The sequence below is a fragment of the Erwinia sp. genome (genome assembly GCF_049696395.1).
Taxonomy (GTDB): Bacteria; Pseudomonadota; Gammaproteobacteria; order Enterobacterales; family Enterobacteriaceae; genus Erwinia.
Window position 1 is genome coordinate 1 of sequence record NZ_JBAVTT010000042.1, and the last position, 45,296, is coordinate 45,296.

Annotated in this window: 37 protein-coding genes and 1 pseudogene; 28 read left to right on the forward strand and 10 right to left on the reverse strand. The window is 53.6% G+C overall.

Annotated features, from left to right (window positions below; translation table 11 throughout):
* Positions 1 to 354 precede the first annotated feature (354 nt).
* Positions 355 to 1,758: a multidrug transporter subunit MdtD gene (mdtD, locus tag WCC56_RS05820; protein ID WP_424691467.1), complete on the forward strand. Its 1,404-nt coding sequence runs from the start codon at positions 355 to 357 to the stop codon at positions 1,756 to 1,758.
* Here the strand turns inward: mdtD and rbsR are convergent.
* The 7 genes and pseudogenes from rbsR to WCC56_RS05855 all read right to left on the reverse strand — a co-directional run.
* Positions 1,755 to 2,756, reverse strand: coding sequence for a ribose operon transcriptional repressor RbsR (gene rbsR, locus WCC56_RS05825; RefSeq protein WP_424691468.1), 1,002 nt, complete (start codon positions 2,754 to 2,756; stop codon positions 1,755 to 1,757). The two genes, mdtD and rbsR, sit on opposite strands and share 4 nt — an antisense overlap.
* 3 nt (positions 2,757 to 2,759) lie before the next feature.
* A complete protein-coding gene (rbsK, locus tag WCC56_RS05830; RefSeq protein WP_424691469.1) occupies positions 2,760 to 3,689 on the reverse strand; it encodes a ribokinase in 930 nt (309 codons plus the stop codon).
* A gap of 57 nt (positions 3,690 to 3,746) precedes the next feature.
* Positions 3,747 to 4,625, reverse strand: a complete 879-nt coding sequence (gene rbsB / locus WCC56_RS05835) for a ribose ABC transporter substrate-binding protein RbsB (RefSeq protein WP_424691470.1) — start codon at positions 4,623 to 4,625, stop codon at positions 3,747 to 3,749.
* 22 nt (positions 4,626 to 4,647) lie between these two features.
* The gene (gene rbsC / locus WCC56_RS05840) at positions 4,648 to 5,616 is read right to left on the reverse strand and encodes a ribose ABC transporter permease (RefSeq protein WP_013200057.1); all 969 of its coding nucleotides are present in this window, start codon (positions 5,614 to 5,616) and stop codon (positions 4,648 to 4,650) included.
* Positions 5,613 to 7,124, reverse strand: a complete 1,512-nt coding sequence (gene rbsA, locus WCC56_RS05845; RefSeq protein WP_424691497.1) for a ribose ABC transporter ATP-binding protein RbsA — start codon at positions 7,122 to 7,124, stop codon at positions 5,613 to 5,615. Before rbsA ends, rbsC begins: the two co-directional genes overlap by 4 nt.
* Before the next feature lie 7 nt (positions 7,125 to 7,131).
* Positions 7,132 to 7,551 carry a D-ribose pyranase gene (gene rbsD, locus WCC56_RS05850; protein ID WP_424691471.1) on the reverse strand — a complete coding sequence of 140 codons (420 nt, stop codon included), beginning with the start codon at positions 7,549 to 7,551 and terminating at the stop codon, positions 7,132 to 7,134.
* Positions 7,552 to 7,696: 145 nt separating this feature from the next.
* A pseudogene (locus tag WCC56_RS05855) lies at positions 7,697 to 7,867 on the reverse strand (thiamine pyrophosphate-dependent enzyme); the annotation flags it as partial.
* 260 nt (positions 7,868 to 8,127) lie between these two features.
* On the opposite strand from WCC56_RS05855, the gene WCC56_RS05860 reads away from it, so the two are divergent.
* Together WCC56_RS05860 and WCC56_RS05865 are read left to right on the forward strand one after the other, a co-directional pair.
* The gene (locus WCC56_RS05860) at positions 8,128 to 9,501 is read left to right on the forward strand and encodes a nucleobase:cation symporter-2 family protein (protein WP_424691472.1); all 1,374 of its coding nucleotides are present in this window, start codon (positions 8,128 to 8,130) and stop codon (positions 9,499 to 9,501) included.
* Positions 9,502 to 9,588: 87 nt separating this feature from the next.
* Positions 9,589 to 10,941: an 8-oxoguanine deaminase gene (locus tag WCC56_RS05865; RefSeq protein ID WP_424691473.1), complete on the forward strand. Its 1,353-nt coding sequence runs from the start codon at positions 9,589 to 9,591 to the stop codon at positions 10,939 to 10,941.
* Between the two features lie 40 nt (positions 10,942 to 10,981).
* Here the strand turns inward: WCC56_RS05865 and WCC56_RS05870 are convergent, their stop codons facing one another.
* Positions 10,982 to 11,377: a YgiW/YdeI family stress tolerance OB fold protein gene (locus tag WCC56_RS05870; RefSeq protein ID WP_424691498.1), complete on the reverse strand. Its 396-nt coding sequence runs from the start codon at positions 11,375 to 11,377 to the stop codon at positions 10,982 to 10,984.
* 220 nt (positions 11,378 to 11,597) lie between these two features.
* On the opposite strand from WCC56_RS05870, the gene qseB reads away from it, so the two are divergent.
* Complete coding sequence (gene qseB, locus WCC56_RS05875; protein ID WP_424691474.1) at positions 11,598 to 12,260, forward strand: quorum sensing response regulator transcription factor QseB; 663 nt, start codon at positions 11,598 to 11,600, stop codon at positions 12,258 to 12,260.
* Positions 12,257 to 13,603 carry a quorum sensing histidine kinase QseC gene (gene qseC / locus WCC56_RS05880; RefSeq protein ID WP_424691475.1) on the forward strand — a complete coding sequence of 449 codons (1,347 nt, stop codon included), beginning with the start codon at positions 12,257 to 12,259 and terminating at the stop codon, positions 13,601 to 13,603. The genes qseB and qseC overlap by 4 nt, the downstream gene beginning before the upstream one ends.
* A 62-nt stretch (positions 13,604 to 13,665) precedes the next feature.
* Here the strand turns inward: qseC and kup are convergent, their stop codons facing one another.
* Positions 13,666 to 15,534 (reverse strand): low affinity potassium transporter Kup, encoded by a 1,869-nt coding sequence (gene kup / locus WCC56_RS05885; RefSeq protein ID WP_424691476.1) that lies wholly within the window; start codon positions 15,532 to 15,534, stop codon positions 13,666 to 13,668.
* Positions 15,535 to 15,791: 257 nt separating this feature from the next.
* On the opposite strand from kup, the gene ravA reads away from it, so the two are divergent.
* The 18 genes from ravA (at position 15,792) to glmS (ending at position 36,676) form a co-directional block, all read left to right on the forward strand.
* Positions 15,792 to 17,288, forward strand: a complete 1,497-nt coding sequence (gene ravA, locus WCC56_RS05890) for an ATPase RavA (protein WP_424691499.1) — start codon at positions 15,792 to 15,794, stop codon at positions 17,286 to 17,288.
* Positions 17,285 to 18,745 (forward strand): ATPase RavA stimulator ViaA, encoded by a 1,461-nt coding sequence (gene viaA / locus WCC56_RS05895; RefSeq protein ID WP_424691477.1) that lies wholly within the window; start codon positions 17,285 to 17,287, stop codon positions 18,743 to 18,745. The genes ravA and viaA overlap by 4 nt, the downstream gene beginning before the upstream one ends.
* An 83-nt stretch (positions 18,746 to 18,828) precedes the next feature.
* The gene (ovoA, locus tag WCC56_RS05900) at positions 18,829 to 20,973 is read left to right on the forward strand and encodes a 5-histidylcysteine sulfoxide synthase (RefSeq protein WP_424691478.1); all 2,145 of its coding nucleotides are present in this window, start codon (positions 18,829 to 18,831) and stop codon (positions 20,971 to 20,973) included.
* A gap of 119 nt (positions 20,974 to 21,092) precedes the next feature.
* Positions 21,093 to 21,554, forward strand: a complete 462-nt coding sequence (asnC, locus tag WCC56_RS05905; RefSeq protein ID WP_424691479.1) for a transcriptional regulator AsnC — start codon at positions 21,093 to 21,095, stop codon at positions 21,552 to 21,554.
* A gap of 261 nt (positions 21,555 to 21,815) precedes the next feature.
* A complete protein-coding gene (mioC, locus tag WCC56_RS05910) occupies positions 21,816 to 22,259 on the forward strand; it encodes an FMN-binding protein MioC (RefSeq protein WP_424691480.1) in 444 nt (147 codons plus the stop codon).
* Positions 22,260 to 22,719: 460 nt separating this feature from the next.
* Complete coding sequence (gene mnmG / locus WCC56_RS05915; protein ID WP_424691481.1) at positions 22,720 to 24,609, forward strand: tRNA uridine-5-carboxymethylaminomethyl(34) synthesis enzyme MnmG; 1,890 nt, start codon at positions 22,720 to 22,722, stop codon at positions 24,607 to 24,609.
* 108 nt (positions 24,610 to 24,717) lie between these two features.
* A complete protein-coding gene (gene rsmG, locus WCC56_RS05920) occupies positions 24,718 to 25,338 on the forward strand; it encodes a 16S rRNA (guanine(527)-N(7))-methyltransferase RsmG (RefSeq protein ID WP_424691482.1) in 621 nt (206 codons plus the stop codon).
* Positions 25,339 to 26,179: 841 nt separating this feature from the next.
* Positions 26,180 to 26,560 carry a F0F1 ATP synthase subunit I gene (gene atpI, locus WCC56_RS05925; protein ID WP_424691483.1) on the forward strand — a complete coding sequence of 127 codons (381 nt, stop codon included), beginning with the start codon at positions 26,180 to 26,182 and terminating at the stop codon, positions 26,558 to 26,560.
* Between the two features lie 8 nt (positions 26,561 to 26,568).
* Positions 26,569 to 27,384, forward strand: coding sequence for a F0F1 ATP synthase subunit A (gene atpB / locus WCC56_RS05930; protein ID WP_424691484.1), 816 nt, complete (start codon positions 26,569 to 26,571; stop codon positions 27,382 to 27,384).
* 49 nt (positions 27,385 to 27,433) lie between these two features.
* The gene (gene atpE, locus WCC56_RS05935; RefSeq protein WP_003849523.1) at positions 27,434 to 27,673 is read left to right on the forward strand and encodes a F0F1 ATP synthase subunit C; all 240 of its coding nucleotides are present in this window, start codon (positions 27,434 to 27,436) and stop codon (positions 27,671 to 27,673) included.
* A 103-nt stretch (positions 27,674 to 27,776) separates the two neighbouring features.
* Positions 27,777 to 28,247: a F0F1 ATP synthase subunit B gene (gene atpF, locus WCC56_RS05940; RefSeq protein ID WP_013204591.1), complete on the forward strand. Its 471-nt coding sequence runs from the start codon at positions 27,777 to 27,779 to the stop codon at positions 28,245 to 28,247.
* 14 nt (positions 28,248 to 28,261) lie between these two features.
* Entirely contained in the window at positions 28,262 to 28,795 is a 534-nt protein-coding gene (gene atpH, locus WCC56_RS05945) for a F0F1 ATP synthase subunit delta (RefSeq protein ID WP_424691485.1), read from the forward strand.
* Positions 28,796 to 28,809: 14 nt separating this feature from the next.
* Positions 28,810 to 30,351, forward strand: a complete 1,542-nt coding sequence (atpA, locus tag WCC56_RS05950) for a F0F1 ATP synthase subunit alpha (RefSeq protein ID WP_424691486.1) — start codon at positions 28,810 to 28,812, stop codon at positions 30,349 to 30,351.
* Between the two features lie 54 nt (positions 30,352 to 30,405).
* On the forward strand, positions 30,406 to 31,275 hold the full coding sequence (gene atpG / locus WCC56_RS05955; RefSeq protein ID WP_424691487.1) for a F0F1 ATP synthase subunit gamma: 870 nt from the start codon (positions 30,406 to 30,408) through the stop codon (positions 31,273 to 31,275).
* A gap of 61 nt (positions 31,276 to 31,336) precedes the next feature.
* Positions 31,337 to 32,719, forward strand: coding sequence for a F0F1 ATP synthase subunit beta (atpD, locus tag WCC56_RS05960; protein WP_424691488.1), 1,383 nt, complete (start codon positions 31,337 to 31,339; stop codon positions 32,717 to 32,719).
* Positions 32,720 to 32,743: 24 nt separating this feature from the next.
* Positions 32,744 to 33,163, forward strand: a complete 420-nt coding sequence (locus tag WCC56_RS05965) for a F0F1 ATP synthase subunit epsilon (RefSeq protein ID WP_424691489.1) — start codon at positions 32,744 to 32,746, stop codon at positions 33,161 to 33,163.
* A gap of 125 nt (positions 33,164 to 33,288) precedes the next feature.
* Entirely contained in the window at positions 33,289 to 34,659 is a 1,371-nt protein-coding gene (glmU, locus tag WCC56_RS05970; RefSeq protein ID WP_424691490.1) for a bifunctional UDP-N-acetylglucosamine diphosphorylase/glucosamine-1-phosphate N-acetyltransferase GlmU, read from the forward strand.
* Positions 34,660 to 34,843: 184 nt separating this feature from the next.
* A complete protein-coding gene (gene glmS / locus WCC56_RS05975; RefSeq protein WP_424691491.1) occupies positions 34,844 to 36,676 on the forward strand; it encodes a glutamine--fructose-6-phosphate transaminase (isomerizing) in 1,833 nt (610 codons plus the stop codon).
* A gap of 102 nt (positions 36,677 to 36,778) precedes the next feature.
* Here glmS and uxaC read toward each other — a convergent pair whose 3' ends face one another.
* Positions 36,779 to 38,188, reverse strand: a complete 1,410-nt coding sequence (gene uxaC, locus WCC56_RS05980) for a glucuronate isomerase (protein WP_424691492.1) — start codon at positions 38,186 to 38,188, stop codon at positions 36,779 to 36,781.
* Between the two features lie 315 nt (positions 38,189 to 38,503).
* Here uxaC and WCC56_RS05985 point away from each other — a divergent pair, with 315 nt between their 5' ends.
* The 5 genes from WCC56_RS05985 to pstC all read left to right on the forward strand — a co-directional run bounded on the left by WCC56_RS05985 (position 38,504) and on the right by pstC (position 45,277).
* Positions 38,504 to 39,811: an MFS transporter gene (locus WCC56_RS05985; protein ID WP_424691493.1), complete on the forward strand. Its 1,308-nt coding sequence runs from the start codon at positions 38,504 to 38,506 to the stop codon at positions 39,809 to 39,811.
* 30 nt (positions 39,812 to 39,841) lie between these two features.
* On the forward strand, positions 39,842 to 42,208 hold the full coding sequence (locus tag WCC56_RS05990; protein WP_424691500.1) for a TIM-barrel domain-containing protein: 2,367 nt from the start codon (positions 39,842 to 39,844) through the stop codon (positions 42,206 to 42,208).
* A 96-nt stretch (positions 42,209 to 42,304) separates the two neighbouring features.
* Positions 42,305 to 43,048, forward strand: coding sequence for an FCD domain-containing protein (locus WCC56_RS05995; protein WP_424691494.1), 744 nt, complete (start codon positions 42,305 to 42,307; stop codon positions 43,046 to 43,048).
* 140 nt (positions 43,049 to 43,188) lie between these two features.
* Positions 43,189 to 44,229, forward strand: coding sequence for a phosphate ABC transporter substrate-binding protein PstS (pstS, locus tag WCC56_RS06000; protein ID WP_424691495.1), 1,041 nt, complete (start codon positions 43,189 to 43,191; stop codon positions 44,227 to 44,229).
* 85 nt (positions 44,230 to 44,314) lie between these two features.
* Positions 44,315 to 45,277 carry a phosphate ABC transporter permease PstC gene (pstC, locus tag WCC56_RS06005; RefSeq protein WP_424691496.1) on the forward strand — a complete coding sequence of 321 codons (963 nt, stop codon included), beginning with the start codon at positions 44,315 to 44,317 and terminating at the stop codon, positions 45,275 to 45,277.
* The last annotated feature ends 19 nt before the right edge of the window (positions 45,278 to 45,296 follow it).

Here is a 45,296-nt window from a genome sequence, read left to right on the forward strand (position 1 = left end):
GCGAGGTGGCGTATATTACGCTTTCCTCCTTCAGAGTCAACATCTTTTTGGGAAGTTTTTCTCTGGCGATTCAGCTTCCTGAACCTCTGACCCGGTGACTCGTAAGCCGTTGTTCCGTGTCAGTGGAGGCGCAGTATAGGGAATTTCTGGAAGGCCGCAAGTGTTTCTCAACAAAAAAGATCTGACCGCCTCTTTTTTCGCCAAAAGGCGAAAAAACACCCTTTTAACGCTGTTTTTTGCAGCAAGCCCCCGTTTAAAAGCCCTTTTGCTCTTCATATAACTCTGTCAGCTGATGCTATTCTTTAGGCATTGCAGGTTTCCCCTGCCAGCATTGAACACAAAAAAGGATGCTAAATGATAAAATCCGCGCGCAGTATGGCCGGACTTCCGTGGATCGCTGCCATGGCCTTCTTTATGCAGGCGCTGGATGCCACGATACTGAACACCGCCCTCCCCGCTATAGCCCAAAGTCTTAACCGCTCTCCGCTGGCGATGCAATCCGCCGTAATCAGCTACACCTTAACTGTTGCCCTGCTCATTCCTGTCAGTGGCTGGCTTGCCGATCGCTACGGCACCCGTAAAGTGTTTATCGTCGCTGTCTCACTCTTTACCCTGGGTTCTCTCGCCTGCGCACTCTCAGGTTCATTAACCTCGCTGGTTGCTTTCAGGGTTGTGCAAGGTGTGGGGGGCGCAATGATGATGCCCGTTGCACGTCTTGCCCTGTTAAGGGCTTATCCAAGGAGCGAGCTGCTACCGGTGTTGAATTTTGTCACCATGCCGGGACTGATTGGACCGGTTTTGGGGCCGATGCTGGGCGGCGTGCTGGTTACCTATGCAACCTGGCACTGGATCTTCCTGATTAACATCCCGATGGGGATTGCCGGAATTATCTATGCGCGCAAATACATGCCGGATTTCACCACGCCACGCCGTCGTTTCGATTTCCTGGGCTTTCTGCTCTTCGGGGTTGGGTTGGTGCTGCTTTCAAGCGGCATTGAGCTGTTTGGCGAGAAGATAGTGGCAACCAGCATCGCGCTGGCGGTCACGTTGGGGGGTGTTCTTTTACTCCTTCTTTATATAGTGCACGCAAGACGCTACCCAACTCCGCTGATCCCTTTGCCTATGTTTAAAACCCGAACCTTCTCGGTTGGCATACTGGGCAACATCGCTTCACGCCTCGGAACTGGCTGTATTCCTTTCCTGATGCCACTGATGCTGCAAGTTGGGTTTGGCTACTCTGCAATTCTGGCGGGCTGCATGATGGCACCGACTGCGCTGGGTTCCATTATGGCGAAGTCGATGGTGACTCAGGTACTGCGCTGGTTTGGCTACCGCAAAACCTTGGTATGGATTAGCGTGATAATCGGCGTGCTGATTGCCAGCTTCTCATTACAGACGCCGGAGATGGGCCTGATTGTCCTGCTGCTGCCCCTGTTTGTTCTGGGGATGGGAATGTCGACACAGTTCACGGCGATGAACACCATCACCCTGGCGGACCTGACTGATGCGAATGCCAGCAGCGGCAACAGTATGCTGGCAGTGACCCAACAGCTGGCGATCAGCTTTGGGGTGGCCGTCAGTGCCGCAGTGCTGCGCTTCTATGAAAACTTTGATGGCACCACCGTTCAGCACTTCCACGCCACGTTCCTGACGATGGGTGTGGTCACGGTGATCTCAGGGCTGGTGTTTATGATGTTGAAACCCGGCGACGGAAGGCATCTGATCAGCAACCGGGAAAAAAAGAAGAAAGCGGCTTAAAGCTCTCCGACTGAACCACGCTCGACCAGTTCCGGTGTCAGCACCAGCAGTTGCTGGCTGCCACCGGGCTCAGCCAGACGGTGCAGCAGCGTATCAATGGCCAGCTCACCCAGCTCATCTTTCGGCTGATGGATAGTCGTCAGAGGCGGTGTCATATAGCGAGCCAGCTCGATATCGTCATACCCGATCACCGCAATGTCCTGCGGCACAGACAACCCAGCCTGATACAAAGCATGATAAACCCCGACGGCCATCGCATCATTACTGGTAAAGACGGCCTGCGGAAGAGGATTCAGCGCCAGCAGTTGGTTCATGGCGTTGTATCCACCTTCAAATTCCAGATCGCCATTTACGATGTAGCCAGGCAGCACGGACAAGCCAGCCTGAGACATCGCCTGATGAAATCCCTCAAGGCGTAATCGCGCTGGCGTTTTGTCCTGAGGCCCGGCAATACAAGCAATGCGCGTATATCCACGGGAGATGAGATGTCGGGTAGCCATTTCACCGCCCAACAGAGAGTTATCCTGAATAATGTCGCTGCCGCCTTCAAAGGGAGACCAGTCCATCATCACTGAAGGAATAGAAGGATAACGCGTCAGGATCTCCACCGAAGGGATGTGACTTTCGGTACACATAATTAAGAGCCCATCGACGCGCTTTTGCAGCAGCGTCTCCAGACTGCGGTTCATGCGGTTTTCATCGCCATCGGTATTGCACAGCACCAGGCTGTAGCCGCGCTCATAGCAACTTCTCTCAACACCCCGCACCACTTCCGAATAGAACGGGTTGCTGCTGGCGGTCAGCAGCATGCCAATCGTGCGGGTCTGATTAAGTTTCAGGCTTCTGGCCAGGGCTGAAGGCGCGTAGTTGAGCTGAGAAATCGCCGTTGTCACCTTTTCACGCACCGCGTCACTGACAAAGCGGTTGTTATTGATGACGTGTGAAACGGTTGACGTTGATACTCCCGCCAGCCTTGCGACATCTTTCATGGTGGCCAAGTGCTACCCCTGCTGCTGCAAGAAGCTGTCGGTTTCGCTACGCCAGGGTACCGAAGGCTGCGCGCCGGAACGGGTCACTGAAATAGCGGCCGCTGCGTGGGCAAACCGCACGGCCTGCGCCATGGGTTGATCTTCCAGTAGAGCGGTAATCAGCGCACCATTAAAGGTATCGCCCGCGGCGATGGTATCGACGGCTTCGACTTTAAAGCCAGCAATACGCTGACCCTGGCCTTGTTCACTAAGCCACACACCGCGACTTCCCAGCGTGATCAGCACGCTGCTAATGCCTTTATCATGTAAAACCGCCGCCGCACGTGCTGCATCCTGATCGTTATCAATGTGGATGCCAGTCAGGATCTCGGCTTCGGTTTCGTTAGGGGTGATCATATCCACCAGCGCCAGCAGCTCATCCGAAAGTGGGGTTGCCGGGGCGGGATTGAGGATCACTTTAGTCTGATGCTGATGGGCAATTTTTGCCGCCGCCAGCACGCTCTCAAGCGGCGACTCAAGCTGCATCAGCAACGCGCCAGCCTCAGCGATAGTCTTCTGGTGCTTCTCAACGATTACCGGCGTCAATGCTGCGTTGGCACCGGAATGGATAGCGATACTGTTTTCACCTTCGGCGTTGACGAAAATCAGCGCCACGCCGGTTGAGTCACCGGCAATGACTTCTACAGATGAGACATCAATTTTGTCTTCATTAAGCTGTTCGCGAATGCGCTGACCAATATCGTCTTTACCCACACAAGCGATAAAAGCGATATCAGCGCCGCTGCGTCCGGCCGCGACTGCCTGGTTTGCCCCTTTGCCGCCGAAAGCGATTTGATAATGCTTGCCGATCACCGTTTCACCGGGACGAGGGAAAGTGTTCAGGTTAAGGATATGATCTGCGTTGATGCTGCCAAGGACTGCCAGCTTGCCGGGTGTTTTCATCAGGGTGTCGTCCAGAATAAGGCGCCACCTGCAGGAGGTGGCGCGGATCGTGCTGAATTATTTGGTGACCAGTTTCAGATCAACCGGGTTGATCGCCTGAACCTTCTGGCCTTTCAGCACTTTATCAGCGATATCCACGCCGATAACGCCGATCTGCTCTGGCTGCTGCGCGACTGTCGCGGCCAGCTTGCCGCCTTCAACAGCCTTCACGCCATCTGCGGTGCCGTCGAAGCCAACCACCAGAACATCAGATTTACCCGCGGTTTGCAATGCACGCATCGCACCCAACGCCATTTCATCGTTTTGCGCAAACACGGCCTGCACATCTGGGTGCGCAGTCAGCAGGTTTTGCATCACGTTCAGACCTTTGGTGCGGTCGAAATCAGCTGGCTGACTGGCCAGGATCTGGAAATGGTGCGCATCGGCAGCCGATTTGAAGCCTTCGCCACGCTCACGGGCAGCAGAGGTTCCTGCAATGCCTGCCAGCTCAATGATTTTGGCTTTATCGCCCAGTTTTTTGGCAAGGAAATCACCGGCCATTTTACCGCCGAAACGGTTATCAGAAGCAACGTGGCTCACCACTTTGCCCTGTGAAGCCACGCGGTCGAGGGTGATCACCGGGATATTAGCCTGGTTAGCCATCTTCACGGCGTTACCCACGGCGTCAGAATCAGTGGGGTTGATCAGCAGCAATTTGGTGCCGCGAACGGTCAGGTCCTGCACGTTAGCCAGCTCTTTAGCCGGGTTGTTCTGTGAATCCAGCACCACCAGGTTGTAGCCCAGTTTGTCCGCTTCTTTCTGCGCGCCGTCTTTTAAAGACACGAAGAACGGGTTATTCAGTGTGGAAACCACCAGCGCGATGGTGTCTTTTGCCAGCGCGTTAGCGCTGACGGTTACGCCGAGCAGAACAGCAAGTGCAGTCAATTTCATTTTCATCATAAATTCCTGTAGGAGAGAGTTATTTACTGCTTTTGTTATCTACCAGCACCGCCAGCAGTATCACCACAGCTTTGACGATCATTTGGTAGTAAGACGAAACACCGAGTAAATTCAAACCGTTATTAAGGAAGCCAAGGATCAGCGCACCGATCAGCGTGCCCATAATGCGTCCTTTGCCGCCAGCCAGGCTGGTGCCGCCAAGCACCACAGCGGCGATAGCATCCAGCTCATAGCCTGTTCCCGCCGTCGGCTGAGCCGAGGAGAGACGAGCCACTTCAATGGTGCCAGCCAGCGCAGCCAGCATGCCGCACAGCGCATAAACGATAATTTTGACGCGGCTGACACTGATACCAGATAAACGGGTTGCCGCTTCGTTGCCGCCCAGCGCGTAGATATAACGGCCCAGGCGAGTGTGATGCAGCATGTACCAGGCCGCGAAGAAGACGATCGCCATAATCCAGACCGGCGTTGGAATGCCCAGCGGCCGGCCAATGCCGAACCAGCCAAACAGATCGGCATTGTCATTAAAGCCGGTGTTCACCGGGCTGCCGTTGGTATAAACCATGGTCACACCCCGCAGCAGCAGCATCATCACCAGCGTGGCAATAAAGGCCTGAACCTTCCCTTTGGCGACAATCGTTCCGGTCAGCGCGCCAATGGCTGCGCCAAGAGCCAGAGATCCCGCAACGGCCACTAACGCATTCACTTCCAGACCAACGAGCGAAGCACCCACCGCGCCGGTTAAGGCCAGCAGGGAACCGACAGAGAGATCGATACCTGAAGTCAGGATCACCAATGTCATGCCCACGGCCATAATGGCGTTAACCGACGTCTGCTGGAGGATATTGAACAGGTTGTTCACGGTGAAGAAGTTCGGACTGAGGCTCGACACAATGGCGATCAGCACAATCAACGCAATCAGCGATTTTTGCTCCAGCAGCCAGCTTTTGCTGAAGATGCGGTTGGCACGAAGGGTTTGGGTACTCATAGTTTTGCTAGCTCCACGCTATGTTGCTTGCCTACCGCCGCCGCCATTAACACTTCCTGCGTGGCTTGTTCAATTGGGAAGTCACCGCTCAGGCGGCCTTCATGCATCACCAGCACGCGGTCGCTCATACCCAGCACTTCAGGCATTTCAGAGGAGACGAGTATGATGCTCAGCCCTTCTTCTTTGAACTGGTTGATTAACTGATAAATTTCTTTCTTCGCCCCAACGTCTACACCGCGAGTAGGTTCATCGAGGATCAACACTTTTGGCCGGGTCATCAGCCCGCGAGCGATGGCGACTTTTTGCTGATTACCGCCGGACAGCAGCCCAATCGGCTGGTCCATTGACGGGGTTTTCACATTGAACAGCTGAATGAAATCGCCAACGGCCAACTGCTCCTCAGCGTGCTTCAGGCGTCCGCCGTTGTGGCTGAAGTAGTCCAGCGCGGTTAAAGACATGTTCTCTTTTACCGACATGCCCAGCACCAGACCATCGCGTTTACGGTCTTCAGAGATATAGACGATGCCGTTTTTCAGCCCTTCTTCAGGCGAACGCGTGGTGACATCTTTACCGTCGAGGTGCACGCTTCCGCTGGTGCGGGGCATTGCGCCGTATAACACTTTCATTAATTCGGTACGGCCAGCACCCATCAATCCGGCAACGCCAAGAATTTCACCTTTACGCAGGGTGAAGCTCACGTCGTCAACACCAGGCCCGGTGAGATGGTCTACTTTGAGGCGAACCTCGCCAGGCGCTTTATTCAGGCGCGGGTATTGTTCTTCAAGCTTGCGGCCAACCATCATTTCAATCAGTGAATCCTCATTCAGACTCTCCACTGTCCGCTCGGCAATAAACTGTCCATCACGGAAGATGGTCACGTCATCGCAGATTTCGAAAATTTCCTTCATCCGGTGCGAGATATAGACAATTCCACATCCCTGCGCCTTCAGCTCGCGGATGACGCGAAACAAAGAAGCGGTTTCGGTGTCGGTCAGCGCATCGGTTGGTTCGTCCATCACGATCACTTTCGACTCATAACTCAGGACTTTAGCAATCTCGACCATTTGCTGATCGCCAATCGACAGATCGCCCACCAGCTTGTGGCTGCTGAAACGCAAGTTGAGTCTTTTCAGCAGCACGTCGGCTTCCGCGTGCATTTTCTTCCACTGGATACGGCCAAACGCATTCACAAACTCGCGACCAAGGAAGATGTTTTCCGCAATGCTGAGCTGCGGGATCAGATTCAGTTCCTGATGGATGATGCCGATGCCGGCTTCCTGCGAAGCTTTGGGGCCGTTGAAGGAGACTTCATTGCCCAACCAGCTGATGCTGCCCGCATCACGCGGGTAGATGCCGGTCATCACCTTCATCATGGTGGATTTCCCGGCGCCATTTTCGCCCACCAGCGCCATTACCCGGCCTGCATAAACAGACAGAGCCGCACCGGAGAGCGCCTTCACGCCCGGGAAAGATTTATCAATGCCTTGCAGTTGCAATAAAGGGTGCATCATGGCCTCAGAAGGTCACGCCAGCATTCAGGATGATATTCGCGTAGGGGGAACATTCCCCACTGCGAATCACGGCCTGGCTAAGCTGGGTTTGCTGTTTGAACTGGTGATGACTGACGTACTGGATCGAAAGGGTGTTTCCCTGATGTTGTTGCAGCAAGTCGAGCAGGGCTAACAGGTCACTGTGAAGCTGAGGATTGTGAGTTTTGATCTCTTCCGCGATGACGACACTTTCTACCTGCATCTCCTCGGTCACGGCCTTTACCACCTGCATAAAGCTGGGAATACCTTTCATCAGCGCCAGATCGATACGCTGTGGGCCAGCCGGGATCGGCAGGCCAGCATCGCCGATTGTCAGGCTGTCGGTATGCCCGAGGCGGGAAACCACGGACGAAATATCAGAATTCAGTAAGGTGCCTTTTTTCATCTTTCACTCCAGAGCGAAACGTTTCGCTGACTCGGAGTGTAAGAGAGGCAGGGGCGAAAACAACCGCCAAAGTGCGAAATTGTGATCGCCATCGAAACGTTTCGCTGCAGCCTGGCTGGGGTTTGGCTTAAGGCTGAAAACGTGGGTGGGCGTTAAAATCAACCGGACCGAATTTAACGCCAGAAACACGCTGATATTTCTTCTGCTCCTGCATCGCCACCCTGTTGTACTCCTCATCAACCCAGATGATGAGCAGGATAGTAGCCTTGAGCCTGACCGCGGTTTCCAGCGCCATTCTGGAGAGAAAGTTGGATAGATCCCCTGCGGTTCTGCATCTTGTCGCTACCCTTACCGGAGGTCAGCAGGCGTAATGGTACGAAAGCGCCATTTTGGTGCGCATGTCGTCTCTTACAGCGCACCATTTCCGTTCACGAAATTAAGCAGTGAAACTTTTGGATCATTCAATAAAAATAAAAATACATTAAATATCAGAAACTAATAAACACAGCGATGATTCGCTGCACTCTGGCTTGTTTCATGCATGAGACAAAGTCTGCCGATCCATGGAGTGTAGTTATGTCTGCTAATGAACCTTCTGATTTGATTTATGGCCTGGAGGAGAAACCGACTCCCACGGTCGCCCTCTTTACCGCGCTACAGCATGTGCTGGCCAGTTTGGTCGGAATTATCACGCCACCGTTAATTATTGGCACCGTACTGGGATTGAATGCCTGGTTGCCTTATCTGATCAGCATGTCGCTGTTTGTTTCCGGGATTGGCACCTTTATTCAGGCTCGCCGGGTGAGAAAAATAGGCGCCGGGATGATCTGCCTGCAAGGCACCAGCTTTGCCTTCCTTGGGGTCATTCTGGCGGCAGGGTTCAGCGTGAAAAGTCGGGGAGGTAGCCCGGAAGATGTCATGGCGATGATTTTCGGTCTGACTACAGTCTCCGCCTTTATTCCGATGATAGTGAGCCGCTTTCTGGGTCAGCTTCGTCATCTTATCACGCCGCTGATCAGTGGCACCGTAGTGTGTTTGATCGGCATCAGCCTGATCAAAGTCAGCATCACCGACTGGGGTGGCGGGCACAACGCGGCAAACTTTGGTTCTGTGCCAAACCTGCTGCTGGGCCTGCTGACGTTGGGAACCATCGTGCTGTTCAGTCACGCCCGCAACCGCTGGCTGCGCCTCTCTGCAGTGATCCTTGGGATGGCCGTTGGCTGTGCTGCTGCTGCACTGAGCGGCAACCTGAGCTGGCATCCGTTTACTGAATCCTGGATTGCCGTTCCGCAGCCTTATCGCTTCGGCTTCCAGTTTGATTTCTCGCTGTTTCTGCCCATCGCGCTAATTTCACTCATCAGTATTCTGGAAGCCGTTGGTGACCTGACCGCGAACTGCCTGCTGTCCCGCCAGCCCGTTGAGGGAGAAAGCTACGTCAGACGTTTAAAGGGCGGTATTCTGGCAGATGGCGTTAGCTGTATGCTGGCGGCCATCTTCTCTGCACTGCCCAGCACCACCTTTGCGCAGAATAATGGCGTGATCCAGATGACGGGCGTAGCGAGTCGCTATGTAGGGATGTGGATTGGCTGTTTGCTGGCGTTATTAGGCCTGTTCCCGGCATTTGGTGCCATTATCCAGCAAATTCCGCCCGCGGTTTTAGGTGGCGCCACGCTGGTGATGTTTGGTAGCGTCCTGGCAGCCGGCATTCGCATCATGACGCAATCGCCGCTGACTCGCCGCGACATGATGATCATTGCTGTTTCATTCGGCATTGGTCTGGGCATTGAAGCCCAGCCTGAGTTCCTGAGCCATTTACCCAAGGTGTTCGCTAACCTGTTTGGGTCGGCTATCACCGCTGGCGGTATCGTTGCCATAGTGCTGAACCTGGTGCTGCCAACCGAGACGGCGGTTCGCCAGGCGACCGACAGCAGACTGGCGACAGAAAAATAACGTCGTTGCGCATAAGCGCGCCCTGGATCAGCAGACAGGGTATAACTGAGCTGGCTTATCTTATTAATTATAAAGGAGAAGCTGGCTATGCCCGCACACCGTATCTGGGTGAAAAACCCGCTCGCCATTTTTACCCCTGAAGGCACCGATGGACGAGGTGGACTGGTTATTGAAGATCAGGTCATCACGGAAATCCTGCCGTTGGGCCAACGCCCTTCCCAACCCTGCGATGAGATAAAAGACGCCAGTCAGCACGTCGTGTTGCCAGGTCTGATCAACACTCACCATCACTTTTACCAGACGCTAACCAGAGCCTGGGCACCGGTGGTGAATCAACCGCTCTTTCCCTGGTTGAAAACGCTGTATCCGGTCTGGGCCAGACTGAAGCCTGATGCGTTAGCGTTAGCCAGTAAAGTCGCGATGGCCGAACTGTTACTGTCTGGCTGTACCACGGCCAGCGATCATCACTATCTGTTCCCGGACGGACTGGAAGAAGCGATTGATGTTCAGGTTGAGGTGGTGAAAGAGCTGGGCATGCGGGCGCTGTTGACCCGTGGCTCGATGAGCCTTGGTGAAGAACAGGGCGGACTTCCCCCGCAGCAAACCGTGCAGAGCGGCGAAGACATTCTGGAAGACAGCGTCCGGCTGATTAAGCGTTACCACCAGCGTGGAGCGGGCGCACAAATTCAGATCGCCCTTGCGCCTTGTTCTCCTTTCTCGGTAACAGAAGAGATTATGGTGGAAAGTGCCAGGCTGGCTGAGCAGTGGGATGTCAGGTTGCACACCCATCTGGCGGAAACGCTGGATGAAGAGCAATTCTGTCTCGATCGCTTTGGCCTGCGCACCGTGGATTATCTGGACAAGGTGGGTTGGCTGGGGCCACGAACCTGGCTGGCGCACGGCATTCACTTTAATGCTGACGAAATAAAACGCCTCGGCGCGGCCGGAACCGGCATTTGCCACTGTCCAGTTTCCAATATGCGACTTGCTTCGGGTATCTGCCCAACGCTGGATTTGGAACAAGCTGGCGCAACCATCGGGCTGGGAGTAGATGGATCCGCCTCTAATGATGCCTCAAACCTGATGTACGAAACCCGTCAGGCGCTCTATTTGCAGCGGCTTCGTTACGGCGCTGAGCGTATTACTCCGCAAAAAGTGCTCGGCTGGGCGACAAAAGGTTCCGCGCGATTATTGGGCCGAGAGGATATTGGCGAGCTACGGCCAGGTATGCAGGCCGATCTGGCGCTGTTTAAAATGGATGAGTTACGTTTTAGCGGCAGTCACGATCCCATCGCAGCCTTGATTCTCTGTGGCGCTGAAAAGGCTGATTACGTGATGGTTGGCGGGAAGTGGCGGGTGATTGAGGGGGTTATTCCTGGTCTGGATATTGCTTCGCTGATCGCCCAACACCGCACGGCGGCCAGTGCGCTGGTAGGCTAAAATATCGCGGCGGGGGATCACTTCCCGCCGCAGATCCCTATTACTGAACTTTACGAACCTGTTTCACGTCCAGTTCAAGCGAGTTGAAATCTTTATCAATCTTGCCCTGAAGCTCAACTTTATCCTGCGGTGAAATAGTCTGGCCATCCCAGCGCTTATGATCAATCTCAACCGTCATCGTGCCTGTGGCATCGCGGAACGTGTAATCCTCATCACCCACACGCTTTTCAATATTGCCGCGCATCGTTACCCAGGCATCATCCTTCATATCCTGAGCCTGTTTTACCGTGGCTACCGTGCCGTTTGGTCCGGAGAATCCCCCTTTTTGCACCACGGCAGTTGGGGCATTTGGGTCAACGAATCCCCCTGTCTGAGCAGCCAGAACAGGCAGTGAAACCAGAGCAGTAATAGCTAATAAAGCAGCGGACTTTTTCATCATTGTCACCTTTATTCCTTTGAGGGTCGGCAGGTAATAGAGTGCCTTGTTTGTCTCTTCGGAAACTAGTAAAGCAAAGGATTCTTAACAGGTTCTTAAGAGGTCCTGCGGGAGGCTTATCTTTATTATTATTGCCGATAAAACGCGAATTCCGGCGATCTGCGCTGTACAACCGGTCTGCCAGTTTCGTATAAAGCGGGTAATCACTGAGGAATGAATCATGCGCATATTAGTCATTGAGGACGATCGGTTAATTGGCGACGGGATCAAAGCCGGGCTGATAAAAATGGGATTCAGCGTCGACTGGTTCACCGACGGTAAAGAGGGGCTGGCGGCTCTTGGCGCAGCACCTTATGACGCCGTGGTGCTGGATTTAAGCCTGCCGGGAATGGACGGACTGGCTATTTTGCGTCAGTGGCGTCAGCAGGGGCAGGATGAGCCAGTGCTGATCCTCACGGCCAGAGATGCGCTTGAACAGCGGATTACCGGGCTACAGCAGGGAGCCGATGACTATCTCTGCAAACCCTTCGCCTTAAGCGAAGTGGCTGCGCGACTGCAAGCTTTGATACGGCGTCGGCACGGCCAGCTTCATCCTGTCCTCAGCCATGGTGCGGTGGTGATGGAGAGCGGATCGCATACCGTGACGTTAAACGGCGAACCTCTTGAGCTGAAATCCCGCGAGCTGGCTCTGCTCGAACTGTTTCTGATGAATACGGGGAGAGTCCTGACCCGCGCGCAACTGGAAGAAAAGCTCTACGGCTGGGACGACGACGTGTCCAGCAACGCCGTTGAAGTGCACATTCACCATTTGCGGAAAAAATTGGGCAGCCAGTTTATCCGTACCGTCCACGGCGTGGGTTATACACTGGGAGAACCGGTTTGAATCGTCTGAGTTTACGCCTGCGCCTGATGCTGGGTTTTCTGCTGCTGACGCTGATTTGCTGGGGCATTGCCAGCCTGGGCTCATGGTGGCAAACGCGGCATAAGATCAATGAGCTGTTTGATACCCAGCAGATGCTGTTTGCCAAAAGACTGGCAACGATGAACCCGGAACAGCTCAGCCACGAACCTCTGACGCTGCCCAAAACCAAAAAGCTGGTTAAGCACCATCGCGGGGATCAGGAAGACGATGCACTGGCCTTTGCGGTATTCACCCGAGACGGGAAAATGGTGATGAACGATGGGGATAACGGTAAAGACTTCCTCTTTCATTATCAGCGCAACGGCTTTACTGACGGCAAGCTGAAAGGCGACGATGATTTGTGGCGAATGGTCTGGCTGAGTACGCCGGATCAACAGTATGTGGTGGTGGTCGGTCAGGAGTGGGAATACCGCGATGATATGACCCGCGATATTGTGCAGACCAATTTCTGGCCGTGGCTCTTTGCCTTGCCAGTGATGCTGATCCTGCTGCTGTGGCTGATCACCCATGAGCTGGCCCCGTTGAAACGCATTGCCAGTCAGCTGCGTACCCGCTCTCCAAACGATCAAACACCCTTAAGAGAAGATCGGATCCCTCAGGAAGTGCGTCCGCTAGTGGACGAGCTGAATTCATTGTTTACACGCATAGCAGAGATGCTTACCCGCGAGCGGCGTTTCACTTCAGATGCCGCACATGAACTGCGTAGCCCGCTGGCCGCGCTAAAAGTGCAGACAGAGGTGGCTCAACTGGCCCATGACGATGAAGCGATGCGCCACCATGCGTTAACCCATCTGGATGCCGGTATCGACAGAGCGACAAGGCTGGTGGATCAGCTGCTGACCCTCTCCAGACTGGACAGTGAGCAGGATCTGGAGACACAGCCGGTGAATCTGCAACAGCTTTTACAGCAGGCTGTGGTGGATCATTACAGCAAAGCGCAGGCGGCAGGAATTGAGCTGAGTCTTGAGGCTCCTGAGGTTCCGGTCATCAAAAAGGGACACCCTCTGCTGCTGGCGTTGATGATGCGTAATCTGGTCGATAACGCTATTCGTTACAGCCAGCCAGGCGCAAGCGTACAGCTGATCTTGTCACCACGCGGTATCGAAGTGCTGGATAACGGGCCTGGGGTCAATGGGGATGAAGTGGCGCGGGTTGGCGAACGGTTTTATCGTCCTCCGGGCCAGGAAAAATCCGGCAGCGGCCTGGGACTGTCCATCGTCAGCAATATCGCTCAGCTCCACGGGATGCGGGCTGGCTTTGCTAACCGTGACGTTGGGGGCTTTGCTGTTTCAATCAGCTGGTAATGCCCCTCACCGTGAACAGCAAAAAGGGGCCCGAAGGCCCCTTTTTGTTGATGGACGAGAACTTAAATCTCGACCTGTGTCCCTAACTCAATCACCCGGTTAGGCGGGATTTCGAACTGGTCTGGTGCGCGCAGCGCGTTCTTCTGCAGCATCAGGAACAGCTTGCCTCGCAGGCGCAGATACCACGGACGTTTTCCGATAATCAGCGACTCATGCGACATGAAGAACGAGGTTTCCATCATCCGGCAGCTCAGCCCTTCCAGCCCACAGCGGTGGAAAATCTCTTCCACGTTCGGCGTTTCGCGCCAGCCATAACTGGCTACCACACGCCAGAAGGTTGGCGAAAGCTGTTCGATTGTCACACGGCGGACGTTATGCACATAAGGTGCATCTTCCGTTCGCAGCGTCAGCAGCACCACTCGCTCATGTAACACCTTGTTGTGCTTCAGGTTGTGCAGCATGGCGAACGGAATAACGTTCAACGCACGGGACATATAAACCGCGGTGCCAGGCACACGCACCGGCGGCGATTTCTCTAACGACGCAATCATCGCTTCCAGTGAATTGCCGTGTTCATGCATACGGCGCAGCAGGCGGAAGCGCTCGCTTTTCCAGGTGGTCATGATGATAAACATCACCAGCGCCAGGCACAGCGGCAACCACCCCCCAGAGAACACTTTCACCAGGTTGGCAGAGAACAACGAAACATCGATACAGAGCATGCCCACCAGCACCGTCAGCACCAGATAGCGGTTCCAGTGCCAGTTTTTAATCGCCACAGTGGAACAAAGAATAGCGGTCAATACCATGGTTCCGGTCACGGCGATGCCGTAAGCCGCCGCCAGGTTGCTGGAGTGCTGAAAACCAACAATCACAATCACCACGGCGAAATAGAGCAGCCAGTTGATGACCGGGATATAAATCTGACCAGACTCTTCTTCGGAAGTGTGCACAATGCGCATCGGCGGCAGATAGCCAAGACGGACGGCCTGCCGGGTCAGCGAGAAGACACCTGAAATCACCGCCTGAGAGGCGATCACTGTCGCCAGCGTCGCCAGGATCAGCATCGGGATCAGCGCCCAGTCGGGTGCCAGCAGGAAGAAGGGGTTTTTAATCGCTTCAGGGTTTTTCAGCAACAGCGCGCCCTGACCGAAGTAGTTCAGCACCAGCGACGGCAGCACCACAATGAACCACGCCAGACGGATCGGGAATTTACCGAAATGCCCCATATCGGCATACAGCGCTTCCACACCGGTGATCGCCAGCACTACCGCGCCCAGTGCAAAGAAGGACACCTCTTTATATTCCATAAAGAAATGCATCGCCCAGTAAGGGTTCATTGCATGCAGGACATCAGGATTGTCGATAATACTGCGCGCGCCAAGTACCGCCAGCACGATAAACCACAGCAGCATCACCGGAGCGAACAGCTTACCGACTATACCGGTGCCATGCTTCTGGATAATAAATAGCAGCGTCAGGACGCCTATTGCCATCGGCACAATATAGGTGTCGAGATTTGGCGCGATGATCTCCAGACCTTCAATCGCCGAGAGCACCGATACGGCAGGCGTTATCACCACTTCTCCGTAGAAGAAGCTGCCGCCAATCAGTCCCATGATCACCAGCACCGCCGTGGCTCTGGCCCCGGTATTGCGGCCAGCCAGCGACATCAGAGTCAATATTCCGCCTTCCCCGGCGTTATCTGCACGCATCACGTAGCTGATGTACTTGAGAGAGACCACCAGGATTAACAGCCAGAAAATCAGGGAGAGAAAACCGAACACCGCGTCACGTTCTACCCCAAAGCCAAACTGGCCGGAAAGGCATTCACGAAGGGTATATAAAGGGCTGGTACCGATATCGCCATAGACGACGCCGATGGCCGCTAAGGTCACTGCGCCAAGGGACTGCTTCTTTTCAGAACTCATAAACTAGTCTTTTGTTGGAGCCGACTGACGCGGGATTGCGCACAGCTCATCAAGCCATCAAAACGCGCACAGTATGCATGAATCATGATGAATGCCTATCCTTATTACGTTAAGAGAAATGACTTCACTGCCCTACGTCACTCTTTGACAAGAAAAAAGCTGACTCGTATCAACTCTTTCAAGCATCATAGCCAGTAGTGTTTGCGCTCGCCAGTCACCCTGCTGGCCAGACCGTAGAAAAGGATGAATGTTTGAATATGCCCCAGCCCCATTTACTTGCGGAAAGAATCGCCCGCCTCAGCAATGCATTAGAAAAGGGACTTTATGAGCGGCACCACGCGATTCGCCTCTGCCTGTTGGCTGCGCTGAGCGGCGAAAGCGTCTTTTTACTGGGCCCGCCGGGCATTGCCAAGAGTCTGATTGCCCGCCGCCTCAAGTACGCTTTTCAACATTCCCGCGCCTTTGAATACCTGATGACCCGCTTTTCCACGCCGGAAGAAGTGTTTGGCCCTCTCTCTATTCAGGCACTAAAAGACGAAGGTCGCTACCAGCGTCTGACCAAAGGCTATCTGCCAGATGCCGAAATCGTGTTCCTGGATGAAATCTGGAAAGCGGGTCCGGCGATCCTCAATACCTTGCTGACAGCCATCAACGAACGTCGTTTCCGCAACGGTGACAGCGAAGAAAAAATCCCAATGCGTTTGCTGGTTACCGCGTCGAACGAGCTGCCAGAAGCTGACAGCGGGCTGGAAGCGCTGTATGACCGCATGTTGATTCGCCTGTGGCTGGATAACGTGCATGAGAAGCAAAACTTTCGCAGCATGCTCACCCACCAGCAGGATGAAACCCTCAACCCAGTGGCAGACTCCCTGTGCATCACAGATGAAGAGTATAGCGAATGGCAGAAAGGCATTGCTCAGGTCTCGCTGACTGACGATGTCTTTGAACTGATCTTCCTGCTGCGCCAGCAGATGGAAAACCAGCCCGAAGCGCCTTATATCTCCGATCGCCGCTGGAAAAAAGCCCTCCATTTACTGCAAGCCTGCGCGTTTTACAGCGGGCGTAACAGCATTGCTCCGGTCGATCTGATCCTGCTGAAAGATTGCCTGTGGCATGACGTTTCCTCAATGAAACTGCTGGATCGGGAAATCGATAACCTGATCACTCAGCAGGCCTGGCAGCAGCAGCCGATGCTGATTAAATTGCAACAAATAGCGTCACGCCGGTTGGCGTTACAGCAGGAAAAAAGCGTGGAGCAGGCGATCCGCCTGGAGAAACACGGCGGGATGTTCAGCCGCAAGCCTCATTACGAACTGCCAGCCAGCCTGGCGGAGGACTCCCTGACGCTGATGCTGCAAAAACCGCTGATGCTGCACGATATGCAGGTGACTCACGTAGTGATAGCACGCGAACCGCTGCATCACTGGCTGCAAAAAAGCGGCGATATTCGAGGCAAGCTTAATGGGATTGGCTTTGCACAGACGCTGGATCTGCATGTAGACGGCAACGACTGCCTGACGCTGCGGGATGTCAGTCTGCAATCCACCCGATTGATGCTGCCGGGTAAACAACAGGCCAGCGGGCTGCCGGAAGAGATTGTGCAGGCGCTGGACGAAGTGGACACGCTACTGCGCAGTCAGCGCACGCTGTTCAGCCAGCATCAGCGTTGCCTGTTTATCAGCGATGACTGGTTAGCAAAAATCGAAGAAAGCCTGCAGCAAGTTGCCGATCAGTTGAAGCAGGCGCGCCGGTGATTTCGTTAGATACGCTGAGCGCACTTCTGACGATCAGCGAAGGTGATCTGCTCGAAGAGTTAGTTATCGCCCTGCTCGCCAGCCCACAGCTGGCGCTTTTTTTTGAAAAATTCCCCGGCATGAAGAAAGCGCTGCTGCGCGATCTCCCGCGCTGGAAGACAGAAGTCCTGGAGCAGCTGAAAACCACTTCAGTGCCGGAAGATCTGGCGGCAGAATTTGCGCTTTTCCAGCAGTTTCAGGGTTTTAGTCATACTCAGTTTTGCCAGAAACTCCCTGAACTGCTGGCTTACCTCACCGAACATCACTCTCCCTTTGGCGAAAAAGCCCAGCAACTGGTGGATAATGCCGATCTCGCCGCTATCAGCCAGGCCCAGCAGACCCTGTTTTTGCAGCGCTGGCGATTAAGTCTGACGCTGCAAACACTGACGCTGAATCAGCAACTGCTGGATCAGGAGCGAGAAAAGCTGCTGGCTGAGCTTCAGCAGCGTTTGGCAATGAGCGGCCAGCTGGCGGAGGTTTTGTCTGACAATGATGAAGCCGCTGCAGGCAGGCTGTGGGATTTGACTAAAACGCCGCTGCAACGGGGCGATTATCAGCTGATCGTTGAGTACGGCGACTTCCTGGCGCAACAGCCGGCCCTGCTGAAGCTGGCTGAACAACTGGGTCGCAGCAAAGAAGCGAAAGCGGTGCCGACAGAAGATGCCCCGCTGGAAGAGTTTCATCAGCTGGTTCGTGAGCCTGAAAGCGTGCCGGAAGAGGTCAGTGGCCTGCATCAAAGCGACGACATTCTGCGCCTGCTGCCCCCCGAACTGGTCACCCTTGGCATCAGTGAGCTTGAAATAGAGTTCTACCGTCGGCTGGTGGAGAAAAGGCTGTTGACCTATCGCCTGCAGGGCGAAGGCTGGCACGACAAAGTCACGCTCAGGCCGGTCAGTCATCAGCATCATGACCAACAGCCACGTGGACCTTTCATCGTCTGTGTGGACACCTCTGGCTCAATGGGCGGCTTCAACGAACGTTGCGCCAAGGCATTTTGCCTGGCCTTACTGAAAGTGGCGCTGGCAGATAACCGGCGTTGCTACATTATGCTGTTCGCCCATGAAGTGGTGGCCTATGAACTGACGGCTGGCGATGGCATCGCTCAGGCTATTCGCTTCCTCAGCCAGCGTTTCCGAGGCGGTACCGATCTGGCTGCCTGCCTGGATTCCGTTTTGCTGAAGCTGGCCACGCCAGTGTGGAACGATGCCGATGCGGTGATCATCTCCGATTTTATTGCCCAGCGCCTGCCTGAAGAGCTGGTCAAAAGAATTAAACAGCACCAGCTGAAACAGCAGCAGCGCTTTCATGCCGTTGCGCTGTCCGATCATGGAAAACCCGGCATCATGCGAATTTTCGACCATATCTGGCGCTTTGATACCGGCCTTAAAAGTCGCCTGCTGCGTCGCTGGCAGCGCTAGTTCTCCCTGAGACACAATCTGGAAATGCTTATTTGCTATAGTCATGTGTACGCTTTAGCCAACAGGCAGATTGGGAGCATTACGTGACAGCAAAACAACAAGACACCGCATCAGGATTACCAGCACCTACCCGCACACTGCTTTTGAGCGGTGGCAGCATTGACCAAAAGCGTCAGGAAATTCTCGAGTACTTCAATCAGACCTGGTCTCTGTATGAGAGCCTGTTTGACTGCCTTGCCGATGAAAAAGCTTATTACACCAAGGCGATCTCCCTGCGCCATCCGCTGATCTTCTATTATGGCCATACCGCCACGTTCTATATCAATAAAATGATGGCTGGCGGGCTACTGGATAACCGCGTAGATGACAGCATCGAAGCGATGATGGCGATCGGCGTAGATGAGATGAGCTGGGACGATCTGGATACCAGCAACTATCAGTGGCCGACCGTAGCGGAACTGCGCGACTATCGCGGCAAAGTCCGTTCACTTATCGAAAACTTCATTAAAGAGATGCCGCTTGCCTTACCGATTGGCTGGGACAGCCCAGCCTGGGTGATCCTGATGGGCATTGAGCACGAGCGCATCCATCTGGAAACCTCCAGCGTGCTGATCCGTCAGTTACCGATTGAGTGGGTGAAACCTCAGGCGCACTGGCCAGCTTGCCCTTCCGCTCGTCATGACCGCAACGCAGTGCCTGAGAACTCGCTGGTGCCCGTTGAAGGCGCAAAGGTCACACAGGGGAAAAGCGACGATACTTACGGCTGGGATAACGAATACGGCACGCTGACCACCGACGTGAAGCCTTTCAAAGCCAGCAAGATGCTGACCAGCAACGCCGAGTTCTTTGAATTTGTCACCGCAGGCGGTTATCAGAACGCCCGCTGGTGGGATGAAGAGGGTCTGGGCTGGCGTGACTTTGCCAAAGCCACTCAGCCGACGTTCTGGGTAGGCTCTGCCACCAAACCTGACGCACTGAAATTGCGCCTGATGGCGGAAGAAGTGGCCATGCCGTGGGACTGGCCAGCAGAAGTGAATCAGCTGGAAGCGGCCGCGTTCTGCCGCTGGAAAGCGAATGAAACGGGACAATCCGTTCAGTTACCCGCAGAGCCTGAGTGGCTGCTGCTGCGTGAGCAGGTGAAAAGCGACCAGACAAACTGGCCCGAAGCGCCGGGCAATCTCAATCTGGCCTGGTGGGCTTCCTCCTGTCCTGTCGATCATTTTGCTCAGGGCGAGTTCTACGATCTGATTGGTAACGTCTGGCAGTGGACCACCACACCAACCAATGGGCTGGAAGGATTCAGGGTTCATCCTTTATATGATGACTTCTCCACGCCGACCTTTGATGGCAAACATGCGCTAATCAAAGGCGGCAGCTGGATTTCTACCGGTAACGAAGCGCTGAAATCCGCTCGTTATGCCTTCCGTCGTCACTTTTTCCAGCATGCAGGCTTCCGCTATGTCGTCTCCACGCACCAGGAAAAACAGATGCTGAACCCGTATGAAACCGACAGCATGGTTTCGCAGTATCTCGACTTCCAGTACGGTCCGGACTACTTCGCCACGCCTAACTACGGCAAAGCGCTGGTCGATATTGCCTGCCAGATGACCGATAAACGCGGTCGCGCGCTGGATATCGGGTGTGCAACAGGCCGCGCCAGCTTTGAACTTGCCCGTCACTTCAGTGAAGTAGTGGGGATGGACTACTCCGCCCGCTTTATTGATGTTGCCATTCAGCTGACCAGCGGCGAAGACTTCCGTTATGTCACGCAGGAAGAAGGCGACCTGGTGGAATACCGTCAGGTGCGTCTGAAAGATTTCGATCTGGGCCCGGAACAGGCCAACCGCATTCAGTTTGTGCAGGGAGATGCCTGTAACCTGAAGCCGCAGCCCGATCGATATGATCTGGTGCTGGCTTCCAACCTGATCGACCGCCTGCGCTACCCTAAACGCTTCCTGCAGGACGTCACGGCAATGATCCGATCTGGTGGCGTGCTGATGCTCTCCTCGCCTTATACCTGGCTGGAGGACTTTACGCCGAAGGAGAACTGGCTTGGTGGCCTCCGCGAGAACGGAGAAGCCCTGACAACCTATCAGGCGTTGCAACGTCTGCTGGCCGTCGATTTCGAAGAGATTGCCGCGCCACAGGATGTGCCTTTCGTCATCCGTGAAACAGCCCGTAAGTATCAGCACACCGTTGCCCAGCTGACAGTGTGGCGTAAGCGATAACCCTCTCCAGCGGGCACGCCCTGTGCCCGCTGTTTATTCCACAATAATATTGCCTGCCTGCTCTCTTTCCTGCACATTATCCTGCTATACACTGAACATTCCTTAACTCAGGAGCCATCATGGCGGATAACCTGCAAATTGACAGTCTCGATCGTGGCATCCTTAATGCGTTAATGGAAAATGCCCGAACCGCCTATGCTGAACTGGCTAAAGTGTTCAACGTCAGTCCGGGCACCATCCACGTTCGAGTAGAGAAAATGAAACAAGCCGGGATTATCAAAGGCACGCGCCTGGAGATTGATCCCAAGCATCTGGGCTATGACGTCTGCTGCTTTATCGGCATCATTTTAAAAAGTGCCCGCGACTATCCCGCTGCGGTAGCAAAACTCGAAGCGCTGGATGAAGTGGTGGAAGCCTGGTACACCACCGGACACTACAGCATCTTCATCAAGGTGATGTGCCGATCGATCGATGCCCTGCAACTGGTGTTGATCAACAAGATCCAGACCATTGATGAAATCCAGTCCACCGAGACCCTTATCTCCCTGCAGAACCCTATTATGCGCACCATCAAGCCCTGATCTGTGCACAAAATTATCCACAGCTGATCCTTTGATTTTTATCCCACAGACATATGCACCGTCGGTGTCGCAGTCAGTTTCGATTTGGCCAGCGCGCAGCTCCCGCAGCAGACTTTAGTCTGTGAGGACAGCGAGCACTGCCCGAATTGAAAATGGCAAGTAAACCAGGTGCCCCTCATAAAACCCCTTTTTTCCACAGGTAGATCCCTGCTTGATCACAGCGTACAATACCCGCCTTTGCCGTACAGGGATCTTCAATAAATGGCTGACATTACGTTAATCACCGGTAGCACCTTAGGCAGCGCTGAATATGTGGCTGAACTTCTGGCGGAGAAGCTGGAGGACGCGGGCTTTTCAACCGAGTTACTTCACGGTCCGGAACTGGAAGAACTCAGCACTGAAGGCACCTGGTTGGTGGTTTGCTCTACTCACGGTGCGGGCGATCTGCCTGACAATCTGCAGCCTTTGTTTGATGAACTGTCAGAGAAGAAGCCCGATCTGTCTCAGCTACGTTACGGTGCAGTGGGAATTGGCAACCGAGAATACGATCTCTTCTGTGGTGCAATAGAGAAGATCGACGAGCTGTTAATCTCCTGTGGCGCTCAACGGATCGGCGATCGTCTGGATATAGATGTGCTGGAACATGAGATCCCTGAGGATCCCGCTGAGGTTTGGGTGGAAAGTTGGAAAAACCTGCTCAAATGAGGATCGCTGGCAGCAGGATCGTGCTGATTTTGGCCGCCAGATCGAAAAAAAGTGGCCAGGTTTTGTAAATATTGTCCCTTTTTGTTCATTTAAGTGGCGATCGTTTGTGTATAACTATGCTTAAAACCCGGTAATAACCGGTTGTTATCCCAAGAACAACTTCACTACTCGCCGGAGCCTGTGGATAAAGTGCCATTTAGATCCCAGCTTATACGCCGTAGGATCACCGATCTTTCACAGCTAACGATCCTTAATAAGATGATGATCGTTATCAGGAAAAAAGGCTTATCCACAGAGATCGTCGATCCTAATAGAAGATCTAACAAAGAGATCTCTAGATAAAAAAGATCTTCTTTTTAATACACACCGGGCAGTGCGCTTTCCCCATCGTCTAAAGTTGAGTAGAATCCACGCCCTGATAACACTCTCCCTAAATCGCACAATCGCGAGGTGCAGTTCCATGTTTTATCCAGATCCTTTTGACGTCATCGTAATCGGTGGTGGTCATGCGGGTACCGAAGCCGCAATGGCGGCTGCCCGTATGGGTCAGCAAACCCTGCTATTAACCCATAACATTGATACGCTTGGACAAATGTCCTGTAACCCGGCGATCGGTGGTATTGGCAAAGGACATCTGGTTAAGGAAGTGGACGCACTTGGCGGGCTGATGGCACATGCCATCGATCAGGCTGGCATACAGTTTAGGATACTAAACGCGAGCAAAGGCCCTGCAGTTCGGGCTACCCGTGCTCAGGCAGACCGCGTGCTGTACCGACAGGCCGTTCGTACTGCGTTAGAGAATCAGCCAAACCTGATGATCTTCCAGCAGGCGGTAGACGATCTTATCGTTGAGAACGGTCGTGTTGTCGGTGCTGTAACCCAGATGGGACTGAAATTCCGTGCTAAGTCTGTTGTTCTGACGGTCGGAACTTTCCTTGATGGCAAAATTCATATCGGACTGGATAACTACAGCGGCGGTCGTGCTGGGGATCCCCCTTCGATCCCTCTGGCTCGTCGTCTGCGTGAACTGCCTTTGCGTGTCAGCCGTCTGAAAACCGGGACACCTCCACGTATCGATGCCAGAACCATTGATTTCAGCGTGCTTGATCCGCAGCACGGTGATACTCCAATGCCGGTCTTCTCGTTCATGGGCAATGTGTCACAGCATCCGCAACAGGTGCCTTGCTATATCACCTACACCAATGAGAATACCCATGATGTGATCCGCAATAACCTGGATCGCAGTCCGATGTATTCTGGCGTGATTGAAGGCATTGGCCCACGCTACTGCCCTTCAATTGAAGACAAAGTGATGCGTTTTGCCGATCGTAACGCACACCAGATCTTCCTGGAGCCGGAAGGCCTGACCAGCAATGAGATTTACCCAAATGGCATCTCTACCAGCCTGCCGTTTGATGTTCAGATCCAGATCGTGCGTTCGATGAAAGGGCTGGAGAATGCGAAGATCGTTCGACCGGGCTATGCCATCGAGTACGATTTCTTCGATCCTCGCGATCTGAAACCTACGCTGGAAAGCAAACATATCCAGGGTCTGTTCTTTGCCGGACAGATCAACGGCACCACCGGTTACGAAGAAGCGGCGGCTCAGGGTCTGCTTGCTGGCATGAATGCCGGTCGCCTGTCTGCTGACAAAGAGACCTGGGCACCGCGTCGCGATCAGGCTTACCTTGGCGTACTGGTTGACGATCTCTGCACGCTTGGTACCAAAGAACCGTACCGCATGTTCACCTCTCGTGCTGAATATCGTCTGATGCTGCGTGAAGACAACGCCGATCTTCGTCTGACAGAAGCGGGTCGTGAACTGGGGCTGGTTGATGATGCTCGCTGGGCTCGCTTCAATGAGAAGCTGGAAAGCATTGAGAAAGAGCGTCAGCGTCTGCGTGATATCTGGGTGCATCCGAAATCTGCAAGCGTGGAAGAAGTGAACACCGTGCTAAGCGCGGCCCTGACCAAGGAAGCCAGCGGAGAAGATCTGCTTCGCCGTCCGGAAATGACCTATCACCAGCTGATGACGCTGAGCACCTTTGCTCCGGCACTGACCGATCCTCAGGCTGCTGAACAGGTTGAGATTCAGGTGAAGTACGAAGGGTACATTGCGCGTCAGCAGGAAGAGATTAATCGCCAGCAGCGCAATGAAAACACCTTGCTCCCGGCAGAACTGGATTATCAACAGGTTAGCGGCCTCTCTAATGAGGTTATTGCCAAGCTCAACGATCACAAACCAGGATCGATTGGCCAGGCCTCCCGTATTTCAGGGATCACGCCAGCAGCCATTTCCATTTTGCTGATCTACCTGAAAAAGCAGGGCTTGCTGCGTAAAAGCGCCTGATTCTTCACTGACAGTCAGCAGGTAAGAGGGGCGGGATTTTTCTCGCCCCTCTTGTATTTGTCAGGCGGGACGAATAAATTCCCCCAAAATCCCTCACAGGACCTCATTGTGATCACTAAACTCACTTCGCTGCTCAAAGCAGCCGCTATTTCTCTGTCCGATCAGCAAAAAAAACAGCTGGTGGGCTATGTTGAGATGCTGAACAAGTGGAATAAAGCCTATAATCTGACGTCGGTACGCGACCCTGAACAGATGCTGATCCGCCACATTATGGACAGCATTGTGGTTGAGCCTCATCTACGAGGCAGCCGCTTTATTGATGTTGGTACCGGCCCAGGCTTACCAGGCGTGCCGTTAGCCATTGTTCGCCCGGAGGCGCATTTCACCCTGCTGGATAGCTTAGGTAAGCGTATACGCTTCCTGAAACAGGTTCAGCATGAACTCAAACTGACGAACATTGAGCCAGTGCAGAGTAGGGTAGAGGACTTTCCAGCCGAACCCCCGTTTGATGGCGTGATTAGTCGGGCGTTTGCGTCTTTGAATGATATGCTCAGCTGGTGCCACCATTTGCCAGGTCAAACGGGCCAGTTTTATGCTCTGAAAGGGGTAGTTCCTGACGACGAACTGGCTTCCTTACCTGCCGGATTTTCTGTTGATCGGGTAGTGAAATTAGCGGTGCCGCAGCTGGAAGGTGAGCGTCATCTGATCGTGGTCAACGTGGCGAAATAAGCAGCAGTTGCGGCTTTTTCAGTCATTCTACCGGGTGCGAAATCGCCGTTTTTGCGGCCAATTATCCCCTAAAAGCTGAATAGGCTTATTGTTTGTAAGTGCTTTATGTTACTGGATTTTAGTTAAGTACAGTGACTATCTTTTGGGGTGACAACATTCGGTGTGTCTGGCGAACCTGGGTGTTGTCTGAAAATGCATCGGTTGAACGATCTCATCGACACTTTTTTCCGCCGCCTGTTGTTTCGACAAGGTTAAAAGTACAGGCTGAAATTATCCGACACGATTAGCAATATTTAACCTTAATTTCACATTTCATTATCATAAGCATCACCTTTCGCCGTCATCATCCTCGCCTGAGTCGTCACACAGGAAAATATATCCCCTTTATAAATCGGCGTGAGTAATGGCTTTAAGGGCAAGAATTAGTTGCCATGAATGTCAATAAGCGCTTTTAATTAACAACAATTGCCATATTTACATTATTTCAAGTTAACTTATTGATTTTTAATTATTTTTATAATTTTGTTTTCACTGGTTTGGGATTAACCCTGAACAGAAGTTAAGCATTAAGTTACTGAAATGTGATCGCACGCACGCTTTATGAGCAAGCTTTGTCGGCTATTGCAGGAAATTTCACTCGGTTTGCTGTTCTTTACAATTTTGAAAAACAGGCCTGTGGAAAGAAATTTAAATAATTGTTCACCTTTTCGCTACTTATCCATTGAAATCGCAGGGGCGCACCGTATAATTTGCTCGTTTTTTGCTGCTTGACTCAAAAGAGCAAAGGCAGTTTTATACGACACGCGACATACCCCTATCGGGGCAGGAGAGTTTCAGCGTCATGTCAGTGTCCCTTTACAGAGTAAAATTTGCCCGAACCGTGCTGATGCTTCAGCTGGTGACCTTCGTCGTAATCGGCGCGTTGTTTGCCCTGAAAGATCTGGCGTGGGGCTTGTCCGCCCTCGCGGGTGGACTGGCGGCCTGGCTGCCAAATATTGTGTTTATGATTTTTGCCTGGCGTCATCAGGCAGGAGATCCAGTGAAAGGGCGCATAGCCTGGACCTTTTTACTGGGTGAGGTACTGAAGGTTCTGGCTACCATTCTCCTGTTAGTGTTGGCGCTGGCAGTATTTGGGGCGGCGTTTACACCGCTCGGACTGACCTGGTTATCGGTGCTGATTGTGCAAATCGTCGCACCGGCTGTAATTAACAACAAAGGGTAAGAGGCATCATGGCTGCAGGAGAAATCTCTACGCCGCAGGAATACATAGGTCATCACCTGAAGAACCTTCAGCTTGATCTGCGTACCTTCGAGCTAGTGAATCCACACGACGCACCGTCGTTCTGGGTACTAAATATCGACTCCATGTTTTTCTCTGTGGTGCTCGGACTGGTGTTTCTGGTGCTGTTTCGTCAAGTTGCGAAATCAGCCACCAGCGGCGTACCGGGTAAAATGCAGGCCGCGATTGAGTTGGTAATTGGTTTTGTCGACGACAACGTCCGCGACATGTATCACGGTAAAAGCAAATTAATCGCACCGCTGGCCCTGACGATTTTCGTCTGGGTGTTCCTGATGAACTTCATGGACCTGCTGCCTATAGACTTCCTGCCGTACATCGGTGAGCACGTCTTAGGTTTGCCAGCGTTGCGTGTGGTGCCTTCTGCAGACGTGAACATCACGCTGTCTATGGCGCTTGGCGTATTTGTTTTGATTCTGTTCTACAGCATCAAGATGAAAGGCATTGGCGGCTTTACGAAAGAGCTGACTCTGCAACCCTTCAATCACCCGATTTTCATTCCGATCAACCTGATTCTGGAAGGTGTGAGCCTGCTGTCCAAACCGGTATCTCTGGGTCTGCGACTGTTCGGAAACATGTATGCGGGTGAATTGATTTTTATCCTGATTGCCGGTCTGTTGCCGTGGTGGTCACAGTGGATCCTGAATGTGCCTTGGGCCATTTTCCACATCCTGATCATTTCGTTGCAGGCTTTCATTTTCATGGTCTTAACGATTGTCTATCTGTCGATGGCATCTGAAGAACATTGATTTTTTACTTAAACTACTGCGTTTTAACTGAAACAAACTGGAGACTGTCATGGAAAACCTGAATATGGATCTGCTGTACATGGCTGCCGCTGTGATGATGGGCTTAGCGGCAATCGGTGCTGCAATCGGTATCGGCATCCTCGGAGGCAAATTCCTGGAAGGCGCTGCGCGTCAACCGGATCTTATCCCTCTGCTGCGTACGCAGTTCTTTGTTGTAATGGGTCTGGTGGATGCAATCCCAATGATCGCTGTTGGTCTGGGTCTGTACGTGATGTTTGCTGTCGCGTAATAACCGATAGTTCATCGCCGGATGTTATGTCAGGTGATGAACGGATTCTTCCGGTTGGCTTGCCAGCCGGAGAAAAAGTTAACTTAACAAGAGGCATTGTGCTGTGAACATTAACGCAACAATCCTCGGCCAGGCTATCGCGTTCATCCTGTTTGTCCTGTTCTGCATGAAGTACGTATGGCCGCCTTTGATGGCCGCTATCGAAAAGCGCCAGAAAGAAGTTGCCGAAGGCCTTGCTTCCGCTGAACGTGCCAAAAAAGATTTGGATCTCGCGCAGGCTAATGCGACCGATCAGCTGAAGAAAGCGAAAGAAGAAGCTCAGGTAATCATCGAACAAGCTAACAAGCGCCGTTCGCAGATCCTGGACGAAGTCAAAGCTGAGGCTGAGCAGGAACGTAACAAGATCGTCACCCAGGCGCAGGCTGAAATTGATGCTGAGCGTAAACGTGCACGTGAAGAGTTGCGGAAGCAAGTCGCGATGCTGGCAATTGCCGGCGCCGAGAAAATCATTGAACGTTCCGTGGATGAAGCTGCTAACAGCGACATCGTTGATAAACTGGTCGCTGAACTGTAAGGAGGAAGGGGCTGATGTCTGATTTTACTACTGTAGCTCGCCCCTACGCCAAAGCAGCTTTTGACTTTGCTGTTGAGCATCAAAGTGTCGAAAGCTGGCAGCAGATGCTGGCGTTCGCTACCGAGGTAGCCAGCAATGAACAGGTAGCAGATCTTCTTTCCGGCGCAACTGCGCCGGAAGCGTTGTCTGCACAGTTCATCGCTATCTGTGGTGATCAACTGGATGAAGCCGGTCAGAACCTTGTTAAGGTCATGGCTGAAAACAAACGTTTACCAGCGCTTCCCGCTGTACTGGCTCAGTTTATCCAACTACGTGCCGCATATGATGCGACCGCGGACGTTGAGGTAATCTCATCCATTACACTGAGTGACGAACAGCTGACCAAAATCAGCGCCGCTATGGAAAAACGTCTGTCACGCAAAGTTAAGCTGAATTGCAAAATCGATAAATCTGTATTGGCAGGCGTAATCATCCGAGCGGGTGATATGGTCATTGACGGCAGCGTACGCGGCCGTCTCGAGCGTCTTACAGACGTCTTGCAGTCTTAAGGGGACTGGAGCATATGCAACTGAATTCCACCGAAATCAGCGAACTGATCAAGCAGCGCATTGCTCAGTTCAATGTAGTGAGCGAAGCTCACAATGAAGGCACTATTGTTACCGTCAGTGACGGCATCATCCGCGTAAACGGCCTGGCCGATGTTATGCAGGGTGAGATGATCGCACTGCCGGGCAACCGTTACGCAATCGCACTGAACCTGGAGCGTGACTCCGTGGGTGCAGTAGTGATGGGCCCCTACGCTGACCTTGCCGAAGGCATGAAAGTTAAGTGTACTGGCCGTATTCTTGAAGTACCCGTTGGTCGTGGCCTGTTAGGCCGCGTGGTGAACACCCTGGGTGCACCAATCGACGGTAAAGGCGCAATCGACAACGATGGCTTCTCGCCAATCGAAGTGATTGCACCAGGCGTAATCGATCGCCAGTCCGTTGACCAGCCTGTACAGACTGGCTACAAGTCAGTCGATGCGATGATCCCAATCGGCCGTGGCCAGCGTGAGCTGATCATCGGTGACCGTCAGACCGGTAAAACCGCGATGGCGATCGATGCGATCATCAACCAGCGTGATTCTGGCATCAAGTGTGTGTACGTCGCTATCGGTCAGAAAGCGTCGACTATCGCTAACGTGGTTCGCAAACTGGAAGAACACAATGCGCTGGCTAACACCATCGTTGTTGTGGCTACCGCTTCTGAGTCTGCTGCTCTGCAGTACCTGGCTCCGTATGCTGGTTGCGCCATGGGCGAATACTTCCGTGACCGCGGTGAAGATGCACTGATCGTGTACGATGACCTGTCTAAACAGGCTGTTGCTTACCGTCAGGTTTCCCTGCTGCTGCGCCGTCCGCCAGGTCGTGAAGCGTTCCCTGGTGACGTGTTCTATCTCCACTCCCGTCTGCTGGAGCGTGCTTCTCGCGTTAACGCTGAGTACGTTGAAGCGTTTACCAAAGGCGAAGTGAAAGGGAAAACCGGTTCACTGACCGCACTGCCAATTATCGAAACTCAGGCTGGCGACGTTTCTGCGTTCGTTCCGACCAACGTAATCTCGATTACTGATGGTCAGATCTTCCTGGAAACCAACCTGTTTAACTCTGGTATTCGTCCAGCAGTTAACCCGGGTATTTCGGTATCCCGTGTGGGTGGTGCAGCTCAGACCAAGATCATCAAGAAACTGTCCGGTGGTATCCGTACCGCTCTGGCACAGTATCGTGAACTGGCAGCGTTCTCTCAGTTCGCTTCCGATCTGGACGAAGCGACCCGTAAGCAGCTGAGCCACGGTCAGAAAGTGACCGAGCTCCTGAAACAGAAACAGTATGCGCCGATGTCTGTAGCGCAGCAGGGTCTGGTGCTGTTTGCGGCCGAGCGTGGCTTCCTGACTGACGTCGAACTGGCGAAAATCGGTAGCTTCGAAGCGGCGCTGCTGGCTTTTGCGGATCGCGATCACGCTGAGCTGATGGCTGAAATCAACCAGGCTGGTAACTATAACGGCGAAATCGAAGAGAAGCTGAAAGGCCTCCTCGAAACGTTTAAGAAAACCCAGTCCTGGTAATGTCTGGCGGCTTGTCTCTTAGGGGACAAGCCGCAAGGCTTTGAGGAGAAGCTTATGGCCGGCGCAAAAGAGATACGTAGTAAGATCGGAAGCGTCCAGAACACGCAGAAGATCACCAAAGCGATGGAGATGGTCGCTGCCTCTAAAATGCGTAAATCGCAAGAACGCATGGCGGCCAGCCGTCCTTATGCAGAGACCATGCGCAAAGTGATTGGTCACATTGCGTTAGGGAATCTGGAGTACAAACACCCATACCTGGACGAGCGTGACGTTAAGCGCGTTGGCTATCTGGTCGTGTCTACCGACCGCGGGCTTTGTGGTGGTTTGAACATTAACTTGTTCAAACGCGTGCTGGCAGATATGAAAAGCTGGTCTGAGAAAGGCGTTGAGAGCGATCTCGCGATTATCGGATCGAAAGGCCTTTCGTTCTTCAGCTCTGTCGGTGGCAACGTTGTTGCCCAGGTGACCGGCATGGGAGATAAACCTTCCCTGTCCGATCTGATTGGCCCAGTGAAAGTGATGCTGCAAGCCTATGACGAAGGTCGTCTCGACAAGCTGTTTATCGTCAGCAACAAATTTATCAACACCATGTCCCAGTCTCCACAAATCGTTCAGTTGCTGCCGTTACCGCCAGCAGATGAGAGCGAAGGCGTGGTGAAGAAGAGTACCTGGGATTATCTGTATGAGCCGGATCCGAAAGCGCTGCTGGACACATTACTGCGTCGCTACGTCGAGTCCCAGGTTTACCAGGGTGTTGTAGAGAACCTGGCCAGCGAGCAGGCCGCACGTATGGTGGCGATGAAATCCGCAACCGACAACGGCGGAAACCTGATCAAAGAGCTGCAGTTGGTATACAACAAAGCTCGTCAGGCCAGCATCACCCAGGAACTTACCGAGATTGTCGGTGGGGCCTCCGCGGTTTAACCAGGTATACCCTGCCAGCTGTTAGCGGCGGGGTATGAACGAATTAGGTAGAGGATTCAAGATGGCTACTGGAAAGATTGTCCAGGTAATCGGCGCCGTAGTGGACGTCGAGTTCCCTCAGGACGCAGTACCACAAGTGTACAGCGCCCTTGAGGTTCAAAATGGTGATGCTCGTCTGGTGCTGGAAGTCCAGCAGCAGCTGGGTGGTGGCGTTGTTCGTACCATCGCCATGGGGTCTTCCGACGGCCTGAAGCGCGGTCTGGAAACGGTTGACCTTGAGCACCCGATTGAAGTGCCAGTGGGCGTTGCCACACTGGGCCGTATCATGAACGTGCTGGGTGAGCCTATCGATATGAAAGGCGACATCGGCGAAGAAGAGCGTTGGGCTATTCACCGTCCTGCTCCTTCTTACGAAGATCAGTCAAACTCGCAAGAGCTGCTGGAAACCGGCATCAAAGTTATCGACCTGATGTGTCCGTTTGCTAAAGGCGGTAAAGTCGGTCTGTTCGGTGGTGCTGGTGTAGGTAAAACAGTAAACATGATGGAGCTGATCCGTAACATTGCGGCTGAGCACTCAGGTTTCTCTGTCTTTGCCGGTGTGGGCGAGCGTACCCGTGAAGGGAACGACTTCTACCACGAAATGACCGACTCCAACGTTATCGATAAAGTGTCACTGGTCTATGGCCAGATGAACGAGCCACCAGGAAACCGCCTGCGCGTAGCGCTGACCGGTCTGACCATGGCTGAGAAGTTCCGTGACGAAGGTCGTGACGTTCTGCTGTTCATCGATAACATTTACCGTTACACCCTGGCCGGTACTGAAGTATCAGCACTGCTGGGTCGTATGCCTTCTGCAGTAGGTTATCAGCCAACGCTGGCGGAAGAGATGGGCGTTCTTCAGGAACGTATCACCTCTACCAAGACCGGTTCAATCACTTCCGTACAGGCCGTTTACGTTCCTGCGGATGACTTGACTGACCCATCACCAGCCACCACCTTTGCTCACTTAGATGCAACCGTGGTACTGAGCCGTCAGATCGCTTCTCTGGGTATCTACCCAGCGGTTGACCCACTGGATTCTACCAGCCGTCAGCTGGATCCACTGGTTGTTGGTCAGGAGCACTACGACACTGCGCGTGGCGTTCAGTCCCTGCTGCAGCGTTATCAGGAACTGAAAGACATCATCGCCATCCTCGGTATGGACGAACTGTCTGAAGAAGACAAACTGGTGGTAGCACGCTCTCGTAAGATGCAGCGTTTCCTGTCCCAGCCGTTCTTCGTGGCAGAAGTCTTCACCGGTTCACCTGGCAAATATGTGTCTCTGAAAGATACCATCCGTGGCTTTAAAGGCATCATGGAAGGTGAATTCGACCATATGCCAGAGCAGGCTTTCTACATGGTTGGTTCCATCGAAGAAGCTGTAGAAAAGGCGAAGAAACTGTAATAACGGTTTCTGTGGAGGGTAATTATGGCTATGACTTTTCACCTGGACGTTGTCAGCGCAGAACAGCAGATGTTCTCCGGTCTGGTACAAAGCATCCAGGTATCAGGAACTGAAGGTGAGCTGGGTATTCGCCCAAATCACGCTCCACTCCTGACCGCCATTAAACCTGGTATGGTTCACATCGTTAAACAGCAGGGTGACGAAGAGTATATCTATCTCTCCGGCGGCGTGCTGGAAGTGCAGCCTGGCGCGGTTACCGTGCTGGCTGACACTGCGATCCGTGGTACCGACCTCGATGAGGCCCGTGCAATGGAAGCAAAACGCAAAGCCGAGGAGCACATGAACAGCTCCCACGGTGATGTGGACTTTGCAACCGCGTCGGCTGAACTGGCTAAAGCGATCGCCAAACTGCGCGTGATCGAGTTAACCAAAAGAGCGATGTAACTCAGGTTTAATCTGCATGAATGCCAGTCAGGAAACTGACTGGCATTTTTTTTGCCGAGAAAAATGTAGTATTTTCACCGTTAAACCGTTTTACTTCCGTTTAATAACTGAATTTCAGGATGTCTATGTCTACCAGCGCAATGAGCGTGGTGATCCTTGCTGCCGGCAAGGGAACCCGCATGTACTCCGACTTGCCTAAAGTGCTGCACCGTCTGGCTGGAAAGCCGATGGTGCAACACGTCATTGATGCCGCTACCAAGCTTGGCGCTGACAAGGTTCACCTGGTCTATGGCCACGGCGGCGAGCTGCTGCAATCAACCTTAACGGACCCGGCGCTGAACTGGGTATTGCAGGCCGAACAGCTGGGAACCGGCCATGCGATGCAGCAGGCTGCGCCGTTCTTTGCCGACGATGAAGACATTCTGATGCTGTATGGCGACGTGCCGCTGATCTCTGTAGAGACGCTGCAGCGTTTGCAAAGCGTGAAGCCAGCAGGCGGTATCGCGCTGCTGACGGTCATTCTGGATAATCCCACTGGTTACGGTCGTATCCTTCGTGAGAACGGCTCAGTAGTGGGAATTATCGAGCAGAAGGATGCCTCGCCTGAGCAACTGGCGATTACCGAAATTAACACCGGTATTTTGCTGGCAAACGGTGCCGACCTGAAGCGCTGGCTGAGCAAGCTGACCAACAACAATGCTCAGGGCGAATACTACATTACCGATATCATTGCCCTCGCCCACCAGGAAGGCCGTGCAACGCAAGCGGTGCACCCTTCCCGCTCTACTGAGACCGAAGGGGTGAATAATCGCCTGCAGCTGGCAACTCTGGAGCGTGTGTACCAGGCTGAACAGGCTGAGAAGCTGTTGCTGGCAGGTGTGATGTTGAAAGATCCAGCCCGTTTCGATCTGCGGGGTGAACTGACCCACGGACGAGACGTGGAGATCGACACCAATGTGATTATCGAAGGCAAGGTAACGCTGGGCGATCGGGTCAAGATTGGCAGCGGCTGTATCCTGAAGAACTGCGTGATAGGTGATGACTGTGACATCAGTCCTTACAGCGTGGTAGAGGAAGCCGAGCTGGCCTCAGCCTGTACGATTGGGCCCTTTGCCCGTTTGCGTCCGGGTTCACAGCTGGCTGAAGGTGCCCACGTGGGTAACTTCGTCGAAATGAAAAAAGCCTCTTTAGGCAAAGGCTCCAAGGCTGGTCATCTCAGCTATCTTGGCGATGCGAAGATCGGCTCTAATGTGAACATTGGCGCTGGCACCATCACCTGCAACTACGACGGCGTGAACAAATCGCTGACCGTGATTGGGGATGATGTGTTTGTGGGGTCGGATACTCAGCTGGTGGCTCCGGTCACTGTTGCTGCCGGTGCGACCATTGCCGCCGGAACCACGGTGATGACAGACGTTGCCGCCGCAGGCCTGGTGTATAACCGCAAAGACCAGAATCTGAAAACAGACTGGCAGCGCCCGGCTAAGAAGAAGTAAGCACTAACCGGGTAACGCAGGTTGCCCCCAAATTATTCAGAGGAGGGACTCATCCCTCCCGCAAAAGCAGTTATAAATATAATCCCCACTCTCTACAAAGGCTCGGGGAACCGGAGAAATCCGGACTAATCAGGTCAGAAGACAAAGTTAATGACCCTGTGGGTCATGACGTAGGAATAACATTATGTGTGGAATTGTTGGTGCAGTAGCCCAGCGTGATATCGCTGAGATCTTGCTTGAAGGGTTACGCCGTCTCGAATATCGGGGCTATGACTCTGCTGGTGTTGCAGTAGTTACCGCAGAAGGCCAGGTTACGCGCCTGCGTCGTGTGGGGAAAGTGGCCATGCTGGCCGAAGCGGCTGAAACCAGACCATTAGTGGGTGGTACAGGCATTGCGCATACCCGTTGGGCCACGCACGGCGAGCCTTCCGAGGCTAACGCGCACCCTCATATCTCTGAACACATCATCATCGTGCACAACGGCATCATTGAAAACCATGAGCCGCTGCGTGCCCTGCTGATCGAACGTGGCTATAAGTTTGCCTCCGAAACTGACACTGAAGTGGTTGCTCACCTGGTTCACTGGGAGCAGAAGCAACAGGGCGGTTCACTGCGTGAAGTGGTGCAAAGAGTGATCCCTCAGCTGCGTGGTGCTTATGGCATGGTGATCATGGACAGCCGCGATCCGTCCTTGCTGGTGGCGGCACGTTCTGGCAGCCCGCTGGTGATTGGCCGTGGCGTGGGTGAGAACTTCATCGCTTCCGATCAGCTGGCTTTGCTGCCTGTTACCCGTCGCTTTGTCTACCTTGAAGAAGGCGATATTGCTGAGATCACCCGCCGCGACGTCACCATTGTTGATCGTCAGGGTGAGCAGGTAAAACGCACCGAAATCGAATCCAACGTGCAGTACGATGCTGGCGACAAAGGCCAGTTCCGTCACTACATGCAGAAGGAGATTTACGAGCAGCCGATGGCGATCAAAAACACCCTTAGCGGGCGTTTTAGCCACGGTGAAGTGGATCTCTCTGAGCTGGGGCCGCAAGCCAATGAGCTGCTGAAGCAGGTTGAGCATATCCAGATCGTCGCCTGCGGGACGTCCTACAACTCCGGCATGGTGTCGCGCTACTGGTTCGAAGCGCTGGCAAACGTCCCTTGTGACGTAGAGATTGCTTCCGAATTCCGCTACCGCAAATCCGCCGTACGTAAAAACAGCCTGTTGATCACCCTTTCCCAGTCTGGTGAAACGGCGGATACGCTGGCTGCTCTGCGCCTGTCTAAAGAGCTGGGTTATCTTGGTTCTCTGGCGGTGTGTAACGTGGCCGGTTCTTCGCTGGTGCGTGAGTCCGATCTGGCGCTGATGACCAAAGCAGGCACCGAAATTGGTGTGGCCTCGACAAAAGCTTTCACCACTCAGCTGACCGTGTTGCTGATGCTGGTGGCTAAAGTGGGCCGTTTGAAAGGCATGGACCCGCAGATTGAGCAGGATATCGTTCACGGCTTGCAGGCACTGCCAAGCCGTATCGAGCAGATGCTGTCGCAGGACAAGCTGATCGAGGCGCTGGCAGAAGACTTCTCTGACAAGCACCATGCGTTGTTCCTGGGCCGTGGCGATCAGTATCCGATCGCGATGGAAGGGGCGCTGAAGCTGAAAGAGATTTCCTATATCCACGCGGAAGCCTATGCGGCAGGTGAACTGAAGCATGGCCCTCTGGCGTTGATTGATGCCGACATGCCGGTCATTGTGGTGGCACCGAATAACGAGCTACTGGAAAAACTGAAGTCGAACATCGAGGAAGTCCGCGCGCGTGGCGGTTTGCTGTACGTGTTTGCCGATCAGGATGCAGGTTTCAGTAATTCGGAAGGAATGCGGATTATCCCTCTGCCGCATGTAGAAGACATTATCGCCCCCATTTTCTACACCGTTCCACTGCAGATGCTGTCTTACCACGTAGCGCTGATTAAAGGCACGGATGTTGATCAGCCGCGTAACCTGGCGAAGTCAGTGACGGTGGAATAACCTCTCTCTTCAGCTCATTGCCACGCTGGGATGACTGAAGCGCAGGAACGAAAAACCCGGCTCTGCTGTAAAAAGCAGAACCGGGTTTTTTATGGGAGCCACTCAGGTTCTGGCAAAATACCGCTGAGCATTGTTGTAGCTGATGTTCTGTACCATCTCGCCAACCCATTCCATCTCGTACGGGATCTCGCCCTGTTCCATCAGTCCACCCAGCAGGTTGCAGAGGATGCGGCGGAAGTACTCGTGGCGTGTATAGGACAGGAAGCTTCTGGAGTCGGTCAACATGCCGACGAACTGGCTCAGTAAGCCAAGCTGCGAAAGTTGCTCCAGCTGGCGCTGCATCCCGTCTTTCTGATCGTTGTACCACCAGCCGGAACCGAACTGGATTTTGCCTGCAATGCCACCCCCCTGGAAATTACCGGTCAGCGCAGCAATCATCTCGTTATCCCTTGGATTCAGGCAGTACAGGATGGTTTTTGGCAGTTGGTCGGTTTTATCCATCTCATCCAGCAGCTGCGACAGCTCAAGGGCGTAAGTGCGGTCGCCAATCGAATCAAATCCAGTATCTGCACCCACCAGCTTAAACATCCGGCTGTTGGTATTTCGTAATGCACCAATGTGGTACTGCATGACCCAGCCACGTTGTGCATATTGCTGACCTAACCACACCAGAACGGCAGTAGTGAAGCCAGCGACTTCCTGCTCATCAAGTGTCTGCCCGGCAACACGGCGTTGCAGCAGGCTGCTTAGCGTGGCTTCTGCGGGGACTGGCGCAAAGCGCACGACTTCAATGCCGTGATCGGCCGCGCGGCAGCCATGTGCATCAAAGTGATCAAGACGGCGAGTTAATGCGGTTAGCAGGCTGTCCCAGTTAGTGATCTCGCAGTCCGCCGCTTCCCCAAGCTGATTGAGATAGTCGGCAAACCCTTCCAGCTCGATTTTAAAGGCACGGTCCGGACGCCAGCTTGGCAGGATCTCCGTGTCGAACGAGGTATCGCTGGCGATCTGGCGATGAAAGCGAAGGTCGCTGATCGGATCATCGGTGGTGCCCACCATTTTCACCTTCATCTGCCGCATAATTCCGCGAGCGGAGAATTCAGGCGTGGCCAGCTTCTCTTTGCACTGCAGCCAGATGCTTTCTGCAGATTCAGGGGTGAACAGCTTGCCAGTGATACCAAACGGTCGCTTCAGCTCCAGGTGCGTCCAGTGATAAAGCGGATTCCCCAGCGTTTTCGGCACGGTCTGTGCCCAGGCCTGATATTTATCGTAGTCGCTGCCGTTGCCGGTAATGAGCGATTCGGCAACGCCTGCGGCACGGAGCGCGCGCCATTTATAGTGATCGCCCTCAAGCCAGATCTGGCTGAGGTTCTCAAACTGACGATCTTCAGCAATATCCTGCGGATTCAGATGGCAGTGATAGTCATAGATTGGCATATCAGCCGCATAGCGGTGATAAAGCTCGCGTGCTGCATCACTGCGCAGTAAGAAATCTTCACCCATAAACACTGTCATTGATTACGCTCCGTTTTGCCAGACACCCCATTTCAGGGATATTTGGTTGACCACTTTTCGCTGTAATGCTCGCATTCGCTCATTTAATGGTCGAAGAAAGGCTGTTAACCGTCATAAAACACCAAATTCGCGTTTTGGTCGACCAATATTGGTTATTGTTGTGAGTGATATCACCCATCTGCACATTTCTTGTTGACCACTTTTTCACCTTGTCCGCAAGATGCGGGCAACCAGGGTGATGGTGTAGATCAGAAATGCGGCTGCTAAAGGACATGACTGACCGCCGCTGTTACCTCTTTCGACCGGAGATAAGCGATGAGCCTGGCTGCAAATAGTGCGCAAGAAGCGGTGGGTAGTAAGAGAAAAGTCAAAAAGTTACGCTGGTGGATCCTGGTGCTGTTCTTGCTGGGCGTCACCGTTAACTACCTGACCCGAAACTCACTGGGCATTCTGGCCCCGGAGTTAAAAACCAGTCTGGGGATCACCACTGAACAATACTCCTATATTGTCGGCGCCTTCCAGATAGCCTACACGCTGTTCCAGCCAATCTGTGGCTGGCTGATAGATGTCATTGGCCTCAAGATGGGCTTTGTCATTTGCGCCAGTATCTGGGCGGTGGTCAGCCTGTTACATGCTGGCGCGGGAAGCTGGATCCATCTGGCGTTCCTGCGTTTCTTCATGGGGGCAGCGGAAGCGGCCGCCACGCCGGCTAATGCCAAAACCATCGGGGACTGGTTCCCGAAGAAAGAGCGCCCGATAGCGGCTGGCTGGGCTGGCGTCGGCTTTTCTGTGGGTGCGATGCTGGCTCCGCCCATCATCTACGTCACGCACTCCTACTGGGGATGGCAGGGCGCCTTCCTGTTCTCTGGCGCCCTTGCTGCTGCCTGGGTTGTGCTTTGGTTGCTGTTCTATCATGCCCCGGAAGATCACCCTCGCCTCGACAAAGATGAACTGGCTTTTATCAAACAGGATAATGAGCCAGAACCGGTCAGACTGCCGTTCTTTACCGCGCTGAAAACCGTGGGCAAAAACAAGCGTTTCTACGGCATTGCCATCCCGGCCTTTATGGCCGAACCTGCCTGGGCCGTTTTAAGCTTTTGGGTTCCGCTCTATCTGGCCAGTGAACGCGGTATGGATTTAAAACAGATCGCCATGTTTGCCTGGCTGCCGTTTCTGGCTGCCGATCTGGGCAGCATCGCCAGCGGTTATCTGACGCGCCTCTACACCCGCTGGTTTGGCTGCTCGCTGGTGAACTCCGTGGTTGCCAGCTCCGTCACCGGTGCTTTCCTGATGCTGTCACTGGCGCTGGTGGCGCTCACCAAAGACCCTTACATCACTATCATCCTGATCTCGATTGGCGGCTTTGGTCATCAGGTGATCTCCTGCATGTTAAGTGCGCTGGTGGTGGAATCCTTTGATAAAGGCCAGATGGCCACCGTCAACGGCATGCGTGGCTCCTTTGCCTGGATCGCCAGCTTCCTGTTCTCGCTGTTGATTGGCGTCACTGCAGACACCATCGGATTTAACCCACTGTTTGTAGCGATGGGCTTCTTCGACCTGATTGGTGCGGTGTTCCTGGTCGCGTTTATTGCAGAGCGCCGCAGCAAGTCGCGCGTGGCCTGATTTAAGACTGACAATTTTGAAGAGTAAATGATGAAAACATTGAAAAACTGGGTGTTACAGCAGAAAACTGCCGAATTTGTTGAGCTTTGCGTCGATGAGAAGCACCTGTTCCGCCTGTATGTGCTGGAGCAGGGATTATGCAGAGTGCTGGTTAAGCAGAAAGGAGAACTGGCACTGGATCGGACCTGGAGTATTGCGCCAGAAGCTGACGTGCCGTGGGAAGGTCGTCTGCGTGAAAGCTGTGAAGGCTTCTCGCTGCCGGGTTATCAGTGTGAGGCTCAGGGCGACAAGCTGGTGGTGACCACCGATTGCCTGCGTGTCACTCTCCACCAGCCGTTGTGGCTGGAGTGGGACTATCTTAGCGAAGACGCTGGATGGCAGCCGCTTTGCGCTGATCGCCCTACGGGCGCGTATCTGCTTAATGCGCACGGTGATGGCGTGGCGCATTACCAGCGCCGTTACACTGAAGATAACTATTACGGCTTAGGCGAAAAAGCGGGCGATCTTAACCGCACCGGTGGGCGCTATGAAATGCGCAACCTGGATGCGATGGGCTACAATGCCGCCTCAACCGATCCGCTCTATAAGCACATTCCTTTCACCCTGACTCGCCACGATAAGGTCAGCTTCGGGCTGTTTTATGACAACCTGAGCACCACTCAACTGGATTTGGGCAACGAGCTGGATAACTACCATCTGCCTTATCGCCGTTACCAGGCAGAAGCGGGCGATCTGGACTATTACCTGTTCCTCGGGCCAAAAGTGCTCGATGTAACCAAGGCCTTTGTTCGTCTGACCGGGAAAATGCTGTTCGGGCCGAAATGGAGCCTGGGTTACAGCGGATCGACCATGCATTATACCGATGCGCCAGATGCGCAGAACCAGCTGATGAACTTCATCACGCTGTGTCGTGAAAATGCTATCCCCTGCGACTCGTTCCAGCTTTCTTCAGGCTACACCTCCATTAATGACAAGCGTTACGTCTTTAACTGGAACTACGACAAGGTTCCACAGCCAGAAGTGATGAGCGGCGCATTCCATGAAGCTGGCATGAAACTGGCGGCTAACATCAAACCTTGCCTGCTGCAGGATCACCCGCGCTATGACGAAGTGGCACAGAAGGGCCTGTTTATCCGTGATTCTGAATCAGATGCTCCTGAACGCTCGGTATTCTGGGATGACGAAGGGTCACATCTGGACTTCACCAATCCAGCTGCCGTTGCCTGGTGGCAGGAAAATGTCACCAGCCAGCTGCTGGAGAAGGGGATAGATTCTACCTGGAATGACAACAATGAATATGAGGTGTGGGATGGTGAGGCTCGCTGCCACGGTTTTGGTCAGCCGTTGCCGATCAAGCTGATCCGCCCGGTGATGCCTTTGCTGATGATGCGTGCCTCCATGGAAGCTCAACAGCGGTTCGCACCAGAGAAACGTCCTTTCCTGATCTCCCGTTCTGGCTGTGCCGGGATGCAGCGTTACGTGCAAACCTGGAGCGGGGACAACCGCACTAACTGGCAGACGCTGCGTTATAACACCAGGATGGGCGTAGGCATGAGCCTCTCCGGCTTATATAACGTCGGGCATGATGTTGGCGGCTTCTCCGGCGTGAAGCCCGATCCGCAACTGTTTGTCCGTTGGGTCCAGAATGGCGTGATGCACCCGCGTTTTACCATTCATTCATGGAACGACGATCACACCGTTAATGAACCCTGGATGTACCCGGAAGTGACGCCAGCCATTCGTGAAGCGATGGCGCTGCGCTATCGCCTGATGCCTTACCTTTATACTTTGCTGTGGCAGGCCAGCCAGGACGACGAGCCGATGCTGCGCCCTACGTTCCTCGATCATGAGCACGATCCCCGTACCTTCGAAGAAACCGATGACTTTATGTTGGGTCGCGATCTGCTGGTGGCCAGCGTGGTCGAGCCGGATCAGCTTCAGCGTTCGATCTACCTGCCAGCAAATACCTCGGGTTGGTACGATTATTACAGCGGTCAGTGGCACCAGGGCGGCCAGACTATTACCGTTGAGGCACCCCTGGACAGGCTGCCATTAATGGTCAGAGCGGGCGCGGTGCTGCCGCATGCCAGCCGGGTGGGGCATATCGATAATGGCAAGGATGACCAGCGTACGCTGTTGCTGTTCCCTGCTAAAGGCTGCGCTGAAGAGACCGGTATGCTGTTCGAAGATGATGGTGAAAGCTGGGAGTGGCAGCGCGATGGCGCGCTGTGGCTCAGCTGGACGGTGTGCAGTGATGCAGAACGGATCGACATCCAGTTCACTCCTCGTGGAAGCTATCGCCCGGCATGGAAAACGCTCCGCCTGCAGTTGCCAGCAGGAGAAACCCGTACGTTGACCCTTAACGGCGAGCAACAGGAGAGCTGGACGCTGCCGTAAGCGGCTGAATGAGTCAACCAGAGAGGCATTCTGGTTGACCACTCTACGGCATTTTCCTACTATCTGAAGCTGTATTTCCTGATCGGGGCTGGGGTTATGAGTGTTGAAGTAAGGCGTCAATACCGGGAAGTCGGTGAATACCTGAAAGGAGAACTGCATTCAGGAAAATATCTCATCGGCACCCGTCTACCGCCTGAGCGGGATATTGCTGAGCTGGTGGGCGTCGGTCGATCAGTGGTGCGCGAAGCCCTGATCATGCTGGAAATTGAAGGCTTCGTGGAAGTGCGCAAAGGTTCCGGTATCTATGTGATAGCGGTGCCTGGCGATCGTCAGGAAGAGAGTGGGGCTTCACTGATTGGGCCTTTTGAACTGCTGCAGGCCAGGCAGCTTCTTGAAAGCAATATCGCCGAGTTTGCGGCGTTACAAGTGACGCCTGCAGATATAAAGAAGATGCGCGCCGCGCTGGATGCCGAGGTTAAAGATATCGAAACCGGTGGCGAAGAGGATGGCGACAAACTGTTCCATCTGGCGATTGTCGAAGCTACCCACAACAATATGCTGACCGAGATGTGGAAGCAGTGCTGGGCCCAGCGGGAGAACAACCCTATGTGGCAACAACTGCATGAGCGCATCTCCAGTAAGGAATACCGCCGTGAATGGCTGAAGGATCACCAGCTGATTCTGGCTGCGTTACAGAAAAAAGATGCCGCCGCGGCTAAACTGGCGATGTGGACGCATCTGGAGAATGTAAAGTTACGTCTGATGGCCCTGTCAGATGTGGATGCCCCTGAATTTGATGGCTATCTTTTCGGCTCCTGGCCTATCCGCGTGACTCCCTGACTGAATATCACCCATCGTCACAAAACTGTCATAAAGCGTACATTTTACTGTCATCAAACTGTCCTATTTTGCCTCCAGCAGCAATGATTATTCATTATTAAAATGGCGTTAAGCCAGACTTTTAATCCCCTGGAGGGAACATGACACTGATGCAAAAAACCCTGGCTCAATGTGTAGCTGTAACCCTTTCGTTGACCGCGGTTTCTGCTTTTGCAGCCACCAATCTGACCGGTGCTGGTGGAACTTTCCCTGCGCCTGTTTACAACAAATGGGCCGCAGATTACAACACAGCTACCGGCGCTCAGGTTAACTACCAGGGCATCGGTTCTTCCGGTGGCGTTAAGCAAATCATCGCAAAAACGGTCGATTTCGGTGCTTCTGATGCGCCAATGAAAGATGAAGATCTGCAGAAAAACGGCCTGTTCCAGTTCCCTACCGTGATCGGTGGCGTGGTTCTGGCCGTGAACATCCCTGGCATCAAATCGGGTCAGCTGACGCTGGACGGTAAAACTGTCGGTGACATCTACCTGGGTACCATCAAGAAGTGGAATGACCCGGCTATCACCAAACTGAACCCAGGCGTAAAACTGCCAGACAGCAACATCAACGTAGTTCGCCGCGCTGACGGTTCCGGGACTTCATTCGTGTTCACCAGCTACCTGGCTAAAGTGAACAGCGACTGGAACAGCAAAATCGGTAAAGGCAACACCGTTAACTGGCCAACCGGTCTGGGCGGTAAAGGTAACGACGGCGTCGCCGCTTTCGTTCAGCGTCTGCCTGGCTCAATCGGCTATGTTGAATACGCTTACGCCAAACAGAACAACCTGGCCTACACCAAGCTGATGGATGCAGACGGTAAAGCGGTCTCTCCAAGCGAGAAGAGCTTCAGCAACGCCGCTAAAGGCGCTAACTGGAGCGAATCTTTCGCCCAGGACCTGACCTTCCAGAAAGGTGACGATGCCTGGCCAATCTCTTCCACCACCTTCATCCTGGTGCAGAAAGAGCAGGCTAACGCTGAGAAAGGCGAAGCTGTGCTGAAATTCTTCGACTGGGCTTATAAAAACGGTGGCAAAACCACTAACAGCCTGGACTACGCTTCACTGCCAGACTCTGTGGTTGAGCAGATCCGTGCAGCCTGGAAAACCAACGTGAAAGACAGCTCAGGTAAAGCTCTGTACTAAGCTGTTGTAGGGGCTGGAATGATCTGGCCCGTTCCCTCGGGCGGCACCTTCGTGCCGCCCCTACACTTTCAACATCGAGAACTTTATGGCTGCAACCAAGCCGACATTCAAAGCCCCCGGCAAGCAGGGTGACATCATTTTCGGTGCGCTGGTAAAACTGGCTGCGCTGATTGTGCTGCTTCTGCTCGGCGGCATTATTGTCTCTCTGATCATCTCCTCCTGGCCCAGCATTCAGAAGTTTGGTTTCTCGTTCCTTTGGACCAAAACCTGGGATGCGCCTAACGAACAATTTGGTGCGCTGGTACCGATTTACGGTACCGTCGTGACCTCTGTTATCGCGCTGATTATTGCCGTTCCGGTCAGCTTCGGTATCGCCCTGTTCCTGACTGAACTGGCACCTAACTGGCTGCGCCGCCCCTTGGGCACGGCGATTGAGCTGCTGGCCGCCATTCCCAGCATTGTGTACGGCATGTGGGGCTTGTTTATCTTCGCTCCGCTGTTTGCCACTTACTTCCAGACTCCGCTGGGCGACCTGATGGCGAACATTCCCATCGTCGGTACGCTGTTCTCGGGTCCGGCATTTGGTATCGGTATTCTGGCTGCCGGGATTATCCTGGCGATTATGATCATCCCTTACATCGCTTCGGTGATGCGTGATGTGTTTGAACAAACACCGGTGATGATGAAAGAGTCGGCTTACGGCATCGGCTGCACCACCTGGGAAGTGATCTGGCGCGTCGTGCTGCCGTTCACCAAAAACGGGGTGATTGGCGGTGTGATGCTCGGTCTGGGCCGCGCTTTGGGTGAAACCATGGCCGTAACTTTTATCATCGGTAACACCTACCAGCTCGACAGCCCTTCGCTGTTTATGCCGGGTAACAGTATTACTTCCGCGCTGGCTAACGAATTTGCTGAAGCGGAATCAGGCGTGCATACCGCAGCCCTGATGGAGCTGGGCCTGATCCTGTTTGTGATTACCTTTATCGTCCTTGCCTGCTCAAAATTCATGATTTTGCGCCTGGCGAAAAGTGAAGGAGCGCGCTCATGACCACGATGGAATTGCAGTC

Excerpts from the sequence above, each read along its gene's own strand:
- mdtD (WP_424691467.1), top strand. The coding sequence starts at position 355 with ATGATAAAATCCGCGCGCAGTATGGCCGGACTTCCGTGGATCGCTGCC.
- rbsK (WP_424691469.1), bottom strand. The coding sequence starts at position 3,689 with ATGAAAACACCCGGCAAGCTGGCAGTCCTTGGCAGCATCAACGCAGAT.
- rbsB (WP_424691470.1), bottom strand. The coding sequence starts at position 4,625 with ATGAAAATGAAATTGACTGCACTTGCTGTTCTGCTCGGCGTAACCGTC.
- rbsC (WP_013200057.1), bottom strand. The coding sequence starts at position 5,616 with ATGAGTACCCAAACCCTTCGTGCCAACCGCATCTTCAGCAAAAGCTGG.
- rbsA (WP_424691497.1), bottom strand. The coding sequence starts at position 7,124 with ATGCACCCTTTATTGCAACTGCAAGGCATTGATAAATCTTTCCCGGGC.
- rbsD (WP_424691471.1), bottom strand. The coding sequence starts at position 7,551 with ATGAAAAAAGGCACCTTACTGAATTCTGATATTTCGTCCGTGGTTTCC.
- WCC56_RS05860 (WP_424691472.1), top strand. The coding sequence starts at position 8,128 with ATGTCTGCTAATGAACCTTCTGATTTGATTTATGGCCTGGAGGAGAAA.
- WCC56_RS05865 (WP_424691473.1), top strand. The coding sequence starts at position 9,589 with ATGCCCGCACACCGTATCTGGGTGAAAAACCCGCTCGCCATTTTTACC.
- WCC56_RS05870 (WP_424691498.1), bottom strand. The coding sequence starts at position 11,377 with ATGAAAAAGTCCGCTGCTTTATTAGCTATTACTGCTCTGGTTTCACTG.
- qseB (WP_424691474.1), top strand. The coding sequence starts at position 11,598 with ATGCGCATATTAGTCATTGAGGACGATCGGTTAATTGGCGACGGGATC.
- kup (WP_424691476.1), bottom strand. The coding sequence starts at position 15,534 with ATGAGTTCTGAAAAGAAGCAGTCCCTTGGCGCAGTGACCTTAGCGGCC.
- ravA (WP_424691499.1), top strand. The coding sequence starts at position 15,792 with ATGCCCCAGCCCCATTTACTTGCGGAAAGAATCGCCCGCCTCAGCAAT.
- asnC (WP_424691479.1), top strand. The coding sequence starts at position 21,093 with ATGGCGGATAACCTGCAAATTGACAGTCTCGATCGTGGCATCCTTAAT.
- mioC (WP_424691480.1), top strand. The coding sequence starts at position 21,816 with ATGGCTGACATTACGTTAATCACCGGTAGCACCTTAGGCAGCGCTGAA.
- mnmG (WP_424691481.1), top strand. The coding sequence starts at position 22,720 with ATGTTTTATCCAGATCCTTTTGACGTCATCGTAATCGGTGGTGGTCAT.
- atpI (WP_424691483.1), top strand. The coding sequence starts at position 26,180 with ATGTCAGTGTCCCTTTACAGAGTAAAATTTGCCCGAACCGTGCTGATG.
- atpB (WP_424691484.1), top strand. The coding sequence starts at position 26,569 with ATGGCTGCAGGAGAAATCTCTACGCCGCAGGAATACATAGGTCATCAC.
- atpE (WP_003849523.1), top strand. The coding sequence starts at position 27,434 with ATGGAAAACCTGAATATGGATCTGCTGTACATGGCTGCCGCTGTGATG.
- atpH (WP_424691485.1), top strand. The coding sequence starts at position 28,262 with ATGTCTGATTTTACTACTGTAGCTCGCCCCTACGCCAAAGCAGCTTTT.
- atpA (WP_424691486.1), top strand. The coding sequence starts at position 28,810 with ATGCAACTGAATTCCACCGAAATCAGCGAACTGATCAAGCAGCGCATT.
- atpG (WP_424691487.1), top strand. The coding sequence starts at position 30,406 with ATGGCCGGCGCAAAAGAGATACGTAGTAAGATCGGAAGCGTCCAGAAC.
- atpD (WP_424691488.1), top strand. The coding sequence starts at position 31,337 with ATGGCTACTGGAAAGATTGTCCAGGTAATCGGCGCCGTAGTGGACGTC.
- WCC56_RS05965 (WP_424691489.1), top strand. The coding sequence starts at position 32,744 with ATGGCTATGACTTTTCACCTGGACGTTGTCAGCGCAGAACAGCAGATG.
- glmU (WP_424691490.1), top strand. The coding sequence starts at position 33,289 with ATGTCTACCAGCGCAATGAGCGTGGTGATCCTTGCTGCCGGCAAGGGA.
- glmS (WP_424691491.1), top strand. The coding sequence starts at position 34,844 with ATGTGTGGAATTGTTGGTGCAGTAGCCCAGCGTGATATCGCTGAGATC.
- uxaC (WP_424691492.1), bottom strand. The coding sequence starts at position 38,188 with ATGACAGTGTTTATGGGTGAAGATTTCTTACTGCGCAGTGATGCAGCA.
- WCC56_RS05985 (WP_424691493.1), top strand. The coding sequence starts at position 38,504 with ATGAGCCTGGCTGCAAATAGTGCGCAAGAAGCGGTGGGTAGTAAGAGA.
- WCC56_RS05990 (WP_424691500.1), top strand. The coding sequence starts at position 39,842 with ATGAAAACATTGAAAAACTGGGTGTTACAGCAGAAAACTGCCGAATTT.
- WCC56_RS05995 (WP_424691494.1), top strand. The coding sequence starts at position 42,305 with ATGAGTGTTGAAGTAAGGCGTCAATACCGGGAAGTCGGTGAATACCTG.
- pstS (WP_424691495.1), top strand. The coding sequence starts at position 43,189 with ATGACACTGATGCAAAAAACCCTGGCTCAATGTGTAGCTGTAACCCTT.
- pstC (WP_424691496.1), top strand. The coding sequence starts at position 44,315 with ATGGCTGCAACCAAGCCGACATTCAAAGCCCCCGGCAAGCAGGGTGAC.